This is a genomic window from Virgisporangium ochraceum, from assembly GCF_016863655.1.
GTDB classification, from domain to species: Bacteria; Actinomycetota; Actinomycetes; order Mycobacteriales; family Micromonosporaceae; genus Virgisporangium; species Virgisporangium ochraceum.
In genome coordinates this window covers 1-56,544 of sequence record NZ_BOPH01000090.1, presented here as the reverse complement: position 1 = coordinate 56,544, position 56,544 = coordinate 1, and the positions used below count along the sequence as shown (strand labels likewise).

The 56,544-nt window shown below is 72.5% G+C and carries 52 protein-coding genes and 2 pseudogenes; 27 read left to right on the top strand and 27 right to left on the bottom strand.

The features are described from left to right. The first annotated feature begins 279 nt into the window (after nucleotides 1-279). The 3 genes from Voc01_RS33610 to Voc01_RS33600 all read left to right on the top strand — a co-directional run bounded on the left by Voc01_RS33610 (nucleotide 280) and on the right by Voc01_RS33600 (nucleotide 2,601). On the top strand, nucleotides 280-1,035 hold the full coding sequence (locus tag Voc01_RS33610; protein WP_203931662.1) for a hypothetical protein: 756 nt from the start codon (nucleotides 280-282) through the stop codon (nucleotides 1,033-1,035). Continuing rightward, nucleotides 1,032-1,790 (top strand): metallophosphoesterase, encoded by a 759-nt coding sequence (locus Voc01_RS33605; protein ID WP_203931661.1) that lies wholly within the window; start codon nucleotides 1,032-1,034, stop codon nucleotides 1,788-1,790. The genes Voc01_RS33610 and Voc01_RS33605 overlap by 4 nt, the downstream gene beginning before the upstream one ends. Before the next feature lie 85 nt (nucleotides 1,791-1,875). Continuing rightward, nucleotides 1,876-2,601 (top strand): class I SAM-dependent methyltransferase, encoded by a 726-nt coding sequence (locus Voc01_RS33600; RefSeq protein ID WP_203931660.1) that lies wholly within the window; start codon nucleotides 1,876-1,878, stop codon nucleotides 2,599-2,601. On the opposite strand, the gene Voc01_RS33595 is transcribed toward Voc01_RS33600, so the two are convergent. The 5 genes from Voc01_RS33595 to Voc01_RS33575 are packed head-to-tail and all read right to left on the bottom strand — an operon-like array spanning nucleotide 2,598 to nucleotide 8,021. After that, nucleotides 2,598-3,359 carry a hypothetical protein gene (locus tag Voc01_RS33595; RefSeq protein ID WP_203931659.1) on the bottom strand — a complete coding sequence of 254 codons (762 nt, stop codon included), beginning with the start codon at nucleotides 3,357-3,359 and terminating at the stop codon, nucleotides 2,598-2,600. The two genes, Voc01_RS33600 and Voc01_RS33595, sit on opposite strands and share 4 nt — an antisense overlap. An 18-nt stretch (nucleotides 3,360-3,377) precedes the next feature. Further along, entirely contained in the window at nucleotides 3,378-5,840 is a 2,463-nt protein-coding gene (locus Voc01_RS33590; RefSeq protein WP_203931658.1) for an Hsp70 family protein, read from the bottom strand. Beyond that, a complete protein-coding gene (locus Voc01_RS33585) occupies nucleotides 5,837-6,172 on the bottom strand; it encodes a hypothetical protein (RefSeq protein ID WP_203931657.1) in 336 nt (111 codons plus the stop codon). Before Voc01_RS33585 ends, Voc01_RS33590 begins: the two co-directional genes overlap by 4 nt. After that, a complete protein-coding gene (locus tag Voc01_RS33580; protein ID WP_203931656.1) occupies nucleotides 6,169-7,443 on the bottom strand; it encodes a hypothetical protein in 1,275 nt (424 codons plus the stop codon). The genes Voc01_RS33585 and Voc01_RS33580 overlap by 4 nt, the downstream gene beginning before the upstream one ends. Nucleotides 7,444-7,460: 17 nt before the next feature. Beyond that, entirely contained in the window at nucleotides 7,461-8,021 is a 561-nt protein-coding gene (locus Voc01_RS33575; RefSeq protein WP_239160653.1) for a TetR/AcrR family transcriptional regulator, read from the bottom strand. A gap of 98 nt (nucleotides 8,022-8,119) precedes the next feature. Between Voc01_RS33575 and Voc01_RS33570 the strand changes: the two genes are divergently transcribed. After that, entirely contained in the window at nucleotides 8,120-8,905 is a 786-nt protein-coding gene (locus Voc01_RS33570) for a class I SAM-dependent methyltransferase (RefSeq protein WP_203931654.1), read from the top strand. On the opposite strand, the gene Voc01_RS33565 is transcribed toward Voc01_RS33570, so the two are convergent. Continuing rightward, complete coding sequence (locus Voc01_RS33565) at nucleotides 8,894-10,117, bottom strand: NAD(P)/FAD-dependent oxidoreductase (RefSeq protein WP_203931653.1); 1,224 nt, start codon at nucleotides 10,115-10,117, stop codon at nucleotides 8,894-8,896. The two genes, Voc01_RS33570 and Voc01_RS33565, sit on opposite strands and share 12 nt — an antisense overlap. A gap of 108 nt (nucleotides 10,118-10,225) precedes the next feature. On the opposite strand from Voc01_RS33565, the gene Voc01_RS33560 reads away from it, so the two are divergent. Continuing rightward, nucleotides 10,226-11,434: a right-handed parallel beta-helix repeat-containing protein gene (locus Voc01_RS33560; protein ID WP_239160652.1), complete on the top strand. Its 1,209-nt coding sequence runs from the start codon at nucleotides 10,226-10,228 to the stop codon at nucleotides 11,432-11,434. 247 nt (nucleotides 11,435-11,681) lie between these two features. On the opposite strand, the gene Voc01_RS53390 is transcribed toward Voc01_RS33560, so the two are convergent. Continuing rightward, a complete protein-coding gene (locus tag Voc01_RS53390) occupies nucleotides 11,682-12,011 on the bottom strand; it encodes a hypothetical protein (protein ID WP_239160658.1) in 330 nt (109 codons plus the stop codon). A gap of 142 nt (nucleotides 12,012-12,153) precedes the next feature. Further along, a pseudogene (locus Voc01_RS53385) lies at nucleotides 12,154-12,387 on the bottom strand (pectate lyase family protein); the annotation flags it as partial. Nucleotides 12,388-12,854: 467 nt separating this feature from the next. Between Voc01_RS53385 and Voc01_RS33550 the strand changes: the two are divergent. After that, nucleotides 12,855-14,528: an AMP-binding protein gene (locus tag Voc01_RS33550; RefSeq protein WP_275423777.1), complete on the top strand. Its 1,674-nt coding sequence runs from the start codon at nucleotides 12,855-12,857 to the stop codon at nucleotides 14,526-14,528. On the opposite strand, the gene Voc01_RS33545 is transcribed toward Voc01_RS33550, so the two are convergent. After that, entirely contained in the window at nucleotides 14,482-15,420 is a 939-nt protein-coding gene (locus Voc01_RS33545) for an NAD(P)/FAD-dependent oxidoreductase (protein ID WP_203931651.1), read from the bottom strand. The two genes, Voc01_RS33550 and Voc01_RS33545, sit on opposite strands and share 47 nt — an antisense overlap. Nucleotides 15,421-15,488: 68 nt before the next feature. Between Voc01_RS33545 and Voc01_RS33540 the strand changes: the two genes are divergently transcribed. Genes Voc01_RS33540 through Voc01_RS33530 form a run of 3 tightly spaced genes read left to right on the top strand, consistent with a single transcriptional unit; the run spans nucleotide 15,489 to nucleotide 17,273 of the window. Continuing rightward, a complete protein-coding gene (locus Voc01_RS33540; RefSeq protein ID WP_239160651.1) occupies nucleotides 15,489-16,070 on the top strand; it encodes a helix-turn-helix domain-containing protein in 582 nt (193 codons plus the stop codon). Between the two features lie 58 nt (nucleotides 16,071-16,128). Then, entirely contained in the window at nucleotides 16,129-16,902 is a 774-nt protein-coding gene (locus tag Voc01_RS33535; RefSeq protein WP_203931649.1) for a hypothetical protein, read from the top strand. Continuing rightward, nucleotides 16,899-17,273 (top strand): GntR family transcriptional regulator, encoded by a 375-nt coding sequence (locus Voc01_RS33530; RefSeq protein ID WP_203931648.1) that lies wholly within the window; start codon nucleotides 16,899-16,901, stop codon nucleotides 17,271-17,273. Before Voc01_RS33535 ends, Voc01_RS33530 begins: the two co-directional genes overlap by 4 nt. Nucleotides 17,274-17,290: 17 nt before the next feature. Here Voc01_RS33530 and Voc01_RS33525 read toward each other — a convergent pair whose 3' ends face one another. Both Voc01_RS33525 and Voc01_RS33520 read right to left on the bottom strand, forming a co-directional pair. Then, nucleotides 17,291-17,794, bottom strand: a complete 504-nt coding sequence (locus Voc01_RS33525) for a SigE family RNA polymerase sigma factor (protein WP_203931647.1) — start codon at nucleotides 17,792-17,794, stop codon at nucleotides 17,291-17,293. Beyond that, nucleotides 17,791-18,798 carry a hypothetical protein gene (locus Voc01_RS33520; protein WP_203931646.1) on the bottom strand — a complete coding sequence of 336 codons (1,008 nt, stop codon included), beginning with the start codon at nucleotides 18,796-18,798 and terminating at the stop codon, nucleotides 17,791-17,793. The genes Voc01_RS33525 and Voc01_RS33520 overlap by 4 nt, the downstream gene beginning before the upstream one ends. 88 nt (nucleotides 18,799-18,886) lie before the next feature. Here Voc01_RS33520 and Voc01_RS33515 point away from each other — a divergent pair, with 88 nt between their 5' ends. Further along, nucleotides 18,887-19,636, top strand: coding sequence for an ABC transporter permease (locus Voc01_RS33515; protein ID WP_239160650.1), 750 nt, complete (start codon nucleotides 18,887-18,889; stop codon nucleotides 19,634-19,636). A gap of 9 nt (nucleotides 19,637-19,645) precedes the next feature. Here the strand turns inward: Voc01_RS33515 and Voc01_RS33510 are convergent, their stop codons facing one another. The 4 genes from Voc01_RS33510 to Voc01_RS33495 form a co-directional block, all read right to left on the bottom strand. Beyond that, nucleotides 19,646-21,727 (bottom strand): iron ABC transporter permease, encoded by a 2,082-nt coding sequence (locus Voc01_RS33510; RefSeq protein ID WP_203931645.1) that lies wholly within the window; start codon nucleotides 21,725-21,727, stop codon nucleotides 19,646-19,648. Nucleotides 21,728-21,735: 8 nt separating this feature from the next. Next, nucleotides 21,736-22,707 (bottom strand): ABC transporter substrate-binding protein, encoded by a 972-nt coding sequence (locus tag Voc01_RS33505; protein ID WP_203931644.1) that lies wholly within the window; start codon nucleotides 22,705-22,707, stop codon nucleotides 21,736-21,738. Beyond that, nucleotides 22,704-23,468, bottom strand: a complete 765-nt coding sequence (locus tag Voc01_RS33500; RefSeq protein ID WP_275423776.1) for an ABC transporter ATP-binding protein — start codon at nucleotides 23,466-23,468, stop codon at nucleotides 22,704-22,706. Before Voc01_RS33500 ends, Voc01_RS33505 begins: the two co-directional genes overlap by 4 nt. Before the next feature lie 341 nt (nucleotides 23,469-23,809). Continuing rightward, the gene (locus Voc01_RS33495) at nucleotides 23,810-25,315 is read right to left on the bottom strand and encodes an MDR family MFS transporter (RefSeq protein WP_239160649.1); all 1,506 of its coding nucleotides are present in this window, start codon (nucleotides 25,313-25,315) and stop codon (nucleotides 23,810-23,812) included. A 149-nt stretch (nucleotides 25,316-25,464) separates the two neighbouring features. On the opposite strand from Voc01_RS33495, the gene Voc01_RS33490 reads away from it, so the two are divergent. Further along, on the top strand, nucleotides 25,465-26,034 hold the full coding sequence (locus Voc01_RS33490) for an RNA polymerase sigma factor (protein ID WP_203931642.1): 570 nt from the start codon (nucleotides 25,465-25,467) through the stop codon (nucleotides 26,032-26,034). Continuing rightward, entirely contained in the window at nucleotides 26,034-27,017 is a 984-nt protein-coding gene (locus Voc01_RS33485) for a CU044_5270 family protein (RefSeq protein WP_203931641.1), read from the top strand. Before Voc01_RS33490 ends, Voc01_RS33485 begins: the two co-directional genes overlap by 1 nt. Here Voc01_RS33485 and Voc01_RS33480 read toward each other — a convergent pair. From Voc01_RS33480 to Voc01_RS33470, 3 genes are all read right to left on the bottom strand, one after another. Next, nucleotides 27,014-29,275, bottom strand: a complete 2,262-nt coding sequence (locus Voc01_RS33480) for an ATP-binding protein (RefSeq protein WP_203931640.1) — start codon at nucleotides 29,273-29,275, stop codon at nucleotides 27,014-27,016. The two genes, Voc01_RS33485 and Voc01_RS33480, sit on opposite strands and share 4 nt — an antisense overlap. A gap of 63 nt (nucleotides 29,276-29,338) precedes the next feature. Beyond that, nucleotides 29,339-29,824 (bottom strand): TetR/AcrR family transcriptional regulator C-terminal domain-containing protein, encoded by a 486-nt coding sequence (locus tag Voc01_RS33475; RefSeq protein WP_203931639.1) that lies wholly within the window; start codon nucleotides 29,822-29,824, stop codon nucleotides 29,339-29,341. A 61-nt stretch (nucleotides 29,825-29,885) separates the two neighbouring features. Then, nucleotides 29,886-30,935, bottom strand: a complete 1,050-nt coding sequence (locus Voc01_RS33470) for a hypothetical protein (RefSeq protein ID WP_203931638.1) — start codon at nucleotides 30,933-30,935, stop codon at nucleotides 29,886-29,888. Between the two features lie 175 nt (nucleotides 30,936-31,110). On the opposite strand from Voc01_RS33470, the gene Voc01_RS33465 reads away from it, so the two are divergent. Continuing rightward, nucleotides 31,111-32,070, top strand: coding sequence for a glycosyltransferase (locus tag Voc01_RS33465; RefSeq protein ID WP_203931637.1), 960 nt, complete (start codon nucleotides 31,111-31,113; stop codon nucleotides 32,068-32,070). A gap of 15 nt (nucleotides 32,071-32,085) precedes the next feature. Here Voc01_RS33465 and Voc01_RS33460 read toward each other — a convergent pair whose 3' ends face one another. Beyond that, entirely contained in the window at nucleotides 32,086-32,988 is a 903-nt protein-coding gene (locus Voc01_RS33460) for a hypothetical protein (RefSeq protein WP_203931636.1), read from the bottom strand. Nucleotides 32,989-33,153: 165 nt separating this feature from the next. After that, the gene (locus tag Voc01_RS33455; protein WP_203931635.1) at nucleotides 33,154-35,142 is read right to left on the bottom strand and encodes a hypothetical protein; all 1,989 of its coding nucleotides are present in this window, start codon (nucleotides 35,140-35,142) and stop codon (nucleotides 33,154-33,156) included. A 104-nt stretch (nucleotides 35,143-35,246) separates the two neighbouring features. Between Voc01_RS33455 and Voc01_RS33450 the strand changes: the two genes are divergently transcribed. Together Voc01_RS33450 and Voc01_RS33445 are read left to right on the top strand one after the other, a co-directional pair. Next, nucleotides 35,247-36,296: a LacI family DNA-binding transcriptional regulator gene (locus tag Voc01_RS33450; RefSeq protein WP_203931634.1), complete on the top strand. Its 1,050-nt coding sequence runs from the start codon at nucleotides 35,247-35,249 to the stop codon at nucleotides 36,294-36,296. 142 nt (nucleotides 36,297-36,438) lie between these two features. After that, nucleotides 36,439-38,238: a carbohydrate-binding module family 20 domain-containing protein gene (locus tag Voc01_RS33445; RefSeq protein WP_203931633.1), complete on the top strand. Its 1,800-nt coding sequence runs from the start codon at nucleotides 36,439-36,441 to the stop codon at nucleotides 38,236-38,238. 75 nt (nucleotides 38,239-38,313) lie between these two features. Here the strand turns inward: Voc01_RS33445 and Voc01_RS33440 are convergent, their stop codons facing one another. The 3 genes from Voc01_RS33440 to Voc01_RS33430 all read right to left on the bottom strand — a co-directional run bounded on the left by Voc01_RS33440 (nucleotide 38,314) and on the right by Voc01_RS33430 (nucleotide 40,739). Next, nucleotides 38,314-39,330: a UDP-N-acetylmuramate dehydrogenase gene (locus Voc01_RS33440; protein ID WP_239160648.1), complete on the bottom strand. Its 1,017-nt coding sequence runs from the start codon at nucleotides 39,328-39,330 to the stop codon at nucleotides 38,314-38,316. Nucleotides 39,331-39,395: 65 nt separating this feature from the next. Continuing rightward, nucleotides 39,396-39,824 carry a tetratricopeptide repeat protein gene (locus Voc01_RS33435; protein ID WP_203931632.1) on the bottom strand — a complete coding sequence of 143 codons (429 nt, stop codon included), beginning with the start codon at nucleotides 39,822-39,824 and terminating at the stop codon, nucleotides 39,396-39,398. Between the two features lie 114 nt (nucleotides 39,825-39,938). Further along, complete coding sequence (locus Voc01_RS33430) at nucleotides 39,939-40,739, bottom strand: hypothetical protein (protein WP_203931631.1); 801 nt, start codon at nucleotides 40,737-40,739, stop codon at nucleotides 39,939-39,941. Nucleotides 40,740-40,832: 93 nt separating this feature from the next. Here Voc01_RS33430 and Voc01_RS53380 point away from each other — a divergent pair, with 93 nt between their 5' ends. The 5 genes and pseudogenes from Voc01_RS53380 (at nucleotide 40,833) to Voc01_RS33415 (ending at nucleotide 47,123) form a co-directional block, all read left to right on the top strand. Continuing rightward, a complete protein-coding gene (locus Voc01_RS53380) occupies nucleotides 40,833-41,540 on the top strand; it encodes a glycoside hydrolase family protein (RefSeq protein ID WP_239160647.1) in 708 nt (235 codons plus the stop codon). A gap of 241 nt (nucleotides 41,541-41,781) precedes the next feature. Then, a pseudogene (locus tag Voc01_RS54215) lies at nucleotides 41,782-41,850 on the top strand (hypothetical protein); the annotation flags it as partial. Nucleotides 41,851-41,881: 31 nt separating this feature from the next. Next, nucleotides 41,882-42,091 (top strand): AbfB domain-containing protein, encoded by a 210-nt coding sequence (locus Voc01_RS53370; RefSeq protein ID WP_239160645.1) that lies wholly within the window; start codon nucleotides 41,882-41,884, stop codon nucleotides 42,089-42,091. 78 nt (nucleotides 42,092-42,169) lie between these two features. Further along, the gene (locus tag Voc01_RS33420) at nucleotides 42,170-45,847 is read left to right on the top strand and encodes a S8 family serine peptidase (protein ID WP_203931630.1); all 3,678 of its coding nucleotides are present in this window, start codon (nucleotides 42,170-42,172) and stop codon (nucleotides 45,845-45,847) included. Between the two features lie 187 nt (nucleotides 45,848-46,034). Continuing rightward, entirely contained in the window at nucleotides 46,035-47,123 is a 1,089-nt protein-coding gene (locus Voc01_RS33415; RefSeq protein WP_203931629.1) for a lytic polysaccharide monooxygenase auxiliary activity family 9 protein, read from the top strand. A 52-nt stretch (nucleotides 47,124-47,175) separates the two neighbouring features. Here the strand turns inward: Voc01_RS33415 and Voc01_RS33410 are convergent, their stop codons facing one another. Next, complete coding sequence (locus Voc01_RS33410; RefSeq protein WP_203931628.1) at nucleotides 47,176-47,643, bottom strand: hypothetical protein; 468 nt, start codon at nucleotides 47,641-47,643, stop codon at nucleotides 47,176-47,178. A gap of 462 nt (nucleotides 47,644-48,105) precedes the next feature. Here Voc01_RS33410 and Voc01_RS33405 point away from each other — a divergent pair, with 462 nt between their 5' ends. Both Voc01_RS33405 and Voc01_RS33400 read left to right on the top strand, forming a co-directional pair. Continuing rightward, nucleotides 48,106-48,720, top strand: a complete 615-nt coding sequence (locus Voc01_RS33405; protein WP_203931627.1) for a hypothetical protein — start codon at nucleotides 48,106-48,108, stop codon at nucleotides 48,718-48,720. Further along, nucleotides 48,720-49,973, top strand: a complete 1,254-nt coding sequence (locus Voc01_RS33400; protein WP_203931626.1) for a signal peptidase I — start codon at nucleotides 48,720-48,722, stop codon at nucleotides 49,971-49,973. Before Voc01_RS33405 ends, Voc01_RS33400 begins: the two co-directional genes overlap by 1 nt. A 4-nt stretch (nucleotides 49,974-49,977) precedes the next feature. Here the strand turns inward: Voc01_RS33400 and Voc01_RS33395 are convergent, their stop codons facing one another. After that, entirely contained in the window at nucleotides 49,978-51,015 is a 1,038-nt protein-coding gene (locus Voc01_RS33395; RefSeq protein WP_203931625.1) for a DUF4034 domain-containing protein, read from the bottom strand. A gap of 121 nt (nucleotides 51,016-51,136) precedes the next feature. On the opposite strand from Voc01_RS33395, the gene Voc01_RS54465 reads away from it, so the two are divergent. Together Voc01_RS54465 and Voc01_RS33385 are read left to right on the top strand one after the other, a co-directional pair. Beyond that, entirely contained in the window at nucleotides 51,137-52,423 is a 1,287-nt protein-coding gene (locus Voc01_RS54465) for a DUF1996 domain-containing protein (protein WP_203931624.1), read from the top strand. Continuing rightward, nucleotides 52,420-52,980 (top strand): DUF305 domain-containing protein, encoded by a 561-nt coding sequence (locus Voc01_RS33385; RefSeq protein ID WP_203931623.1) that lies wholly within the window; start codon nucleotides 52,420-52,422, stop codon nucleotides 52,978-52,980. Before Voc01_RS54465 ends, Voc01_RS33385 begins: the two co-directional genes overlap by 4 nt. Before the next feature lie 72 nt (nucleotides 52,981-53,052). On the opposite strand, the gene Voc01_RS33380 is transcribed toward Voc01_RS33385, so the two are convergent. Together Voc01_RS33380 and Voc01_RS33375 are read right to left on the bottom strand one after the other, a co-directional pair. Then, complete coding sequence (locus Voc01_RS33380; protein ID WP_203931622.1) at nucleotides 53,053-53,274, bottom strand: maltose acetyltransferase domain-containing protein; 222 nt, start codon at nucleotides 53,272-53,274, stop codon at nucleotides 53,053-53,055. Between the two features lie 17 nt (nucleotides 53,275-53,291). Continuing rightward, entirely contained in the window at nucleotides 53,292-53,738 is a 447-nt protein-coding gene (locus Voc01_RS33375) for a MarR family winged helix-turn-helix transcriptional regulator (protein ID WP_203931621.1), read from the bottom strand. 74 nt (nucleotides 53,739-53,812) lie between these two features. Here Voc01_RS33375 and wrbA point away from each other — a divergent pair, with 74 nt between their 5' ends. From wrbA to Voc01_RS33360, 3 genes are all read left to right on the top strand, one after another. Continuing rightward, the gene (gene wrbA / locus Voc01_RS33370) at nucleotides 53,813-54,415 is read left to right on the top strand and encodes an NAD(P)H:quinone oxidoreductase (RefSeq protein ID WP_203931620.1); all 603 of its coding nucleotides are present in this window, start codon (nucleotides 53,813-53,815) and stop codon (nucleotides 54,413-54,415) included. Continuing rightward, nucleotides 54,412-55,752 (top strand): MFS transporter, encoded by a 1,341-nt coding sequence (locus Voc01_RS33365; protein ID WP_239160644.1) that lies wholly within the window; start codon nucleotides 54,412-54,414, stop codon nucleotides 55,750-55,752. Before wrbA ends, Voc01_RS33365 begins: the two co-directional genes overlap by 4 nt. Before the next feature lie 30 nt (nucleotides 55,753-55,782). After that, on the top strand, nucleotides 55,783-56,544 hold a 762-nt coding region (locus Voc01_RS33360; RefSeq protein ID WP_239160643.1), incomplete at its 3' end, for a TerD family protein.

Below are 56,544 nucleotides of genomic sequence, written 5' to 3'. Positions count from 1 at the left end.
GACCTGCTCGACGCGACCGCCGCGGCGCCGCTCGACGGGGCCACCGGCGGACCGCGCGAGTACGCCGGCGGACCGCGATCGGACGTACCGCGACGCGTTCCCCGTCGAGTCCTTCGTCGCCGAGACCCTACTTCGTCGCCGAGACCCTGCGCGGCGCGGCGCGGCCGACCGGGCCGACCACGTCCTGGCCCTGCTCCGCGCGGACCTGGCACCGCGGTAACCCCGGCGGCTTCTCGCAGAAGCCGGGTATCGTCGGCGGTTGATACGCGGGGGGTATCGATGAGACGGCAGTCGTGGGCGATGGTTCTGCTGCCCTGGGGAGCGGCGGCGTTCCTCTTCAAACCGCGCTACCGGCTGCTGCCGGAGGATCCGCTGATGAGCGTCCTCGGCCGGATCCGGGCGATCGCCGGCCTGGTGATGACGGTCGGCATCGCCATCTACTACGGCGCCTTCTCCGATTTCGCGCTGGAGCCGTTCCTCAACAGCCTGCTGCTCACCGGCCTGCTGGCGGTCCCGAGCATGCTGCTGTGCATGGGTGTCGTCGTCGCGCTGGCCGGGCGGGGCGGGCGCGGCGCGGCCGTGCGGCAGCTGCGCTGGCCGGCGCTGACGCTGGGCGTGTTCGTCACGGTGATGGCCGCCCTCCTGCTGTTCAACGCCGGCGGCGCGAGCAGGCTCGACCGGTACGACGACCACATCCCGCTCAACGGCATGGTGTACGGCGGCATCGTCAGCCTGTGGTTCCTGGTGTTCGCGTTCCGCAGCATCTACCTGATCAGCCAGTACTGGTTCAACGCCGTCGACGGGCACCCGTACCTGCAGCCGCTGATGGCCATCTGGATGGCCTGGGTGCTCGCCATCAACACGCTCGTCTTCCAGAACGACGGAGACGCCGGCGGCGTGCCGTCGGCGCTCGGTACGGCGCTGCCCGTCCTGGCCGCGACCGTGACGACGGCGCTCGCGGCGGCCGAGGCCGCCCGCGTACGCGAGGCGCTGCAACCGGTCCCGAACTACTGGCCCGACCCGAGCCACCCGTGACCCGGATCGTCATCGTCGGCGACGTCGGCGGGTGCGCCGACGAGCTGCGGCGGGTGGTTCTGCCCGCGACGGAGGACCCCGACGCCATCGTGGTCCAGGTGGGCGACCTGGTCGACCGGGGACCCGACAGCGCGGGCGTGCTGGCGCTGGTGGCCGAGCGCCTGACGGCCGCACCGCGACGGTGGATCCAGCTCATCGGCAACCACGAGGGGCAGTACCTCGGCGGCGAGCGGTTCTGGCCCGAACCGCTCGGCGACGACGACGCCGACCTGCTGCGCCGGTGGTGGCTGACCGACCGGATGCGCGTCGCCTGCGCGGTGCGCACCGCCGACGGCGAGGAGTTCCTCGTGACGCACGCCGGCATCACCGTCGACGCCTGGCGCGAACTCGGCGAGCCGGTCACCGCCACGACCGCGGCCGACCTGCTCAACACGCGGCCCGAGCCGCTGCTCTGGCACGACCGCGGACCGCTGTGGGCCGAGGCCGCGCCGCACCTGTACCGCTCCTGGCTCGACGGGCCGGTCGCCCCGCCGTTCGGTCAGGTACACGGCCACTCGACGATCGTCAGCTACACGCGCCGGGCCTGGACCTGTCCGGAGCTGATCCGGGCCCGGTCCACCGTGGACTGGGACGCCCGGCACACCACCACCCGGGTCAGCGGCGTCCGGTTCGTCGCGGTCGATCCGAAGCATGGACGCACGGGTGCGCCGGCCTGGTCACCACTCGTCCTGGAGGACGCGACGCTGCTGGCATGAGCCGTCGACGCAGGGTGAGAGTCGCGCGGTTACCCGCCGGTAACGCTAGTATCGGTTGTCGCCTCCCCAGGATCGGTGAGCGTTGATGACTGAGACTCCTGTTCACCAGGAAGAGTTCGACACCGTGTGGGCCGTCGCGGAGCAGATTCCGGGATGGCTCACCCGCGCGCAGGCGGCGATGCTGTGGCACGCCGCCCGGCGGCTCGCGCCCGGCGCCCACATCGTCGAGATCGGCAGCCACCAGGGCCGCTCGACGGTCGTGCTGGCCCGGGCGGCGCAGGCGGTGGGCGCGCGCGTCACGGCGGTCGACCCGTTCGTCACCGGTCGGCTCTTCGGCGGACCGTCGACCCGCGACCTGTTCGAGGCGAACCTGGCCAGAGCCGGGGTGACCGGCACCGTCGCGCTGCTGCCCGAGTACAGCACCCGCGCCCGGCCGGCCTGGCACGGCGGCGCCGTCGACCTCCTGTACATCGACGGCAAACACGACTACTGGACGTTCACCGACGACCTGCGCTGGTCGGCGTTCATGGCCCCCGGCGGCGAGATCCTGGTGCACGACTGCTACTCGTCCATCGGCGTCACGAGCGGCGTCGTGCTGAAGGTGCTGCCGTCGCGGCGGTACTCCTATGTGGACAGAGCGGGGTCGCTGGCCCGGTTCCGGCTCGCCCGTCCGGCCTTCGCCGACCGGACGCGGCTGATGCGGCAGCTGCCGTGGTTCACCCGCAACGTCTTCCTGAAGGTGCTGCTGCGGTTGCGGCTGCGACCGGTGGCGCGGGTGTTCGGCCACGACAGCCCGTACGACCCGTACTAGACGAGCAGTAGCCCCTCGTTGTTCAGGTTGACCTCGGGAACCGCGCCGCCCGGCTCGTAGGGCTCGACGCGCAGCGTCCGCTGGCCGTCGAACCGGAGGAGCTGCCCGGGCGTGAGCACGTGGCCCTCGGCGAGCATTCGCGCGAGGTGGTTGAGCACCTGCGCGGTGTGCTCGATGCCGTCGGCGGCGACCCCCGCCACCAGGTCGGGCCGGCCGAACTTCACCATGCCCCGCGTGTGCACCGGATGCCCGAAGCCCGGGGCGGGCGTGGTCTCCGCCGTGAGGCTCACCTCCCGCTGCACCACGAACGGCCGGTCGGCCGGCAGGTCGGCCACGGCCGGCCCGGGCAGCCAGGTCACCGCGTGCACGTCGAGCACCGCGAACGCGCCCTGCCGGGCGAGCGCCGCCGCGACCGCCCAGGCCAGTTGCAGGTGGGTCAGGTCCCGCGGGTCGTCGACCGTGACGGTCACCGAGTAGCAGCACTTCGCGTCGTCGAGCCGGCCGAGATCGCCGAGGTCGCGTTCGGCGATCGTGCGCACCGCACCACCGCGCCAGCCGTCCATCCACTCCGGACCGTCGGCGTGGTGGTGGCCGCGCAGGTCGAGCGCCGCGACCGGCGAGCCCGCCGGCACCATGCCCTTGAGCTGAAGGTCGGGCGCCGCGCCGAGCACGTCGTCGTCGGCGAACACGACGAGCATCGCGGTCGCGGTGGCGCCCGTGGGCTGGAACGCGGGCCGGGTCCAGGGCTCGATGGTCACCCGCGCCACCCTACGGGGTCAGCCGGTACGCACGGTGCTGAACGGGTCCGGTGGCGGCGGTGGCACCGGGAGCAGGCCACGCAGCCGCACGTTGATGTTGTGCAGCGCCTGGCGGTCGCCGCGGGCCATGGCCATCCGGCCGTCCGACAGCAGCGACGTGCCCAGGCCCGGATCGACGAAGTCGTTCCGGCGCGACTCCAGGTCGTTGAAGATGAGCACGTCGAGCTGGCCCGACCGGTCGAGCACCGCGATCGCCAGCTGGCGGATCTCGTCGGTGTACATGGTCAGCAGCCGCGAGTCGGTGTTCTCGATCGCCGACCGGGCGCCGGCGATGGCCTCGTCGATCCGCCGCCGGTCGTGGTCGTCGCCCATCCGCACCGCGATGCGGCTCGCCTCGTCGGCCAGGCTCTCCGCGTCCTTGGCCTGCTCGGGCCACTCCAGCGCGTCCTCCACCTCGTCGATGGCCGCGCGCAGGTCGAGCAGCCGGCGGCCGCAGGTCGCGGCCGCGTCGGCGTCGCCCTCCGCGGCGGCGAGGAGCGTGGCCATTTCGGCGACGAGCTGCTCGCTGTCGATGCGGAACAGCGCCATCTCGGCGACCACGCTTCCGGTCTTGGGCTGACGCTCGCGCAGCTGCGACAGCCGCTGCAGCTCCCCGTCGACGGCGGCCGACAGCTCCTCGACGGTCTCGACGACCTCCGAGCGCAGCGCGACCACCTCCTCGAACTCCTCGTCGAGCAGCGGGACGTAGGCGCGCGCGGTGATGAGGCGGGACGTGTCGATGTCGAGCCGGACCTGTACCTCACTGCCCTCCGGAACGTCGGAGGCGAGCTGGTGGGCGACGAGTTCCAGCATCCCGACGCGGCGGTTGCGGTTGGCGCGCGGGTGCTCTCCCTCCAGCAGCGGGATCCGGATCATCCCGCCGCCGGTGGCGCGCCGGACCTCGACGGTGGTGCGCAGCCGCACCTTGCCATGCGCCGGCAACGGCGTGCCCCGGTTGAGCACCCATTCGGTGGTGTTGCCGTCGAGGCCCACGCCGATCGAGTTGGTCAGCAGCGGGCTGGTCTCGACCGCGCCGACCGTGTAGACGAACGAGTCCGGGCTCGCCGGAACCGCGGTGCCGTCGGGCCCGGTCACCTCGATGCGGTACCCGTTGCGCCGGCCCTTGAGGGCCACGACCTGGAGGGAGAAGATGCCGTCGGCGTTCACCGGAACCTGTCCGCTGCGCCAGGCCGGCTGGGCGTCGTGGTTGACGACCTCGACGCGGTATCCGCCGAAGTCGTCGCTGCCGGAGAGCCGGCCGACGATCAGGGGGTCGGTGTCGGGGCCGATCGGCGGGTACTCCAGCGCGACGGTCACCTTGCCCGGAGCGACCGGGCCCACCGGCGCGGGACGCCGCTGGGTGCCGGCGAAGATGGCCGCGCCGCGGGCGACCACGGTGAGCGGATCCTGGCTGTGGTCGACCTCGATGCCGAGGCCGTCCTTCAGCCGCTCGCGGACGTAGGGCGACAGCGTGGGACCGCCGACGAGCAGCGTCCGCCCGATGTCGGCGGGTGTCAGGTTCGCCTCGGCGAGCGCGCGCCTGCACAGGTTCACCGACCGCACGAGGTACGGCTCGGTGAGGCGTTCGACGTCGGCGCGCCGCAGGTCGTAGGAGAACTCCTCGCGCTGCCCGGTGCCGAGGTCGACCTCGACGAAGATCTCCGCGGCGTCCACCCTGGACAGTCGGATCTTCGCGGCCTCCGCGGCCAGCTTCAGCGCGCCGACGACCGAGGCCCAGCGCGGGTTCCCGCGGCGCACGTCGTCGAGGCCGAACTCGCGCTGGAGTTCGGGCAGCAGGAGCGTCTCGACGATCTGCCAGTCGATGAGCTTGCCGCCGAGGTAGTTGTCGCCGCGGTGGGTCAGCACGGTGAACTCGCCGTCGCGGATCTGCACCACGGCCGCGTCGAACGTGCCGCCGCCGAGGTCGTAGACGAGCCACCGCGCGTCGCTCTCCCGCTGGAACCCGTACGCGAACGCGGCGGCGGTCGGTTCCTGCAGCAACGGCGTGCTGGCGAACCCGGCCAGCTGGCCGGCGCGGCTCGTCGCCTCGCAGGCGCTCAGGTCGAACGCGGCGGGCACGGTGATGACGGCCGCCGACAGGTCGACGCCGTGCCGCTGCTGGACGTCGCCACGCAGCGACTTGAGCACCTCCGCCGACAGCTGCTCGGCGGTGAGTTCCCGGCCGCTGGCGGCGAAACGGGACACCGCGTCGGCGGTTCCCATGCGCAGCTTGAACTCCAGCGCCGTGTTGGCGGGGTCTACCTCGGCGCGCTCGCGCGCGACGCGGCCCACGTAGAGGCGGTCACGCCGGTCGATCCACACCGCCGAGGGCGTGGTGTCGCGGTCGTCGTTGTTCTTGACCACCTCGGTGTCGACGTCGCGAAGGACAGCGATGGCACTGTTGGTGGTGCCGAGGTCGATGCCGTAGTCGATCGTGCTCACGTGGTCCCTTTCACTGGAACGCCCACGATGACGCGGCCGCGCTGAAGCGTGGCCGTGCCGCGGAAGATCGAGGGGCGTTCGGTGTCGATGACCTGTTCGTGGTCGACGCCCTCGGTCGGTTGGTAGGCCACGACGTCGATCGCGAGGCCGGGGTCGAACGCGACGCCGTGATGGTCGTCGATGCGGATGTCGGCGTCGCCGAGCACGTCGAGGATCCGGCGCACCTGCCGGGCCGCGGCGCGCGTCTCCGGGGTCTCCGGATCGAGCCGCCGCTGCAGGCGCCACAGCCCGGTGGCCACCTCGACGAGCACGTGCTCCAACGGTTCCGTCATCGGCCCTCCCGCTCCCTGCGACTGCGTTCGTAGGCCTCGATCGCCTCGCGGCGCAACCGGTTCCGGTGCTCCTCCTCGGCGCGGCGCTCCTCCGCCCGGCGGCGCCGGACCTCGTCCTCGCGCGCCTGCTGTTCGCGACGACGGCGCTGCTCCTCCAGGTCGCCCTCGTGCGCCAGCATGTACTCCACGCCCTGCACGTTCTCGCGCACCGACTGCAGCATCGAGCGACCGCGCGCGGAATCCTGCGCCAGCCGCAGCATCTGCAGCGTCGCGACCCAGTCGTTGGTGGCCCGGTGGTACTCGTAGGCGAGCTTCATCAGCTTGCGCGCGACCTCGTCGTGGATGTTGTCGGCGTCGGGCGCCGACGACAGTGCCACCATGCGCAGCAGCGGCGTCGTCTGTTCGTGCAGACGTGCGGCCGCCGTCGGCGCGGCGGCCGCGTCGTTCAACGTGACCGCGAGAGCGCGGTCGCCGTGTGTCCGCACCCGGGAGATGATCGGGTCGGTGGCCGCCCGCAGCGCCCGCGCGCGCACCTGTGGCGGCAGGTCCTGGTGTGCCGCCATCCGCCAGTGCACCTGGGTCGACTCCTCGTCGCGGCCGCGTTCGAGGCTGTCGGCCGCGATCACCGCGTTGACCGACGACAGCACGAGCGGCAGCCGTTCGCGCAGCGCCGGCGCCACCCGGCCGGGCAGCCCGGGGTGACCCCCGCGCCGCACGCGTTCGTCGAACACCGCCCAGCAGGCGTCGTCGCGCCACACCGCGATCCAGTACCGGTAGGCCTGCCGCCACCGCCGGGGCGAGCCGACGAGCTTCTTCTGCGGCTGCGCCAGTTCCTCGTCGAGCGCGAGCACGTGGTTGAGCACGGCGAGGTTGTGCAGACCGTACGGGGAGCCTTCCCGCCAGAGGTTCTCGGCGTCGTCGACGCGGCCGGCCGTCAGCGCGTCGAGCGCCGGGTCGCCGTCGGGGTCGGGCCAGAACCAGAAGAACTCGTCGACGAGCCGCGACATCGGGTCACGCAGCCGCGACAGGGCCTGCAGCAGGTCGTCGGGATCGGGCGCGGTCGCGGGCGGCAGCGGACCGGTCGACACCGGGGCGCCGCCGAGAGCCCGCACGGCGCGGACCTGCTGGGCGCGGCGGCGCAGGTCGCCCGGTGACGCGTCGACGGACAGCCCGGAGATCCGGAAAGCGTTACGCAGGTACAGGTCCGGCGTGCCGATCGATCGGAGCAACGGATCGAGCGTCGCCGTCCCTCCCCCGTCGCTGGACAGCATTCGCGGAGTGTACGCCGTCATCGATCCGTCGCGACGCCGGCGATCGCGGTGCTCATGACCGCGTGGACCGCGTCGGCGTCGGGTGCGTCACCGCCGGCGAACAGCAGGTGCCCGGTTCCGATGAGCGTCAACGCGACCGTGTCGAGATCGGCACCGTCTGCGACCCGGCCGAGGTCGCGCTCGGCGGCGAGGTACGCGGAGATCATCGCGGCGGCCTCGGTGAGCAGCGGGAGGCCGGTCGGGTAGGTGCGCCGCAGGCGGGCGCGCAGCTCGTCACGGAAGATGAACAGGCCGACGATCGACGATGCGACCGACATGAAGAGGTCGCTCAGCACGACGGTGAGGTTGCCGGCGACGGTTCCGGTGCCGGCCGAGCGGCGGAGGGCGTCGGACTGCGCGCCGAGGCGGGTGGTGCGGTCCTTCACGAGTTCGACGAGGAAGTCGTCGAAGTCGGCGAAGTGGCGGTGCAGCACGCCCTTGGCGACGCCCGCCTCGGTGGTGACCGCGCGGCTGGTGAGCGCGCTCGGGCCGGCGCGGAGGAGCACCCGCTCGGCGGCGTCGAACAGCTGTTCACGCACGTCACGAATGGCCACCCCAGTCGGCACGCGACCCTCCGCTCTCCCTGGCCGGACTCTACCCGGTGGACCAGTGGGCACTTGCCCACTAGAGTGGGCGCATGCCCACTCAGCCGTTCCAGCACCGCGAGATCGCCGAGTCGTTCGGTGCCGACGCCGAGCGCTACGACCGCACCCGCCCCCGCTACCCCACCGAGGTCGTCGACGCGATCGTGGCCGCGTGCCCGGGTCGGCGCGTGCTCGACGTCGGCTGCGGAACCGGAATTTCCTCCCGGCAGTTCCAGGCGGCCGGATGCGACGTGCTCGGGGTCGACGTCGACGCCCGCATGGCGGAGTGGGCCCGCGGCCGCGGCCTCGACGTCGAGGTCGGCGCGTTCGAGACGTGGGACCCGGCCGGCCGCGTCTTCGACGCCGTCGTCGCCGGGCAGACGTGGCACTGGGTCGACCCGGTGGCCGGCGCGGAGAAGGCGGCGCAGGTGCTGCGCCCGGGAGGCCGGCTGGCCGTCTTCTGGAACGCGCACCAGCCACCGGACGACCTCGCCGAGGCGATGGGCGCGGTCTACGCCCGGGCGCTGCCCGGCTCGCCGATGGCCGCGGCCGCCTCCGCCGCCGGGTCGGACCCGTACGCGGTGATGGCCGGTACGGCGGCCGACGGCATCCGGGAGGCGGGCGGCTTCGCCGAGCCGGAGCACCGGCGGCACGGGTGGAGCCGCGTCTACACCCGCGACGAGTGGCTCGACCAGGTTCCTACGCACGGCGGCCACAGCCGGCTGCCGGCCGAGCAACTGGAGGCGATCCTGGCCGGCATAGGCGCCGCCGTCGACGCGGTCGGCGGCAGCTTCCCGATGCGCTACACCACGGTGACGGTCACCGCGCTACGCGTGTAGGTCCGCCAGCGGCACGTCGGGGTCGGTGAGGCGGTCGGTGTCGACCGTGGTGCCCGCCCAGCCGGCCCGCACGATCGCCTGGATGTCGTCGGTCACGTCCCACACGTTGACGTTCATGCCGGCCAGCACCTGCCCGCCGGCGGTCCAGAACGCGACGAACTCCCGGGTCGCCGGGTCGCCGCGGAACACCACCCGCTCGTAGCCACCCGGCTCGAACCAGCCGGCGAACTCCATGCCGAGGTCGTACTGGTCGGTGAAGAAGTACGGCACCGGGTCGTAGGTGACGTCCCGGCCGAGCATCGCCTTCGCCGCGGCCGGCCCGCCGTTGAGCGCGTTCGCCCAGTGCTCGACGCGCAGGTGCCGCTTCAGCCCGGGGTGCTCCCACGACGCCACGTCGCCGCACGCGTAGATGTCCGGGTCGGAGGTGCGCAGGCCCGCGTCGGTCACCACGCCGTTGTCGACCGCGAGCCCGGCGGCCCCGGCCAGTTCGACGTTCGGCTGGATGCCGACCCCGACGACGACGAGACCGGCCGGAAGCTCCTCGCCGGTCTCGAGCACGACGCCGTCGGGCCGGATCTCGCGGGTCTTCACGCCGAACCGGAACGCGACGCCGTGATCGGTGTGCAGGTCGCGGAAGACGGCCGCCACCTCGTCGCCCAGCACCCGCCGCAGCGGCAGCGTGTCGAGTTCGACCACGGTGACCTCGCAGCCCGCGGTGCGCGCCGCCGCGGCGGTCTCCAGGCCGATCCAGCCGGCGCCCACGACCACCACCCGGGGCCGCTCGGCGAACGCGGCCTTCAACGCCTCCGACTCCTCGATGCGCCGCAGGTACCGCACGTGCGGCAGGTCGGCACCCGGCAGGTCGAGCCGGCGCACGCGCGACCCGGTGGCGAGCAGCAGCTTGTCGTAGCCGACCGAGGACCCGTCGGCGAGCGCCACGGTCTTCGACGCGCGGTCGACAGCGGTGGCCGCGTGACCGAGCAGCAGCTCGACGCGCTGGTCGGCGTACCAGGCGGCGTCGTGTGGGAAAGCGCTCTCACGCGGGTCGTTGCCGAGCAGGTACCCCTTCGACAGCGGCGGCCGCTCGTACGGCAGGTCGCTCTCCTCGCCGACCAGCACCACCCGCCCGTCGAACCCCTCGGCCCGGAGCGTCTCGGCCGCCTTCGCACCGGCGAACGACGCACCCACGATGACGAAACCCTGCTCGGACATGGCTGGCCTCCTGTCGACGATGACGGCCCTGGCACATCACCGCCTCACCATACGACCCCGCCCGCCCGGGACAGAGACACTCACCGATACCCGGTAGTACGATCCCGCGTGACGGAGGCGGCTCCCGACGCGACGGACCCCGATACGACGGGCCTCGCCCGTGCCGCACAGGCCGGCGACCCGACGGCGATGGACACGCTCGTCGAGAGTCACCTGACGCTGGTCTACAACGTGATCGGCCGCGTGCTCAACGCCTGCGGACGCCGCGCGACCCCGAACGGTTCCGGCCGTGGCTGCTCGCCATCGCCTACCGGCAGGTCCAGCTGCATCTGCGCGTGCGGCAGCGGACGCGGCTGCGCCGGCACCCGGTCGACGTGCCCGACCAGGGTGGCGACCTCGCTGTGGTGGCAGGAGATCTCCGGCGAGCTGACGCGGCGGTGGAGCGGAGCCGCCGATCCGGTGTGGCGCAAGCGGTTGGTGCGCCACGTCCGCGACTGCCCACGGTGTCGGCGGTTCCAGGCGGGCCTGGTGGCGCCGGATACCCTGCTGCTGGGCGCCGCGGTGCTGCCGGTACCGGTGGCCGTCCTCGCCGCGGTGCAGGCGGCGCTGCACGCAAGGGCGTTGCGCACCGTGGCGTTCGGTCCGATGGTCCTCTCGTACCTTCCGGCGGCGGTGCAGCGCCGGGCGGTCGCCGCCGCGACGGCCGCCGACGGTCGTCGCGCCGTCCGCGCCGGCTCACCACGCCGGTCGACATCCGCACGAACGGCACCGGCCGCCCGCCGCGTCACGGTGGTCAACTTCCGTGACGAGCGCCCGGTGCTCGACGCGTCGGGGATCCCCGCCGACAAGTGGGCGGTGACCCAGCAGACCGCGTACTGGACCGTGCAGGGCCTGGAGATCCGCGGCGCGCCGACGCACGCGTGGATGTGCCGGGCGTGCAGCAACACCGTCTTCCGGAGCATGTCGAGCCATCACAACGGCCCGTCCGGGCTGATGCTGCGCGACGACGGCACGGTGAACAACCAGGTGCTCGACAGCGACTTCCACGACAACGGCACCGGCCTGAGCGTGCAGTTCGGCGACGGCGCCGGCAACCTCGTGCGGGGCAACCGGGCGTACGGCAACCCGGCCGCCGGGTACGACCTCGGCACCTTCCGCAGCCCCGTGAGCATCGAGTACACCTGGGCCTACGGCAACGGGGCCAAACGGGTTCACGTTCGGCGGTGGCCCCGATCCGTTGGAGGCCGCGCACAAGGTGCGCCACAACGCCGCGTGGGCCGACACCGGCCACGGCTTCAGCAACGACGGCAACCGTAACGTCGCCGTCGACAACGGTTCCGACGTGCGGGTCGGAACCACCGCGAAGGCCGACGACAACAGCTGGCAGGAGGGCGACTCCTCGGCCGACCTGTTCCGGTCGGTCGACGCGTCGACGGCGGAAGGCCCCCGCGCCTCGGACGGGGCCTTCCCGGAACCGACTACCTCGCTACGCGAAACGGTCGGGGCGCCTCGATGTCCGGCCGCTAACGGACCTGGATGTTCGGCCGAGGCGGGATGACCATGATCATTCCTCTCCGCACGCTCGGACTCCGATGTTCGCCTGCGGGCCGCTGTAGGTGCGCAGCAGCGACGGGACGCTGGCGGCCGGGTCGAGCGTGTACGGGTAGAAGCTCGACGGCGTGAACGCCGACCCGTTGGTCTGCTGCCGGCGCGTGCGGTTGACGACAATGCTGCCGCTCTGGCGCAGCTGCGCGGCCGAGGTGTCGTTGTAGTACGGGTTGTTGACGCGCTCGAAGTAGCTGTTCTCCAGCACCATCCGCGTGCCACCGCGCGACAGGTTGCCGTACGAGGCGATGTTCTGCAGGTAGTTGTTGTACAGGTGGGCGTAGGCCACGTTGTCGGTGCTTGGTGTTGCCGAGGTTGTTCCACGACACGGTCAGGTTCGTGGTGTCCTCACGGCTGTCGATGAGCCCGTCGTTGGCGCGCTGGATCGTGTTGTGGTCGATCCAGATGTTCGACGAGTTGTCCATCTGGATGCCGTCGTAGTCGAAGTCCTTGTCGTCCGGGTCGTCGGAGGCCACCAGCGTGCCGCCGATGGTGAGGTTGCGGATGACGACGTTGCGGACGCTCTCCAGGATGAACCCGCCGTTGAGGATCCGGCCCGAACGGCCCAAGCCGATGATGGTCTTGTTCGACGCCACCGGGATCTCGGCGCCGTAGGGCGTCACGGTGATCGTGGCGTTGACGCGGATGACGTACGAGCCGCTCATCGCCGCGTACCGCTTCAGGTCGGCGAGGTTCGACACGGTGACCGTGGTGCCGCCGGCCCCGGTCGAACAGCCACTGCATCCGGGAGATGTCGGAGCACGTCTCCTGCACCACCGGGTTGTTCCCGGCCGTCGACCCGTCCCGGTTGCTGACGCACAGGCCGGACACCACGCTGGTCACCCGGAACTTGCCCGACGCCGCACCCGACGCGACGAAAGACCCGCCACCGTTGGTGGGAGTGGCGGCCCGGGCGGATGGCGTGCCGACGCCTATCGCGGCGGGGATGGCGACCGCGAGGGCGGCGAGGGTCGACCACCTACGTCTTCTGTGCACTTCCGGTCTTTTCCTCGGGGGTGTGGTGGGAAAGATGCGGCGACGACGTGCGCATTACCAGAAGCGACACATTCGACTGTGTTCGACACTGCCTTCGACGGCTGCGGTCGAACGCGGGCGGGTCTACGGTGTGGTCATGAGCACCGCCGCGTTCCAGGAGGCCCGCGAGTTCCTCCTCGCGCACCGTGACGACTACGACACGACCTACCGCGGGTTCCGCTGGCCCGAGCTGACCACGTTCAACTGGGCCATCGACTGGTTCGACGTGGCCGCCGCCGGGCCGCACGGCGGCTCGCCCGCGCTCTGGATCGTCGAGGAGGACGGGTCGGAGCAGAAGCTCACGTTCGCCGAGCTGTCCGAGCGGTCGAACCGGGTCGCCACCTGGCTGCGCGGGCAGGGCGTGCGGCGCGGCGACCGGGTCATCCTCATGCTCGGCAACCAGGTCGAGCTGTGGGAGTGTCTGCTCGCCGCGATGAAGCTCGGCGCGGTGGTCATCCCGGCCACGCCGCTGCTCGGACCGGCCGATCTCCGCGACCGGCTCGACCGTGGCGACGCCGCGCACGTCATCGTCGGCTCGGCCAACACCGGCAAGTTCGCCGACGTCGCCGGCGACTACACGCGGATTGCCGTCGGGGCACCGGTGAACGGCTGGCTCCCGTACTCGTACGGAGACGTCGCCTTCGAGCCCGACGGTGAGACGAACGCCGACGACACCCTGCTGCTGTACTTCACCTCGGGCACCACAGCACTACCGAAGCTGGTGGAGCACACGCACGCCTCGTACCCGGTCGGCCACCTGTCCACGATGTACTGGATCGGGCTGCGGCCCGGCGACGTGCACCTGAACATCTCGTCGCCAGGCTGGGCCAAGCACGCCTGGAGCAACGTGTTCGCGCCGTGGAACGCGCTCGCGTGCGTGTTCATCTACAACTACACGCGCTTCGACGCGGCCGGCCTGCTCGCACAGATGCAGCGGTGCGGGGTCACCAGCTTCTGCGCGCCACCGACGGTGTGGCGCATGCTCGTGCAGGCCGACCTGAGCCGGCTGACGACGCCACCGTCCATCGTGGTCGGTGCCGGCGAGCCGCTGAACCCCGAGGTGATCGAGCAGGTGCAGCGCGCGTGGGGCGTCACGGTCCGCGACGGCTTCGGCCAGACCGAGACCACGGTGCAGGTCGCCAACACGCCGGGGCAGCCCGTGAAACCCGGTTCGATGGGACGGGCCACCCCGGGCTACACGGTCGTGCTGGTCGACCCGGTCACCGGCAGACCCGCCGACGAGGGCGAGATCTGCCTCGACCTGAGCCGGCGACCGCTCGGCCTGATGACCGGCTACCACGGCGACCCCGAGCGCAACGCCGAGGCGATGGCCGGCGGCTACTACCACACCGGCGACATCGGCTCCCGCGACGCCGACGGCTACATCACCTACGTCGGCCGCATGGACGACGTGTTCAAGGCGTCGGACTACCGCATCTCGCCGTTCGAGCTGGAGAGCGTGCTCATCGAGCACGACGCGGTGGCCGAGGCGGCCGTGGTGCCGGCGCCCGACCCGCTGCGCCTCGCCGTTCCCAAGGCGTACGTGGTGCTCGCGTCCGGGTGGGAGCCCACGAACGAGACGGCACAGGCCATCTTCCGCCACTGCCGCGAGCATCTGGCCCCGTACAAGCGGATCCGCCGCATCGAGTTCGCCGAGCTGCCGAAGACCATCTCCGGAAAGATCCGCCGGGTCGAGCTCCGCGAACGCGCGGCGGTCGACGAGTTCAGCGAGGACCCGTCGCCTCTGCCGGCGACAGACCAGCCGTCGTAGCCTCCTCGGTCACCAGGTCGGCGTTGATCATCGCGCCGGCCATGGCACCGGCCGCGGCCGACGCACCCACCTGTGCGGTGAGGTCGGTGACGTTGCCGGCCACCCAGACACCCGGCACCTCCGTGCGGCCACCGACCTCCGCGGGAACGTACTCGCCGGCCCCGGTGGGGTGCTCGACCGTGCGCAGCCCCAGCTTGCCGAGCAGACCGGCCCGCGCGACCATCCTCGTCGCCACCGCCACGGCGCCGACCGGTGTCACGCTGCCGTCGGCCAGCCGCACGCCGGTGATCCCGTCGTCGGTGGACTCCACGGCGGCGACCTCACCGGCCACGATGGAGATTCCGCGCGTGGCGAGCTTCGCCGCGTCGTCGCCCTCCGGCGCCGGCCGGGTGTGCGTGAAGAACGTGACGTCGTCGCTCAGTTGGCGGAACAGCAGCGCCTGGTGCACCGACATCGGGCCGCTGGAGATGACCCCGATCGGCCGGTCGCGCACCTCCCAGCCGTGGCAGTACGGGCAGTGCACGACGTCGCGGCCCCACCGCTCCCGCAGGCCCGGGATCTCGGGCAGCTCGTCGACGAGGCCGGTGGTCACCAGGATCCGGCGCGCCTCGAACGAGCGGCCGTCGGCAAGGGTCACGGTGAAGCCCTCGGTGACGGCGTCGACGGAACCGGAGATCACCTCGCCGCCGTATCGACGCACCTCGGCCCGGCCGCGCTCCAGCAGCTCCAACGGCGACACGCCGTCATGGCCGAGCAGACCGTGCACGCCTTCCGCCGGTGCGTTCCGCGGCGTTCCCGCGTCGATCACGAGCACCGACCGCTTCGACCGGGCCAGCATCAGCGCACCACTGAGACCGGCGGCCCCACCACCCACGACAATCACGTCATACATGGGGTCTACGTTCCGCGCTCACGTGCGTCCCGGCAAATGTCTTTGCCAGAATGGCAAGGTGCCACTATGTGAGGGTGAAGGACACCCTCGACGCCGTCGGCCCCCGCCTCCGCGCGCTCCGGCAGCAACGCGAAACCACCCTCGCCGAGCTGTCGGCGGAAACCGGGATCTCGGTGAGCACGCTGTCGCGCCTCGAGTCCGGCAGCCGGCGGCCGACCCTGGAACTGCTGCTGCCGTTGGCGCGGGCGCACGGGGTGACGCTCGACGAGCTGGTCGACGCCCCGCCCACCGGCGACCCGCGGATCCACCTGAAACCGGTGCGGAAGTTCGGGATGACGCTGCTGCCGCTCACGAAGAGGGCCGGCGGAATCCAGGCGTACAAGCTCGTGATCCCGGCCCGCAGCCGGCGCCGGCAGCCGGAGCTGCAGACGCACGAGGGCTACGAGTGGGTGTACGTCCTCAATGGACGGTTGCGCGTGCTGCTCGGTGAGCACGACCTGACCCTGGAGCCCGGCGAGGCCGCCGAGTTCGACACGCGGGTGCCGCACTGGTTCGGCGCCGCCGACAACGACGCCGTCGAGTTCCTCAGCCTGTTCGGCGCGCAGGGCGAGCGCGCCCACCTCCGCGCGTCGCCGAAGAGAAGGACTTGACTTTGTCTCAAGCTATGTCGCACTCTATTGGTACAACGGATGCGACATTGGAGGGCGTATGGACGAGAACCTGAAACTGGCCGGAGACTGGCTGCGCCAGCACGGCCTGAACGAGGCCGACGCCACGCCGGTGCTCGCTACGCGCCTCGACGTGCGCCGCAGGGCGAAGCTGTTCAACAGCCTCCTGCTCGCCGGCCTGTACATCGCCGCCGCCGCGGCGCAGGCCGTGATCCTCACGTTCAGCCCCGACACCCCGGCGTTCGTCGCGCTGCTCGCCGTCGTGGCCGGCGGCCTGCTCGCCGGCCAGTTCATGGTGGACCGGTGGGTGCGGTCGGTCGATCGGCAGGTGGGCGCCACGCTGTCCCGGCGGGCGGCCCATCCCCTCCACCCCGGCTGGCGGGCCCTGTTCGGCCCCGCACACGCCCTGCTGGGCCTGGGCGCGTTCGCCGGCGCGGCGGCGTTGGCGGTCAGCGCGCTCGTGGTCTCCGATCCGACCGTGCGGTACACGGCCCTCGTGCTGGTCATCGGGGTCTTCGCGGTCGGCGCCATGGTCGCCGTCCAGGTGCGGCACCTCGTGATGCGTCCGGTCGTGGCCGACGACGCGATGTCCCTGACCGCCGACGTCATCATGCGGATCGAGGATGCCCGCGACACGAACACGCCGGCGGTACTGTGGTCGCTGCCGGTGGTGCTGATGTTCGGGTTCGCGCCGATGTGGTGGGGGGTGGCGTCGGTGGTGTTCCTGGTCGCCGGCACGGCCGCGCTCGTCCTGGTGCAGTACAAGGCGCCGAGCAGCGGCGTCATGGCGCGCCGGGTGGTCCGGGTCCGATGATCGTCATCGACTCGGCCTCGCCCACCCCGCCGTACGAGCAGCTACGCCTGCAGCTCGCGCGCCAGATCGGCGACCACACGCTGGCGGTCGGCACCCGGCTGCCGACGGTCCGCCAGCTGGCGGCCGACCTCGGGCTGGCCGTGAACACGGTCGGCCGGGCCTACCGCGAGCTGGAGGAGGCCGGGCTGATCGAGACCCGCGGCCGGGCCGGCTCGTTCGTCTCGGCCGCCGGGGAGACCGGACGCGCGCGGGCGCAGCAGGCCGCCGCCGACTACGCCGCGGTGGTGACGAGCGTCGGCATCGACGCCGAGGAGGCACTGCGCATCGTGCGCGCCGCCTTGAGCCAGGGCCGCCCCGCCCCCGCCGGCTAACGCCCTTTCGGCGCGCGTCAGCCGGCCCCCAGCAGCGAGACCAGCGGACCGTCGGGTCGGCGCAGGGCGGCGATACCCCGGCCGGCCCGGCTCTTCACGGTTCCCACCGAGCAGTTCAGCTCCGCCGCGATCTCCCGCTCCGACAGCCCGCCCCAGTACCGCAGCACCAGCACCACCCGCTGCTGCGCCGGCAGTCCCCGCAGCGCGGCCAGCACGGCCGCCGCGGTGTCGAAGCCCTCGTACGGGTCGCCGCCCGCGGTATCGGGGACCGACACCGTCGGCCGCTCCCGGCGCCACAACCGGCGCCCGGCGCGCCACGCGGCCCGGGTCATCACCTGCCGGGTGTAGGCCTCGGGCGCGCCGTCGGGGTACAGCCGCCGCCAGGCGCGGTACGTCTTGACCAGCGCGTCCTGGGTGAGGTCCTCGCCGAGGCCGTGGTCGCCGGTCAGCAGCACGCCGTGCCGTACCAGGGCCGCGTACCGGGCGGTCACGAACTCGGCGAAGCCGTCGGGGGCGGTCACCGCGTGACCTTCACGCTCTGCCGGTTCCAGCCGTCGGCCGACAGCTTCACCCGTCCGCCCCGCGACGACGTCGCTTCGCCGCACCTCGCGTCCACGCCGACCATCACCGTCACGTACGTGGAGTCGGGATACAGGAACACGACACGCTGTCGCGCCGTGTCGCCCGGACACTCGACCCCGGCCGGGACCGGTTCCTCCAGCCCCGTCAACCAGGTGCGCAGGTCCTCGATCCGCGCCGGTTCGGTGATGGTCGCGGACACCTCCGAATCCGTTCCCAGAATGACGACGCGGGCGGCCCCGGGCGGCACCACGAGCGTGCCGGGCGCGACGGGTTCGGTGCGGATGGCGGCGACCACCTGCCGCAGCTCACCGCGTGGCAGTGAGAAGAGGAGGTCGACGCCGGACCACGGCACCCACATCGTGAGGTACCGGTACTCCGAGTCGGGACCGGGACCCAGGGGGTCGGTTCCGTTGTGCAGGATGAAGGCCGGCTGCCCACCCGTCAGGATGATCTGCCGCGCGTACTGGTCGCCCTTGCGCAGCGTGAACGTCGGTCGGGCCCCGCGCGCCGAGATGTACGAGGCCGGGTCGGTGCAGGGCCCGCCGGGAATCACGGACGCCGCAATGAGCACGGTGTGCCGGACCGTCTCGCAGATGCCCTGGTCGGCGGTGGCGACCGTCCACCCGGGCAGCGGTAGCCGCAGCCCGCCCGCCCGCAGCACCCCGTTCTCCACGGTCACGGTGGCCGTGCCGGTCACCGCGCTGGCGACCGGTGCGGGCGTCGCCGTCGCCGGATCGTCGGGCGCCGGCCCGGTGAGCGTCGTACCGGCGACGACCGCACCGGCGACCAGCGTGCACGCGGCTACGGCCGCCGCCCCCGCCGCGGCGATCCGGCGCCGTCGGGCGACGCGCACCCGGCCGAGTACCGCACCCACCGGGTCGGGCTCGCGGGGCCGGACTCCGCCGGCCGCCCGGTCGAGCAGCTCCTTCACCCGGTCACCCATCGACCTCAACCTCCCCCTCGGATGCGAACACCCTCACAAAGACCTCGGCAGCGGGGAAAGGTTCCCGCGGCTACGGGAAGATCGGGGAATGGGTGTGACCGTGGGGCCGGCGCTGGCCGTCGCCGTGGTCGTGCTGGTCGCGGCGGCCGCGGCCGTCGCCCGGTATTTCTCGTTCGGCGTGACCCGGGACGTGGTGGTCGCGTCGGCCCGCGCGGTCGGCCAGCTCGCCGCGGTCTCCCTGATCCTGGCCGCCGTTCTGGCGTCGGGCTGGGCCACCGCCGGTTTCATCGGGCTGATGCTCGCGGTGGCCGCTGTGACGTCGGCCCGCCGGATCGCGAAGAAGGCGTCGAGTGGACGCTGGGCAGCGGCACCCATCGCCGCCGGCGCGCTGCCGGTGCTGGCGATCGTGCTCGCCACCGGCGCGGTGCCCCGCGAGACGATCGCGGTGCTGCCGGTGGCCGGCATCCTCGTCGGCGGTGCGATGACGGCCACCTCGCTGGCCGGCCGCCGCGCCGTCGACGACCTGCGCACCCGCCACGGCGAGTACGAGGCGGCGCTGGCCCTGGGCTTCACGCCGCGTGCCGCGACGCTGGAACTCTGCCGGCCGGTCGCCGCGCAGGCCCTCGTGCCGGCCCTCGACCAGACCCGCACCGTCGGCCTGGTGACCCTGCCCGGCGCGTTCGTCGGGGTGCTCCTGGGCGGCGGCTCCCCGCTGCAGGCCGGCGCCGTGCAGCTGCTCGTCCTGGTGGGCCTGCTGCTCGCCGAGGCGATCGCGGCCGCGCTGACGGTGGAGGTCATCGCCGCCGGCCGCCTCCCGGTGGGTGGCGTGCACCGCTGACGGGCCGGTTCAGCCGACGGGGCGCACCCGCGTGCGCCACAGGAGCCAGATGAAGTACGGGGTGCCGATCATCGCCGTGGCCAGACCCGCGGGGATCTGCGCCGGAGCGATCACCGTGCGGCCGAACGTGTCGGCGACGCTCACCAGAACCGCGCCGAGCAGCGCCGCCATCGGGAGCACCCGGCTGTGGCGTCCACCCACCAGAGCGCGCGCGGCGTGCGGCGCGACCAGGCCGACGAACCCGACCACGCCGATCGCCGCCACCGCCGTCGAGGTGAGCAGCGCCGCCGCGGTCAGCGTCAGCAGCCGGACGCGCTCCAGGCGCACCCCGAGGACGCGGGGCGTGTCGTCGTCGAGGGCCAGCAGGTCGAGCCGGCGCACCGAGCCGGCCAGCACCGACGTCAGCACGACGAGCGCGACCGCGACCGGCACCACCTGCAGCGCGGTACGACCGTAGGTCGACCCGGACAGCCAGGTGAGCGCCTTGCCGGTGTTCCACGGGTCGGTCGCGATGATGATGAACGTGATCACCGCCGTGCCGGCGGTGTAGACACCGAAGCCGATGAGGATCAGCCGGTCGGAGTCCAGGCCGCCGCGCCAGGCCAGGCCGTACACCAGGGCGAACGTGGCGACGGCGCAGGCACCGGCCACGCCGGTCATGGTCCACACGCCGACGGCCGGGATCGTGGTGATCAGCGCGACCGCGCCGACGCCCGCACCGGCGGTGACGCCGAGGATGCCCGGTTCGGCCAGCGGGTTGCGCGACACCGCCTGCACCACGGTTCCGGCGACGGCCAGCGCGGCACCGGCGAACAGCGCGGCGAGCACGCGCGGGTACCGCTGGTCGAGCACGTACGTCACCGCCGGGCCGGACCGGCCGGTCAGCCAGTTCACGACGTCACCGCCCAGCAGCCACGCGTCCCCCGCGAGCAGGCCCACGACCGTCACCACCGGAACGAGAACGACCCCGACGGCGATGACGCTCCGCACGAACCGCGCCGACCGCACCTTGGCCAGGTGGGTCGTCGCCGCGCGCCGGCCCGAGCCGGCGTCGCGGTGACCGCGTGCGAGCCACACCAGCACCACCGCGCCGAACAGCGACGTGACCACGCCGGTGGGCACGTCGACACCGGCCTGACCGCCGAGCACGAACCGCAGCAGGATGTCGGAGCCGATCACGATCACCACACCGGCGACCGCGGAGAACGGCATCAACAGCCGGTGCCGGTGCAGACCGGGCACGAACCGGGCCACCAGCCGCACGATCACCGGCGCGCACAGCCCCACGAACCCGATCGGACCGGCGATCGTGACCGCCGCGGTCGACAGCAGCACGGCGAGCACCGTGCCGATCAGGCGGGTGCGCCGCACGTGCAGGCCGAGGACCGTCGCGGTGTCGTCGCCGAGGGCGAGGATGTCGAGGCGCCGGCCCAGCACCAGGCAGCCGAGCGCCGCCAGCGCGATGACCGGCGCGGTCTGCACCACCGCGTCGAAGTCGCCCTGCACGAGGGTGCCGTTGCCCCACGCGTAGAAACCGACGGTCTCCCGCTGGAACAGCAGCATCAGCAGCACGGTCACCGCGTTCAGCGCGAACGCGGTCGCGGTGCCGGCGAGGATCAGCCGGGCCGGACCGGACGAGCCGCCGGCCGAGAGCATGAGCACGAACACGGCCGCGACCAGCCCGCCAACGAACGACAGCGCGCCCGACGGCAGGATCGGCAGCGACAGCCCGAACGCCGCGGCGGCGACCACCGTGAGCCAGGCGCCGGCGTTGACCGCCAACGTGTCGGGCGACGCCAGCGGGTTGCGGGCCAGGGACTGCAGGGTGGCACCGGCGAAACCCAGCGCCACCCCGACCGCGAGCCCGGCAACCAGACGCGGAAGCCGCGCGGCGACCAGGATCTTCGCCGCGTCCTCGTCGGAGGCGCCGAACACCCACCGGACCAGGTCGACGGCGCCGACGTCGCTGGTGCCCTGGGTCAGGTGGACCAGCGCGAGCACCACCACGAGCACGGCCGAGCCGACCGCGAGCCCCGCGACCCGCACCGGCTTCACCGGGGGAAGGGCGACCACCGGGGTCGCCCTTTCCATCACCTGACTCAAGGGGCGTAGACCTTCACGAGCTGCTCGATGTACTGCTCGCAGGACGCCGGCCCGCCGAAGGTCCAGATGCCGTCGGGCATCTTGTGCAGCTGCTTCTTCTGCACGAACGACAGCGAGTCCCAGATCGCGTTGCCGGCCAGGCCCTGCGCGAACACGTCGTCGCCGTCGGAGGCGTTGTAGAAGAAGTGCAGGTCGACGTCCTTGAGGACGTTCACGCCCTCGACGTCGGTCTGACCCAGGCCCCACGCCTCGTCGACCTTGCCGTTCCAGGCGTTCTTCAGGCCGAGCTGGATGCCGAGCTGGGAGACGAGCGCGCCCTGGCCGAACATCCGGATGTTGACCGTGCTGCCTTCCTTCCACCCGTCGGCGATCGCGAAGCTCTTGCCCGCGTTGCCGGCGTCGGCGATCTTCTTCCGACCGTCGGCGAGCGTCTTGTCGAAGTCGTCGAGGATCTTCTTCGCCTCGGCCTGCTTGCCGACCGCGGTGGCGATCAGGTTGAAGTCGTCGCGCATGCGGTCGAGGTTGCGGCTCGCGTCGCTGCCCTTCGTCACCAGTACCGGTGCGATCTTCTCCGCCTGCGGCGCGAGCTGCGCCGAGTCGTTGACCATGATGATGAGGTCGGGCTGCAGGGCGGCGATCGAGTCGACGCTCGGCTCACCCCGGGTGCCGACGTCCTTGACCGACCCGTCGAGCTTGGACGCGGTGTTCCACGTCCCGTAGCCCTTGATGTCGGCGGCGCCGATGGGCTGCACACCGAGGCTCACCAGCATCTCGGTCTCGCCCCACTCGAGGCTGACCACCTTGGTGGCCGGCTTCTGCAGGGTCACCTCCTTGCCGCGGGCGTCCTTGAAGGTGACCGGGCCGCTGGCGCCCGCGTCGTCGTTGCCCGTCTCGGCCGGATCCTCGGTGGTGCCGCAGCCGGCCAGCGCGAGGGCGCCGACCAGCACGGCGACCAGTGCTCGTCTCATATCGACTCTCCTTGTAGAGCGCGTTTCGTGTGCCGGCCCACGGGCCGGGTGGTGACCAGACCGGTCGACGGGTCGACCGCGACGTCGACCTCGATGCCGTAGGCAGCCGTCAGTCGCTGCGGGGTGAAGACGTCGGCCGGGTCGCCCGCGGCCACGACCTTTCCGTTCTGCAGCAGCACCACGCGGTCGGCCACGGCCGCGGCGTGGTTCAGGTCGTGGAGGACGATCCCGACGGCGACCCCGTGGTCGTCGGCGAGGTCGCGGACCAGGTCGAGGATCTCCACCTGGTACCGGAGGTCGAGGAACGTCGTCGGTTCGTCGAGCAGCAGGACGCCGGTGTCCTGCGCGAGGCACGTCGCGAGCCAGACCCGCTGGAGTTCGCCGCCGGACAGTTCGTCGACCGGGCGCTCGGCCATGGCCGTGATGCCGGTGACCTCCATCGCCCAGGCCACGGCGCGCACCCCGTCGGCGTCGTCGCGACCCCAGCGCCCCCGGTAGGGGTGACGGCCGTAGCCGACGACGTCGTGCACCGTGACCCCGCTCGGGGTCGGCCGGCTCTGTGCGAGCAGCGTCACCCGCTTGGCGAAGTCCTTCGCCTGCAGGGTCAGCGCCGACGAGCCGTCGTCGAACAGCACGTCGCCGGTGGACGGCCGGTGCAGCCGGGCGAGCGCCCGCAGCAGCGTGGACTTGCCGCTGCCGTTCGGCCCGACCAGCGCCGTGACCGCGCCCGCCGTCACGACGATCGAGGCCTCGTGAACCACCGCCGGCCCGTGGTAGCCCAGCGTGAGCCGGTCTCCCCGGAGGCCGTCGGTTCCACCCCGCTCAAATGCTCGCTTCGCTCCGCTTTGACCGGGGGCCCCGGATCGATCGTTGTCCCGCACGGCTGCAGGTTAGCCTAACCTAAGAATCCTTGTAAAAGAGATCGCGGGCAGGGCCCGGCAGCGCTCCATCCGGTCCCCGGACCCCTTCTCCGCCGATCTTGCAGTTGTGGCCTCCCTAAAAACGTGACATATCCGCAAATAGAGGTGGCCACGAGTGCAAGATCGGCGCGCGCCTCGACAGCGGCGCGGCCGCGAGAGCGGGCGCTGGTCCACGACCTGGCCTAGTCGAACTCCAGGTCCCTGGTGCGGTGGGGCAGCAGCAGTACCGCGAACAATCCGACGACCGCGAGCACCACCAGGCCGACGAACACGTGCCGGCTGGCGTCGAACAGGGCCCCGCGGACGAAGTCACCGACCGGCCCGGGGCCGGCGTCCAGGATCAGGCTGTCGGCGCTGACGTCCGCGGGGATCCGGCCGGCGACGTCCGGTGGCGGATCGGCGAACCGGGCCGACAGCGTCGCGTTGGCGATCGCGCCGAAGATCGCGGCACCGACCGCGCTGCCCAGTGACCGGGCGAACATGTTCGCGCCGGTCACCACGCCGCGCCGGTCCCAGCCGACCACCGACTGGGCCGCCACGATCGTCGGGCTCGACGTGAACCCCAGTCCGACGCCCATGACGAACGCCGCCGCGGCCGCCACCCAGACCGGCGACGTCCTGGTCAGCAGCGCAGTGAACACGGCACCCACGATGACGACCGACGCGCCGAACACCGCGGTGTTGCGGAACCCGATCCGCAGGTAGACCCGTCCGCTGAGACTCGCCGCGATCGGCCACCCGAGCGTCAGCGCGGCGACGGCGAACCCCGCGACCAGCGGACCCACCCCGAGCACCCCCTGCGCGTACGTGGGCAGGTACGACGTGAGCCCGATCAGCAGCGCGCCGATCACGAGCGAGGCGAGATTGCCGCCGGCCAGCACCCGCCGGCTGACCACCCACAGCGGCAGCACCGGTTCCGCGGCGCGGCGCTCGACCAGCACGAACGCGAGGATCAGCACCCCGGCGACGGTCAGGATCGCGACGCTCGGCGCCGACGACCACTCCCACCGGACGCCGCCCTCCAGCAGTCCCAGGATCAGCAGCGAGAATCCGGCGGTGAGCAGCGCGGCGCCGAGGTAGTCGACCTTGTGCTCGCGCCGGGTGACGTTCTCGGTGAACCGGCGGACCAGCGCCCACGCCGCCACCGCGCCCAGCGGCAGGTTGATGAAGAAGATCCACCGCCAGGACAGGTACTCCGAGAACACCCCGCCGAGCGTCGGGCCGACGACCGACGAGATCGCCCACACGCTGGCCAGGTACCCCTGGACCCGGGCCCGCTCCTCCACCGAGTAGAGGTCGCCGATGATGGTCATGCTCATCGGCTGCACGGCGCCGGCACCCAGACCCTGCACCGCCCGGGCGACGATCAGCGCCGGCATGCTCCAGGCGATGCCGCACAGCACCGACCCGGCGAGGAACACCGCGATGCCGATGAGCATCACCGGTTTGCGACCCACCTGGTCGGCGAACTTGCCGTACAGCGGCACGGTGACCGCCGCGGTGAGCAGGTAGATCGAGAACAGCCACGGGAACTGGGAGAAGCCGCCAAGGTCCCGGACGATCGACGGCACCGCCGTCGCGATGATCGTCGAGTCGAGGGCCACGAGCCCGGTGCACAGCATCACCGCGGCCAGCACCGGTCCCCGCTCCGACCGGAACCCGACGCCGGCCGCTTTCGAAGTCGTCACGCTCACCTCGTTCCCACTGCCGCGACGGCGAAGATCGCAAACCTACTTTCCTTCAATCCGGCGCGGCAAAGCGACCACCGTCCGGAACTGCGGCAGAGCGAACACTTTCCGGGGCTGCGGCGAAGAGGTGGTGGAAGGAAGGTGAGCCGATGGATCTGGCCACAGACCACGATCGACGGACGCGCACCGACGCGGAGCTGATCGCCGCCGCACGCGCGGCGCCGGAGCGGTTCGCGGTGGTGTTCGACCGGCACTACGAGCGGATCTACGCGTACGCCGCCCGGCGGCTCGGTCGCGACCTGGCGGAGGATGTCGCGTCCGAGACGTTCCTGGTCGCGTTCAGCCGGCTCGCCGGCTACGACCCGGCCCGGGTGGACGCGGCCCCGTGGCTGTACGGCATCGCCTCCAACCTGATCGCGCGCCACGCACGGGCGGAGGCCCGCCGGTACCGGGCACTGGCGAAGCTGCCGGCCGACGTCGCCGTAGCGGAGATCGACGTCGCCGCCCGGCTCGACGCGGCCACCGCGCGGGGCCGGCTCGCGGCGGCCCTGGCCCGGCTGCCCGGACCCGAGCGGAACGTGCTCCTGCTGGTCGCGTGGGCCGGTCTCAGCCAGCCCGAGGTGGCGCTGGCGCTCGACGTGCCGGCCGGCACCGTGCGGTCGCGGTTGCACCGGGCGCGGCAGGAGATGCGTGCTTCTCTGAGCGAAGGAACCCTGTGATGAACGAGATGGAACTGCTCCAGGACGTGTTCGGGTTCGACGAGACCCCGTCGGCGGCCGCCCGCGACCGGGCCCGCACCGCACTGCTCGACCGGATCAACGGCGTGGAGAGCCCCGCGCCCCGCCGGCCGGCCCGGTGGACGCTGCGGGCCGCCGCCGTGGTCACGGCCGCGGCGGCGGTTGCGGTGGGCGTCGTGGTGGTGACGGGTGGACCGGCGGAGCGCACCGACCGGTCCGGCGACCCGCCTGCCGCCGTCGCCGCGCCGCCGTACGCCAAGCCGGCCGGTGCGGCCGAGTTCCTGGAGAACGCCGCCTGGACCGCCGCCCGCCGGGCCTGGGTCGACCCGCGCCCCGACCAGTTCATGTACGTGGAGTTCCTCACCACGGAGAACCGCATGGAGGTGGCCGACGCCAACCCGAACGGCGCCCTGGTACCGGGCCAGACGGTGAACAAGCGCCGGGAGTCGTGGAGCCGGGTCGACGGGCACGTGATAGCCGGCAGGGAGGACGGCGGCCAGCTCCACTCCCGTGAGCGGACCGAGAAGCAGCGCTGGCCGACCATCCCGTACGACGACCTGGCCGGCCTCACCACCCCGGAGAAGTTCGACGAGTGGCACCATCGGGTCAAGCCCGCGGGAGCCAGCCCGGAGGCGCTGCTCACGCAGTTCGTCCTCCCGCCCGACGTCGAGGCCGCGATCTACCGGTGGCTGGCCCGCCAGCCCGGCGCGCGGGTCGACCCGGACGCCGTGAACTTCGACGGCCGGCCGGCGATCGCGTTGACCTACGTCGTCGAGGACTACCTGAGGACCGAGCTGCTGTTCGACCCGGAGACCTACGCGCTGATCGGTGACCGGCTGGTCGCCATCCGCGACCACGTCGCCGAGTCGCTGGACGCCACCCGGTACATCAAGGCCGGCGACGTCTTCCGGCTGGTGATCCGCAACCGGTTCGGCATCGTCGACCGCGCCGGCGACACGCCTTAACCGTCGAGTTTCTGCAGGCTCACCCGGACCTGCTCCGCGTCCGGGTGGGCCAGGTCGTCGAGGATGGTCAGCGCGTGCCGCAGGTTCTCCTTCGCCGCCCCGGTGTCGCCCATCGCGCGGCGGGTCTCGCCGATGCGGGTCAGCAGGGTCGCCTCCCAGTAGCGGTCGCCGAGGTCGCGGAAGACGGTCAGGGAGTCGGCGTAGCAGGTGAGGGCGCGGTCGTAGGTGCCGAGGCGGTCGTAGACGTAGCCGAGGCTGTCGAGGGTGGCGGCCTGCCCGTACCGGTCCCCCAGCTCTTCCAGCAGCCGCAGCGCCTCCTCGCACGAGGACAGGGCCGGACGGTGGTCGCCCAGCTGGGCCTGGTACCAGCCCACCGCGTTCAGCGCCGCCGCCTCACCGCGCCGGTGACCCAGGCCGCGGTGCAGGTCGAGGGCCTTGCGGGCGTGGTCGAGCGCGTCCTGGTAGCGGTTCTGCCGCTCGCACACGTCGGCGATGCTGTTGTGCGTGTGCGCCTGGCCGGTGCGGTCGCCGGCGGCGTCGAACGCGGCGAGCGCGTGCGCGTAGTGGGTGTGGGCGTCGTCGAACTCGCCGAGCCGGGTGTGCGCCCGGGCGAGCACCCGGTGCGAGTCGGCCTGCCGGGGCAGGTCGCCCAGCCGCTCGGCGGCGGCCAGCGCGACGTGCTGGGTCTCGACCGAGTCGCGCCAGTGCCCGCGCCGGTCGAGGAACTCGGCCAGGGTGCGGGCCAGCAGCCAGGCGTGCCCGTCGAAGCCGCTGGCGGCGGCGTGCCGCACCGCGTTCAGGAGCACGGGCTGCTCGGTCGCGAACCAGGTCAGCGCCTGCTGGTGGTCGTCCAGCGGCTCCGGCGTCACGCCGGTCGCCGGTTCCGGGAGGACGCTGGCGTCGCGGTGGGTGTCGATCAGGCGGTCGGCGGCGTGCGCGGTGTGGAGGTAGTGGTCGAACATCCGCTGCCGCGCCGCGTGCCGTTCGTCGGCGGGCTCCTCGTCGGCCGCCAGCTCCGCGGCGTAGGCGCGCAGCAGGTCGTGCAGGGTGTACCGGCCCGGCACCGCCTCCATGATCAGGTTCGCCCGGGCGAGCTCGGCGAGCATCGGCCGCACCGCCGTCGGGGTCACGGCCGCGAGGCTCGCCGCGGCCGCGGCCGAGAAGTCGGGACCGGCGTGCAGCCCGACGAGCCGGAACATCCGCGCGGTCGCCGGGCTCAACGTGGCGACCGACCAGGAGAAGACCGCCCGGATGTCGCCGGTCGGGTCCTCGTCGGCCAGTCCGTCGAGCCCACGCAGGTCGTCGGCGATGGCCCGCAGCGGGAACCCCGGGTTGGTCGCGGCCCGCGCGGCGACGATCGCCAGCGCCAACGGCAGCCGGGCACACCGGGTGACGAGCTCCTCCGCCGCCTCCGGTTCGGCGGCCAGCCGGTCGGCACCGAGCCGGCTCGCGAGCAGCTCCCGGGCCTCGCCCGCGGTGAGCAGGTCGAGGGTGAGCGGCTGGGCCCCTTCGACGGCCACCAGGCTGGTCAGCTGGCTCCGGCTGGTCACGAGCACGAAGCAGCCCGGTGCGCCGGGCAGCAGCGGGCGGACCTGCTCGGCGTCGCGGGCGTTGTCGAGCACGACGAGCATCCGCCGGCCGGCGAGCTCGCTGCGGTACAGGGCGGCCTGCGCGTCGAGGTCGGCCGGTATGCGCTGGCGCGGCACGTCGAGCGCTTCGAGCATGGACCGGATCGCCTGCGCCGGGTCCATCACGGCGCCGCTCGGGTGGAAGCCGCGCAGGTTCACGTACAGCTGACCGTCGGGGAACCGGTGCCGCACCCGGTGCGCCCAGTGCACGGCGAGCGTGGTCTTGCCGATTCCCGCGGTACCGGCGATCGCGCTGATCACGACCGCGGCCGGGTGCCGGTCGGCGGCGCCGTCGAGCGCGGCGGTCAGGCGGTCGAGGTGGTCGGCGCGGCCGGCGAACCGCGCCACGTCGGCCGGCAGCTGTGCCGGGGTCGCGGCGCGCGGCGGCGCCGGCTGGGTCGGTGGGTCCGGGACGGCCGTGGTGGTGGCCGCCGAGCAGAAGCGGTTCCGCTCGTCACCGGTCAGGCCGAAGGCGTCGGCGAGCTTGCGAACGGTGGCCGGCCGCGGGTTGGCGATGCGTCCCGCCTCGAGCTTGCCGATGCTGCGCACGCCGATGCCGGTCCGCTCGGCAAGCTCCTCCTGCGACAGGCCGAGCCGCCGCCGCTCCCCCCGGACCATCTCACCGAACACGCAACCCTCCCCACCGACACCGAAGTACCGACCAAGTACCGGTGAAAGCCCTGGGCATCGGTGTCACTCTCCGCCACCGTAGTCGGCATAGGGAATGCTCCCGGAGTGGGCGTACCTATGGTCCAAGCGGTGCCGCGCGCAACGGGGGCCTGTTGCCCAGCTCGTGGGTCCGCTGAAGCTGGAACAATCGGGCGTTCGCGGCGCCGCGTGGGTCGGGCCGGGCTTCATAGCCCGGCCCTTTTCGTTCGTCCGGTCGCCGCTACCCGGCCCGGCCGTACGCGGCCAGGAAGACCTCGCCGGCCGCGTCGGCGATGGCGTCGAGTCCCGGAGCAGCCCGCGGTCGGCCAGCCGGGTCAGCGCCTCGCCCAGCAGCGCCAGCGACCGCTCGAACCCGCCGACGAACCAGGCACCCGACACGGCCGGGAACCGGTCGGCCTCGGCGAGCACCAGGCGGCGCAGCCGCAGGACGTCGGCGTGGAGGAGGTCGACGAGGAAGCGGCGGGCCAGGTCACGCAGCCCCGTGCGGGCGTCGGTGGCCCGGTCGAGCACGGCGTACGTGGCCGCCAGCCGGTCGGCGAGGTCGCTGTCCGTCCCGAGGACGATCTCGGCGTCAGCGCGGTTCGTTCGTCTGGTCGAGCACCGTCGCCCCGGTCTCCAGCCACTGCTCCGCGGTGACCGGCCGGGCCCGCAGTGCCAGCCGGTGCAGCGCCGCGCCGGCCGCGTCGTCGAACAGCGACCCGCTGTACCCGACGAAGGCCACCAGTCCCGGCGCCGGTTCCCAGGCGATGCCCCCGCTGCCGCCGAACAGGTCCGACAGCAGCGTCGGCTGCCCGTGGACCGGTGGACCGTCGCGGACCGTCGACGCGTACGCCCGGTCCTCGTACCCGCCGCCGCTGGCCACGGCCGTGAACGTCAGCCCGTTGCCGAGCGCCGCGCCCTCCCCCACCGAGTCGCTGCCGTACCGGACCTCGTGCACGGTCGGCGACCGGTACGGCCCCGCCGTCACCACCACGAGCCCGGCCGGCGCCGCGACCACCGGTCGCCCCGCCTCGACCCGCGTGGCGGCGGCGACCGCCACCAGGTCGGCCTCCCCGAGGTCACCCCGCACGCGTGCGTGCCGCCCGGCGACCGGCCAGGTGACCGACCCGGCCTGCGCGCTCCCGGTCACCCCGCCGACCGCGACGCTACGGCCGCCGACCGACGGCTCGGCCGGAAACGTCACCACCGCACCGCGCCGGCCGAACGACCCGTCGGGCCGGCGCACGACGACCGTCCAGGCGCCGTCGGCCACGGTGCGGTCGCACCGGTCGAGGCCGCCGGACGGTTGGCCATCGATGCGCAGGCCGGCGACCGGATTCAGCGGCGACGGCTGCTGGCCCCAACCGACCGGCGCGCAGGCCGGGCCGGTCGGCTGGGCCGGCGTTGGCGGCGCGGGCGTCGGCTGGGCTGGCTTTAGCGGGACGGACGCCGTCGTGGTCGGTGTGGCGGCGCCGGTCGGCCTCCCGTCGTCGGTACGCCGGTCCATGCTGACGAATACCAGTCCCGCGACGGCCGCCGCCACCAACCCGATGAGCCCGGCGCGCCGGGCCCACCACGGCAACCGGCGGGGCCGGGCGGGCCCGTCGGGCTCCTCGGGTCCGAAGCTGATGACGTCGGTCACGGTCCTATGCTGCTCCAGCGACGGCCCCGGGCCCAGTCGTGCGGGGCGAGACCGCGTTCGAGGGCCCGCTCGGCCGGACCGTCCCGGCGACGAAAATGCTCCGCCCCCGGCATAGAGGCGTGCCGACGGGGTAGTGCGCCGCCGCAGTGCGTCCACTTCGAAGCCGGAGGCCGCGGTGAACATCCTCGTCTGGCATGTGCACGGCTCCTGGATGACGGCGTTCATCCACGGCCGGCACCGGTATCTCGTGCCCGTCGACGACGAGCGCGGTCCCTACGGCCTCGGCCGGGCCCGCACCTACCGGTGGCCGTACTCCGCCGTGGAGGTCACCCCCGACGAGCTGGCGTCCACCGACATCGACGTCGTGGTGCTGCAGCGGCCCGAGGAGCTGCCCCTCGCCCGCGCGTGGCTCGGTGACCGGAACGTGCCGACCGTCTACGTGGAGCACAACACGCCGAAGGGCGACGTGCCCTCCACCCGGCACCCGATGGCCGACCGCGACGACGTGCGGCTGGTGCACGTCACCCACTTCAACGAGCTGTTCTGGGACAACGGCGCGACCCGCACCGCCGTGATCGAGCACGGCATCGTGCCGCCGGTCGCGGAGTACTCGGGCGACCTGGAGCGCATCGCGATCGTCACCAACGAGCCGGTCCGCCGCGGTCGGGTCACCGGCACCGACCTGATGGGCCGGTTCGGGCCGGTCGCCCCGCTCGACGTGTTCGGCATGGGCACCGACGGGCTGCCCGACGCCCTGGGACTGTCCCCCGACACGATCGCCACCTACAACGCGTCCCAGGACGAGATGCACACCGAGATCGCGCGCCGCCGGCTGTACCTGCACCTCACCCGCTGGACCTCACTCGGGCTGAGCCTGATCGAGGCGATGGCGATCGGGCTGCCAGTGGTGGCGCTGGCGACCACCGAGGTCGTGCGCGCCGTCCCGGAGGGGGCCGGGATCGTGTCGACGAAGGTCGACGACCTCGTCGACGCCGCGCGGTGGCTGATCGAGGACCCCGACGCGGCCCAGCGGCTGGGCCAGGCCGGCTCGGCCGCCGCGAAGGAGCGCTACGACCTCGACCGCTTCCTCTTCGACTGGGACCGCCTCCTCGAGGAGACGTGCACCTCGCGCTGAGTTCCGGAGGCCGGGCTACACCTCGTCCTCGGTGCGCGTCGGCAGCCCGAACCCGACGGCGACCGGGTTCCACGCCGAGCAGAAGCTCCGCTTCGCGGCGGTCGCGGCCGTCGACGCCCGGCCGGCCTCCGCGTAGTTGGCGTCCTGGCCGCAGCGCCCGGACGCGACGTTGTCGGCCCACGCGGTGAACGCGCGGTCAGCGGCCACCGAGTGCGCCAGCGCCGCGACCAGATGGTCGCGGATGGTCCGGCCGTTCGGGATCGCGTCCACCGGAAGCTCGCGCGCCCGGGACAGCTGACCGTCACGCTCGGCGGTCACCTGCCGCAGGGTATCGGCGGCGGCCTCGGCGTCGACGCAGCGGTCCGCGTCGGCGAGGGCCGTCCGCAGCCGCGTGCGGCTGTTGCTGCTGGCGGCGATCAGCGTGTCGAGGCCGATCGCCTGCGTGCGGCCGTCCGTGGTCGGGCTCGCGGTGCTCGGGACCGGTGCGGGCCCGGCCCGCACCGGCGGCGCGGTGACGCCCGTGAGCGTCCCGAGCACGAGCGTCGTCACCACGGCCGGTGCGAACAGCGGCACCGTGCCGGTGGCCGCGGCACCTTCGAGCAGGATCCGGCCGAGCGTGCGGCCACCGGCCAGCTGCGCACCGAGCCGGTAGGCGACCAGCACCGCGGCGGCGAGCAGCAGGTGCAGCCACCCGAGCCGGGCGGTCGCGGCGTGCAGGCCCTCCGCACCGCGTCCCGTGGCCACGAGCCCGGCCACCGCCAACCCGGCGGCATACACCCCACCGCAACTGACGATGTCGACCGCGAGCACGGCGAACCCGGCACCCGCCCGGGCCGGCGGCGGCCCGAACGACGTGCCGCACCATGGGCAGGACGGGTACCGGCCGTCCCGAGCCGTCCCGCATCCCGGGCAGTACATGTCCGGATCGTACGGTTTGCCCGTGGGGCGGCGACTCCCCGTGACGCCCGGTCCTCGCCCCCGTACCGGCGACCCCGAAAGGTCTTCCCACACCACGACCGGGCACGGATGGACATCATTCCCGGAAGATGATGTTCATCCGTGCCCGGTGAGGCGACAGGGCGGTCAGGCGCGGGCCAGCTCCCACATCCGCGTGTACGCCTCGGCGCCGTTCATCAGCTGCTGCCGCAGCAGCGCACCCTCACCGCCGGCCTGGCCGATGAGATCGACGGTCCAGTCCGCGTACAGGCCGTACTGGGCGACCCCGTCGGTGTTCAGGTCGAAGGTCCGCGACCCCCACACCTGGCGGTTCACGGTCGTGCCGTTGGGGGCGGTGAACGGGTAGGTCAGGTTGCCGCCGGCGCGCGGCTCGGGCTGCAGGTGCAGACCGTTGACGTCGCTGCCGAACCCGTAACCGGTGATCGACCCGCCGTTGGGCAGCGCCCGGTTGGCCCGCCACTCGCCGAGGAAGTCGGGTGCCTTCTCGGCGATGCCCGCCACGAATCCGCCGAGCCCGACCATCCGGTTGATCATCGCCGGGTCCGACCACGAGTGGGCCGAGGACAGGCCCGGGTAGTCGGCGGCGTCGGCCATGTCGAGCACGGCCGTGGCCGCCTTCACGCTCATGTGGTCGATGTGGATGATCATGCCGCGGTCCATCAGCTTCTGCACCAGGTAGCGGCCGAGGTCGGTCAGGCCGCGGATGTTGCAGATCTTCCCGCTCGGGTAGACCGGCAGGATCGTGCCCGGCGGGATACCCGGCAGCAGGGTGGCGAAGTCGTCACTCGTCAGCGGCTGCTCGTTGTCGGACGGGCCGGTGCACGACGTCGCCTGCCACCAGTGCCCCGTCGACAGCAGCTGACCGACGTTCACCGCCGCGCCCTGCGTGCCCGAGTCGAACCGGGTGCCGCCGAACGCGTTGTCGAACTTGTGCACCGGGTAGACCCCGGACACGCCCATCGCCTGCAGTTCGTTGAGGCCGGCGTCGACGGTGGCCGTGGTGCAGCCCGCGTTCTCCTTGCAGCCGAACAGCTCCGAGTTCTCCACGCCGACGATCACGGCCAGCTTCCCGGACGCCGCGATCGACCGCACCTGCGCCGGTGTGGTCGCGATGCGGAACCAGCCCTTGCCGGCGCCGCCGCTCTGCGCGTCGATGTAGTCCCGCATCGAGATCAGGTACCGGGACTGCGCGCGGATCTGCTCCATCTCGTCGCACGAGCTGTCGCGGTACGGGAACAGCTCGCAGATCACGCGGTTCGCGACCAGCAACGCGTTCATCACCCGCTGGCCCGACCGCCACGACCGCTCGATCCCGCGGAAGTACGACTGCTCGTGCAGCATCGAGTTGGGCTGCGGCCAGTCGCCGAACGTCGGCCAGCCGTCCTCGCGCGAGTTCGCCGCGTCGGTTCCGCCGACGATCGCCTCGAACAGGGCGCCGAGGTTCAGCGACGTGTGGGTCGAGCAGCCCTTGAGCGCCACCTCGACGCCGCCGGAGGCCCACGCCTCGCCGCAGTGGAACTGGCCACCGAAGCCGGCGGCGGCGGTGATGTGCGCGTGCGCGTCGATCGTGCCGACGAGGCGGCCGGCGCTGTCGACGCCGGGTGCCGCGGTGCCGCTCACGCCGGTGGCGATGTCGGGTGGGGTGAAGCACCCGCTCGACGTGGTCAGCTCGACGCTGTTCGACGAGCCGCCCGAGCCGAGGCGCCACAGGAACGAGCCCATGGCCTGGCCGGTCGCCGTCGCGGTGAAGCGGTAGCGGTCGCCGCTGCGGGCGACGGTGTAGTCGGCCCGGCTGCCGTACGACTGGCCGGCGAGGATGAAGCCGACGACGCTCTGGTACAGCGGCTGGCCGCGGTTGTCGAGAAGTTCGTACCGGTTCAGCTGGGTGGCTTCGAGTCGGATCGGCGTGGCCGCTGACGCGGTCCCGGAGAACTTGTACCCGTCACCGTCGCGCACGACGTATCCGACGGAGTTGGACCCGTCGAAGACACGGAGCGCGACGCACGCGCCGTCGAGCGCGTCGGGTGCGGCGGTGACCGCCGCGGCCGAGGCGGCGGGGGCGGAGGCGACGACGGCGAGTGGAGCGAGGAGGAGAAGTACGGCAAGGCGACGCATAGAGACCCCTCGGGCGGCAGGGAACCTACTGGCTGGTACAAGACTCCGCGCACACATCGGCGACTGTCAAGATCTCAGAATTCGCGTCAGTTAGAGTCCGGCTTATGCGCGCGCGGTTGTCCGACATCGCCCAGCAGGCCGACGTCAGCGAGGCCACCGTCAGCCGCGTGCTCAACGACCGCCCGGGCGTCTCGCCCGACAAGCGGCAGGCCGTGCTCACCGCGCTCGACGTGCTCGGTTACGAGCGTCCGCAACGGTTGCGCAAGCGCAGCGCCGGCCTGGTCGGGCTGGTCGTGCCGGAGCTGGAGAACCCGATCTTTCCGGCGTTCGCCCAGACGATCGAGTCGGCGCTCGCCCACCGCGGCTTCACGCCCGTGCTGTGCACCCAGACGCCCGGCGGCGTCACCGAGGACGAGTACGTCGACCTGCTCCTCGACCGCCAGGTCTCCGGCATCATCTTCGTCTCCGGGCTGCACGCCGACACCACGTCCGACCCGGCGCGGTACCGCAAGCTGGTCGAGCGGCCGCTGCCGATCGTGCTGATCAACGGCTACATGCCGGGCATCGAGGCGCCGTTCGTCTCCTGCGACGACCGCGAGGCCGGCGACCTCGCCGTCTCGCACCTGGTGGCGCTCGGCCACGAGAGGATCGGCCTGGTCACCGGGCCCGAGCGGTTCCTGCCCGTGCAGCGCAAGATCGCCGGCTACCGCGGCGCGATGCGGCGCCACCTCGACGCGCCCGACAGCGTGCTCGACGCGATGACCGCGCTCACGCTGTTCGGCGTCGAGGGCGGCGAGGCCGCAGCGGGCCGGCTCATCGACGACGGCGTCACCGGCATCGTGTGCGGGTCCGACCTCATGGCACTCGGCTCGATCCGGGCCGCCCGCCAGCGCGGTCTGACCGTTCCCGGCGACCTGTCGGTCATCGGCTTCGACGACTCACCGCTGATCGCGTTCACCGATCCGCCGCTCACGACCGTGCGCCAACCGGTGTCGCCGATGTCGGTCGCCGCGGTGAACACGCTCGTCGACGAGATCAACGGCCACGCCGCGCCGCGCTCGGAGTTCGTATACCGCCCCGACCTCATCGTGCGGTCGTCCACCGCCGCGGTCCGGGCCGCGCCCAGGTCGCGGCCGCGTTCGATCTCCGCCTGAAAGATCTTTCAGGACGCACGCGAGCGGCATCTGGCGTATTTAAGCTTCGCACCCTTCCGTAAGGACATCGACGTTGCTAGATTCTGCTCCCAAGCACTGAAAATTCTTGCAAGCAGTGCAGGAACTTTCTCCGGGAGCCGCCATGCCCATCCCCCGAAGAACCGCCGCCTCCGCGGCGGCCGCCGCCGTCCTCCTCATCCTCTCCTTCGCCGTCGTCGCGACGACCACCACGCGGCCCGCGCGGGCCGCGGTCGCCAACGGATCCTCGATCGTCCATCTCTTCCAGTGGCGGTGGAGCTCCATCGCCCAGGAGTGCGAGTCCACCCTCGGCCCCACCGGCTGGGGCGGCGTGCAGGTGTCGCCGCCGCAGGAGCACGTGGTGCTGCCCAGCGCCGAGGGCGCCACCTACCCGTGGTGGCAGGACTACCAGCCCGTCTCCTACCGCCTGGACCAGACGCGGCGCGGCACCCGCGCCGAGTTCGTCGACATGGTGCGGCGCTGCCGCGCCGTCGGCGTGAAGATCTACGTCGATGTCGTGCTGAACCACATGACCGGCACCGGCTGGTCGGGCAACGGCAGCGCCGGGACGCCGTACAGCAAGTACAGCTACCCGAACCTGTTCGACGACGGGTCCGGCGACGCCTACGGCTACGCCGACTTCGGCACCTGCTACACGCCGATCAGCAACTGGAACAACAAGGCCGAGGTGCAGGACTGCGAGCTGCTGAACCTCGCCGACCTCGACACCGGGAACGCGGAGGTGCGCCGCAAGATAGCGAAGTACATGAACTCCGTGATCGACCTGGGCGTGGCCGGGTTCCGCGTCGACGCGGCGAAGCACGTGCAGGAGGCGCACCTGTCCGACATCATCTCGCGGCTGCACGACGTGCCCGGGTTCGGCGGGCGTCCCGACATCTTCCACGAGGTCTACGGCGACGCCACGATCCCGTACACCGCCTACGCGCCGCTGGGCAAGGTGACCAACTTCGACTACCAGCGGGCGGTCTCGCAGGGTTTCCAGGGCGGCAGCATCGCGCAGTTCGCGAACCTGCCCAACTACGGCGGCCTCGCCGGCAACCAGTCCGTGGTGTTCGTCGACAACCACGACACCCAGCGCGCCACGCCCACGCTGACCTACAGGAACGGCGACCGCTACTACCTCGCCGACGCGTTCATGATGGCCCACCCGTACGGCACGGTGCAGCTGATGTCGAGCTACGCGTTCGGGTCCGTGCCGGGCCAGGGCCCGCCGAGCTCCTCGAACGGCACCACCAACGCCACCACCTGCGGCAGCCAGTGGATCTGCGAGCACCGCAACGAGCAGGTGGCCGGCATGCCGAGCTTCCGCAACGCCACCGAGGGCACCGGCATCTCGAACCAGGTGACCGACGGCAACGGTCGCCTCGCCTTCGCCCGGGGCGTGAGAGGCTACGCCGCCTTCAACGCCACCGACAGCGCCTGGACCCGCACGTTCTCCACGACCCTTCCCGACGGCACCTACTGCAACGTCGCCCGGGGCACGTTCGTCGGCGGCACCTGCACCGGCGGCGTCGTCACGGTCTCCGGTGGCTCCTTCACCACGACGATCCCCGCCAACCGCGGCGTGGCCCTGCACGTGAACGCCCGCACCACGGGCGGACCCACCACCCCGCCGTCGACGGTGGCGGTGTCGTTCCACGCCACGGTGACGACGTGGTTCGGCCAGAACGTGTTCGTGGTCGGCTCCACCCCGCAGCTGGGCTCGTGGAACCCGGCCAACGCGGTTCCGTTGTCGGCCGCCGACTACCCGGTCTGGAAGGCGACGGTCTCCCTGCCCACCGGCCAGCCCATCGAGTACAAGTACATCAAGAAGGACCCCGACGGCACCGTCACCTGGGAAGCCGGCGCGAACCGCACCCACACCCCGACCGCCACGGTCACGTTGACCGGCACCTGGCGCTGACACAGGCCGCCGCCCGCCGACGAGCGCCACGACCGTCGGCGGGCGGCCCCGTCAGGTCGCCGCTGCCGGGCGGCCTCAGAACGCGCAGTTGACCAGGTCGCACTCCGGGCTGAGGGTGACGCCGAACCGCGCCGCCACTCCGTCGCGGAGGTGCGCGGCGAACTTCATCACGTCGGCGGTGGTCGCGCCGCCCCGGTTGGTGATCGCGAGCGTGTGCCGGCTCGACAGCGCGACCGTGCCGTTGCCCCAGTCGAGACCGTAGCCGCGGGAGAACCCGGACTGCTCGATCAGCCATGCCGCGGGGAGCTTGATGCCCGTGGCGTCGGGCCAGCGGGGGCACTCGGCGGGGACCCGGTCGGGCACCTCGGCCAGCACCGGGTTGAGGAAGAACGAGCCCACGCTCCAGGTGTCGTGGTCCCCGGCGTCGAGCACCATCTTCCGGTTCCGGCGCAGCGTCAGAACGGCCGCCCGCACGTCGGCCAGCGACGCGGTGCCGCCCTTCTCGACGCCCAGCTCTTTCACGAGCCCGTCGAACTCGATCGGGCCCGACTGCCCGGCGCGGCGCAGGCGGTAGGTCACCTCGAGCACCACCCACCGGTCGCTGCGCTTGAAGACCGACGTGCGGTGCCGGCCGAACCCGCACCGCTCGGAACCCCACCGCTCGATCTCTCCGGTGGTGCGGTCGAGGACCGACACCGACTCGAGCACGTCGGACGTGAGGGCGCCGTAGGCGCCGACGTTCTGCACCGGGGTACCACCGACCGACCCGGGGATGCCGGACAGCGCCTCGATGCCGGCGAGGCCCTCGGCCACCACCCGCTCGACCAGCGGCTCCCACTCGACCCCGGCGCCGGCTCTGACCCGGTCGCCGTCGATGTCGAACTCCGCTTGGGCCATCTGGAGCACCGTGCCGTCCCAGCCGACGTCGCCGACCACCAGGTTCGAGCCGCCGCCGATCACCAGCAGCGGATCACGCCGGCTGTCGGCGTCACGGACCACCTCCACGGCCTCGGCGACGGTGGTGGCCACATGGTGCTGCCGGATGGGACCGCCGACCCGCATCGTGGTGAGGTCGGCAAACGTCGTGATCACGGGTGTACAGCTTACCGAGCCGGCACCCGCCCCATGCCCGCGACCGAGCTGCGACGGCGGGCGGCTCAGCCGCGGGAGCCGACCACCCGGTTGAGTGAGCGCTCCGTCACCTGGGTGTCGGGGTGGTGCGGGCCGAGGACCCGCCGCCGCCCGTCGAGGACCTCGTGGAACATCGACTCGGCGCGGTCGACCTGCCCGGCGAGGTACACGACCTCCCCCGCCTCCTGCACGATCTCCAGGTACCAGGGATCGTCGGGGCCGGCTTCGGTCCACACCCGGCGGGCGAGGGACACGTACATGTCGATCGCCTTGTCGCGCTGCGCCGGGTCGTTCCCGAGCACCCGGGCCACCTCGAGGAGCGCCTCCAGCGTGGCCGGGTGGTACTCGCCGAGACGGTCGCGCAGGTAGCGGTACCGCAGGCGGGCGAGTTTGGCGGCCAATGGCGAGGTGCGCTCGGGCGCCGCATTACGGCGGAACATGGTCCGGCGACGCATGCAGGTGCTCCTCGGCGGTCGACAGTATCCGGCCATCAGTGGTGGTTATTGGAGCATTGCGCGCCATACACGACCTACACAAGGGTACCGATAGTGGGAAATCCCCTGCGGGGGTCAGTCGCCCAGGGACTCGGCGACGTTCAGCGTCAGCTTCGAGGCCATCGCTATCGCCTCCAGGTCGCCGCGGAGCAGGGCCGCCGCCGCGTCGGTCTTGCCCAGCGAGACGAGCCGCGACGCGGCCAGCCCGGCCAGCTCCGGGTCACCGTCGATGAGCTTGCGGGCCATCTTGGCCTGGATCGGGTTCAGCTCGGCGAACGCGCACCGGTCGAGCGCCGTGATGGTGGCGGTGTCCAGCCGTCCCGCGAGGGCCAGGTCGGTGGCCACCGACCGCAGCCAGCCGGGCCACCAGCGGTACGTGCCCAGGGCGAGGCCGGCCCGCACGGCGTGCTCGGGTTCCTGGCCGCGCTTGAGCAGCTCGACCGTGAACGCCGTGTGCAGGCTGGACGACCGCAGCGACGCGAAGATCGCGTGCAGCAGCTTGTCCATGCCGACGATGCGCTCGGCCGTCGAGGCGGCGCTGCCGTACTGCTGCCGCAGCAGCCGGCAGATCGCCTGGCCCTCGGCCACACCCGGCTCCTCGTCGTCCTCGTCGTGCCGCCGCAGCAGCAGCGCCTCCAGCCGCTCGGTGACCTTGAGGGCGGTGGCCCGCGCGTCGGGCGTCTGCTTGATCAGGAAGAGGACGACCCGGTTGATCGCCAGCTCCGCCTCACGGCGCACCATCCGGCGGGAGATCCGGGGCAGGATCAGCTCGGCCAACCGCTCGGTCGCGACGGCGTCGTCGAACGGGCCGCAGGCGCGGAGCAGACCGTCCCACCACTCCGGCGGGTGGAGAGTGGGCGGGTTCGTCGTGGTCATCGTGCTGTCTCCATCGTCCCGGGCCGCGGCGACCTGAGTTTTCCGGGTGGATAGGCAGATTAGTTAACGATCACATCGTCATCTCCGTGCTCGTTGACACCCTTCCTGGTCCGCACGGGGCTGACCGCCACCGCCACCGCCACAGCCGCCGCCACAGCCACAGCCACCGCCACAGTCACTGCCGCCACCCTCGCCGGTCCGCTGCCGGCCCCGGCCGCCAACACCGCCTACGCGTTCGCCTACTTCACGGAGACGCCGAACGGGTCCGGCGACAGCTACGCGCTGCACCTCGCCGTCAGCACCGACGGGCTGAACTGGACGCCGCTCAACCAGAACAACCCGGTCGCCACCCCGACCGCCGGCACGCTCGGCCTGCGTGACCCGTTCATCCTGCGCAAGCAGGACGGCACGTTCGTGGTTCTGGCAACCGACCTCAAGGGCCGGATCTTCAACCTGAACAACCAGTACCTGCACGTGTGGGACTCGACGAACCTGACGAGCTTCACCGGCTACCGCCGGGTACGGATGCACGGGCCGGACACGCACACCTGGGCGCCGACGGCGTTCTGGGACGCAGCACGCGGCCAGTACGGCATCGCAGCCCCGGATTCCCGGTGCTCGACGGCGACATCGTCGTCGACGGCCCGACGTTCTACCTGTACTACAAGAACCTGTCCACCGGCCTGCTCCACGGTGCGCGGTCGGGCACCGGCGCGGCGAACAGCTACTCGACCTACACCAGCGGGCTGCGCCAGGGCAACGCGATCGAGGCGCCGCTGCTGTCAAGGACAACTCCGGTAGCGGCTGGCGGCTGTGGGGCGACTCGTTCTCGCCCGTGAACAACGACTTCTACCTGTGGTCGACGTCGAACGTCGGCGCCAACTCGTGGGCGGTGGTGAACCAGCGCGCCTACACACCACCGCTGAACGCCAAGCACGGCTCGATCGTGGGCATCGCGGGCACCGAGTACAACGCGCTGGTCTCCCGGTACGGCCTACCGAACTGGGTGCGCCTGAAGTCGTCGAACTTCCCCGACCGGTTCGTGCGGCACGCCAGCGACGTCGGGCGCATCGACACGTACCCGATGGAGCCGTGGCAGGACCAGCTGTGGCGGATGGTGCCGGGCCTCGCCAGTTCCTCCGGTGTGTCGTTCGAGTCGGTCAAACTTCCCCGGCCGGTTCCTGCGTCACGTCAACTACGAGGTCGCCGGCCTCAGCGACCCGACGTGGTCGTCGTTCCGGTCGTACAACCTCCCCGACCGGTACCTGCGGCACTCGGGCTACGTGCTCCGCGTCGATCCGGTCAGCACCGCCACCGACCGCGAGGACGCGACGTTCCGCGTCACCTCGTAGGGATCGGCAACCGGGAACCCTCTCCCATCCGTCGGTGAACTACAGGTTGAACATCACCGATGTGTACGGGGAGAGTCGATGCGCAATCGCAGGTTCGTGGCCCGCGCCACGGCCGTGGCCGTGTTCGCCGCCGTCGCCGTGTCGGCGACGGCGGCGGCACCACCGGGCACCGCCGGGGCCGCACCGCCGTCCGGGGTGTCGCGGGGCGCGCAGGGTCCGTGGGTCACGCTCATCACGGGTGACCGCGTGCTGGTCGGCGCCTCGGTCGTCGTAGACCCGGTGGACCGCGTGCGCCCGGCCCGGTTCCAGCAGTTCACCCGGCGCGGCGACCGGTACGTGGTGCCCTCCGACGCCGGGCCGCTCGTGCGGGCCGGTCGGCTCGACCTCGAACTGTTCAACGTCACCGGCCTGGTGCGGCAGGGCTACGACGACGCGCGCGCGTCGACGCTGCCGTTGCTGGTGCGGTACTCCGGCGCCGCTCCGGCCACCCGCGCGGCGCCCGGTGGGGCGGCGGTCCGGCGTGTGCTCCCCGGGTCGCGGATGGCCGCGGTCGACGCGCGGAAGTCCGCCGCCGGTCGGGTGCTCGCCGACCTCGCCGGCGTCGAACGCGTCTGGCTCAACGCCAAGGCACGCGTGACCCTCGACGGGAGCGTGTCCCGGATCGGCGCGCCGGCCGCGTGGGCGCAGGGCGTCACGGGTCGGGGCGTGACCGTCGCGGTGCTCGACACGGGTGTCGACACCGACCATCCCGACCTCGCCGGAAAGGTGTCCCTGTCGCGCGACTTCTCCGGCAAGGGCAGCGTCGAGGACGGCAACGGGCACGGCACGCACGTCGCGTCGACCGTGGCCGGGTCGGGCGCCGCGTCCGGCGGGCGGTACCGGGGCGTGGCACCGGACGCGTCGCTCGCGGTGGGCAAGGTGCTCGACGACACCGGGTCCGGGTCGTTCGACGCCATCATCGCCGGCCTGGAGTGGGCCGCGGCGGAGGCGCACGCCGACGTGGTGAACCTGAGCCTCGGCGCGTACGGCAGCGACGGCACCGACCCGGTGTCGGCGGCCGTCGACGACCTGACCCGCCGCTACGGCACGCTGTTCGTGGCCGCGACGGGCAACGACGGCGCCGACGGGTGGGTGTCGACGCCGGCGGCCGCCACGTCGGCACTGGCGGTCGGCAGCGTCAGCAAGGTCGACGTGCCCAGCCCGTTCTCCAACCGCGGCCCGCGCGCCGGCGACGGTGCCGTGAAACCCGAGATCGCGGCACCGGGCGAGGGCATCGTCGCGGCCGCGCCGGCGGGCGTGCCGCCGCTGGGCGAGCCCGTCGGTGACGGGTACCAGCGGCTCGACGGCACCTCGATGGCGACCCCGCACCTGGCGGGTGCGGCCGCCCTGGTCGTGCAGCAGCACCCGGACTGGACGCCGACGCAGGTGAAGGACGCGCTCGTGAGCACAGCCGCGGAGGTCGCCGGCGCGGGGGTTTACGCGGTGGGCACCGGCCGGGTCGACGCCGCACGGGCCACCGGGCAGACGCTCACCGCCACGGGAACCGTGTCGGTGTACCTGAAGTGGCCCACCGCCGGCGCGTCCCGGACGGAGCGGGTCACCTGGCGCAACTCCGGCGCGGCGCCCGTCACCCTGACCCTCGACGCGGCGCTGACCCGCCGCGACGGCGCGCCGGCACCGGCGCGGACGCTGACGCTGTCGGCCCGGACGGTCACCGTTCCGGCGGGTGGAACGTCCACTGTGGACCTCACGGTGTCCGCCGTGGACGGTGCGGCCGGCACGTACGGCGGTGTGCTCGTCGCCCGCGGCGGCGACGGTTCGCTGACCCGCACCGCCCTGTCGGTGCACCAGGAGGAGGAGCTGTACGACCTGACCGTGACGCTGGTGAACCGCGACGGGCAGGCGCCGCCCGACGACGGCCGACCCACCGTGGTGATCTTCGATCTCGACGACAGCGGCTTCTTCTACTGGGGCGCCCCGGGCACCGCGCGCCTGCCCGCCGGGCGGTACGCCGTACACACGATCATCGAGACGCCCAGGACCGGCCGGGAGCCGTCGGTCAGCTTCATCAGCCACCCGGAACTGCGGCTCGACCGCGACGTCGCGCAGACCTTCGACGCCCGCGACGGGAAACCGGCGTCGGTGACCCCCGACAACCCGGCCGCGCGGGGCGGGGCCTACCAGGTGCAGTTGATGGGCCGCATCGCCGACTGCGACTGCACGAGCAGCGTCCTCTCCCTGTTCGACCCGCGGTTCAGCGAGGTGTACGCGGCGACGGTGCCCGGAACCGGTTCACCGACGTACGCGTTCGGGCAGTCGCTGCGGGCGCTGGAACCGGCGGTCGAGATCCTCGCCGCCGACCCGGCCGACGGTGGTGCCGGCGGGTTCGAGGTCGCCGCCGGCTGGCTCGACGGGCCGCCGGCGACCGCGGAACAGGCCACGCTCCCGATGGTGTACGGCGGACGGGCGACGCCGGCGGACCTGTCCGGCGTCGACGCGACGGGGAAGGTCGTGCTCGCGGAGCTGCCCGGTGACCTGTCGCGCGAGGAGGTGTACCGGCGCGCGGAGAACATCCGGGCCACCGGCGCGCGGCTGGCGCTCGTCACGGTCCCCTCGAACGGCGACGCGACGACGGCGCGTACGCGCGACGACGAACCGCGACCGGCGCTGCCGACGCTGGTGGCCCAGGGCCCGACGGCGGCGCGGCTCGCGGCACTCGTGAAGGCGGCGCCGACGACCGTGCGGTACACCAGCCGGCCGGCGTCGTCGCTGCGGTACGAGCTCGCGTACGGGGTGCAGGGCCGGGTGACCACCGCGCAGCAGCACCGGCCACGCTCCAGCGACCTCGCCGCGGTGCGCACGGCGTACCACGAGAACGTGGCCGGCGCGGTGCGGTACGTCAACGCGGCCGTCGGGTTCTTCGGCACCGAGCTCGGCAACGGGTGGTCGGTGCCGGTGACGGCGGGCGTGGAGCGGGTGGAGTACTTCACCCCCGGCCGGTGGCAGCTGATGTCCGGCGGTAGCGGGGGTCCGCGCGACACGCTGTCGGAGACGATCGACCTGGCGGCCCGGCGCACGTACCGGGTCGGCTGGAACGCGGCCGTCGCCGGCCCGTGGATCCGCGGAACCGTACTGACGCCCGACGGCGAACGCCCCTGGGCCTGGCGCGACCGCGACGCGATCGACGTCCTGCTGCCCCTCTACGCCGACGCGGCCGGGCATCCGCGCGTGCCGTTCCCCGACGACGGCACCGACACCGGCTCGATCAGCCTGTACCGCGACGGTGAGCTCGTCGGCACGGCACCGGTTCCGGACCGGGCCCGGTTCGAGGTACCGCCCGCGCCGGGCACGTACCGGCTCGTCGCCGCGACCACCCGCGCGGTCGACTGGTGGCCGCGGTGGACGACGGTGTCGGCGGCGTGGACCTTCCCCTCGTCGGCCGCCGGCAACGGGAACCCGTTGCCGTTGCCGACCGCCCGCCTGGTCCCGGACGTCGACGTCCGCAACCGCGCACCGGGCGGGCGCGCGTTCACGGTCCCGGTACACGTCTCGACCGCCGCGCGGACGGTGACCGTCGACGTCTCCTACGACGACGGCCGCACCTGGCACCGGGCGGCGGTCAGCGGCTCCGGCGACCGGTGGACGGCGTCGGTCCACCACCCGCGGACGGGGCACGCCTCGTTCCGCACGACGGTGGTCGACACCGCCGGGAACAGGCTGGAGCAGACGGTGATCCGGGCCTACGGGCTCGACTGATTTCCCCCGGGTACTTGACACAGCAGTGATGTCAGTCAATGGTTATGGGAGCGCTCCCAGAACCCCCGCCCGAAGGGAGTCGCGGTGCATCCGTGCCTGTGCGCCGTGCCGGCCCCCGTCCTCCCGACGGTGGCCGCACGGCGCACCGTGCATGCACCGACCGCCCGGATTTCCTGAGAGGACCGCCATGAAAGTCAGACGCCTGACGGCGATCGCGGCGGCCGCGGTGGCCACCGTCGCCACGGGTCTTGTCGTCGTCGTGCTGAACCAGGCCCCCGCGCAGGCACACGGCGCGATGATGGCGCCAGGCAGCCGCACCTACCTCTGCTGGCGTGACGGTCTCGATTCGACCGGCGCGATCAACCCCCGCAACCCCGCCTGCGCCGCGGCCGTCGCCCAGAGCGGCGTCACCGGCCTCTACAACTGGTTCGCCGTGCTCCGGTCCGACGGCGCCGGCCGCACCAGCGGCTTCATCCCCGACGGTCAGGCCTGCAGCGGCGGCACCGGCGGCCCGTACAACTTCACCGGGTTCAACCAGGCCCGCAACGACTGGCCGCAGACCCACCTGACCGCCGGCGCGAACTTCCGTTTCGACTACAACAACTGGGCGAAGCACCCCGGCACGTTCTACCTGTACATCACGAAGGACTCGTGGAGCCCGACCCGGGCGCTCGCCTGGAGCGACCTCGAGCCCACGCCGTTCGCCCAGGTGACCAACCCCGAGTCCATCGGCGGCCCGGGCACCAACGACGGCCGCTACACCTGGACCGGGCGCCTGCCCTCCAACAAGTCCGGCAAGCACCTGATCTACTCGGTCTGGTCGCGCTCGGACAGCACCGAGACCTTCTACGGCTGCTCCGACGTCACCTTCGACGGCGGCAACGGCGAGGTCACCGGCATCGGCGGCGGCAACGGGAACCCCAGCGACCCGGGGACGCCGAGCGACCCCGGTACGCCGAGCAACCCCGGCAACAGCAGCGGCTGCGCCGCCACCTACTCCAGCGTCAGCAACTGGGGCGGCGGCTTCCAGGGCAAGATCATCGTCCGGCCGTCGTCGTCGGGCGCGGTGAGCAACTGGAGACTGAGCTGGACCTGGCCGAACGGCCAGTCGCTGACCCAGGCGTGGGGCGGTAAGGCCACGTCCAGCGGCTCGGGCGTCTCGGTCAGTCCGGAGTCGTACAACGGCAGCATTCCCGCCAACGGGTCGGCCGAGGTCGGGTTCCTCGGCAGCGGCTCGAACGTCACCTCGCTGTCGGTGACCTGCACGACCAGCTGATCACGCACGGCTGAGGGAAGGGCGCCGACCACCCGGTCGGCGCCCTTTTCCGCTACAGGAAGAACGCCCGCGCCGACCGAGTGTTCAGCAGCGCGATGGCGATCACCGGGTACAGGGTGAAGACCGCCGTCCACGGCCACGCCTGGTACAGCGCGATCGAGCCGGCGACGCTGACGATGGTCATCCCAGAGAGCATCAGCACGACGACGCGCGCCCACTGGCGACCGACCTGGACCTTGCGCCCGAGCAGGATGCCGACCAGCCCGCAGACGGTGGCGACCCCGGCCACGATGCCGAACGCGATCGCGACCGTCTCCGGTGCGAAGAAGTCCTCCTCCGAGGCGGAGGCGTTGTCGCGGGTGGCGACCACGCAGAGGTAGGCGAACAACGCGCCGACCGCCACCATGGCCACGCCACCGAGGTACTGCAACACGGCGACCCCGTGCACGCTGGCGGGCGCGGATCGCCGCGGCGGCGTGACGGTGAACTGCGGTGCGATGAGGACGGGCGCGTACGACATGCCTGGAATCCTCGCTGCCACGGCCGACCGGGGAATCCCGCTTTGGTGCCACCTCCCACTTTCCTGGCGACGGCATCCACCGACGCGCCCTCGTGTCCCGAGTCGCGGGTGCGCACTCAGCCGCGAGCCGACATCCAGCTCGGACGGACCCCCGCCGCCACAAACACCCCCTCTCCGCCGATCTTGCAGTTGTGGCCACCCTCAAAACACGACATGTCCGCAAATAGAGGCGGCCACAAGTGCAAGATCCACGCAGGCATCGACAACAGCGCGACCGCGCGGCGCGGCCGGTCCACGACCTACTGGGCCTCCGCGCGCAGCCGGGCCGGGACCGCTCGACGACGCGCTGGTGCCGCCGGCGCTGGGCGCGGCGCTGTACGGGGGCCGCGAAGCTCCCGGGTCCCGTCACGCAGACTTCCAGAAAGCGCAAAAATATGCACATACCAGACGGATAATGGCCCGGTGGCTCGGGGGCGGCTGGTCGGGGGACTCGCCAACATGAAGGCGGGCACCGTGGCGGTCGTCGTCGCGGTGGTCGCTGGCGTGGCGCTGGCCGCGACGATGGTGCTGCGCACCACCGACGCCCTGTTCACGGCGACCACCGACAACCCGTCGAACTCGTGGACGACCGGCACGGTCGTGCTCTCCGACGACGACGGCGGCACCGCGCTCTTCAGCTCCGGAACCGACGGCACCCTCACCGGCGGGCAGGTGCTGACCCGCTGCATCATCGTCAAATACGACGGGTCGACCAGCACCCCGGTGGGCGTGCGGCTCTACGGCAGCGCCACCGGCGCCCTCGCCCCGTACCTGAACCTCACGATCGACCAGGGTGCCGGTGGCGGCGGCTCGGGCAGCTGCACCGGCTTCGCGGTCTCCTCGGCCGGGTTCTTCAGCGGCACCCTCGACAGCTTCTCCACGGCGACCGCCGGTGGGTACGCCAACGGCGTCGGCCCGTGGACGCCGGCCACCACCGGTTCCACGATCAGCTACCGGTTCACGATCACGGTGCAGGGCAGCGCCGCCGCGCAGGGCAAGTCGGCCTCCGGCACGTTCACCTGGGAGGCCCGGGGCTGATGTCGCCGCGGGCGTTCGGGGCCGCGTTCGGGTCGTTTGTCGCCGCCGTCGTGGTCGTTCTCGTCGGGTGGACGTTCGCACCGCTGCTCTGGGGCTGGCAGCCCCTCGTGGTGACCAGCGACTCGATGGCGCCGGCGGCCCGGCGCGGCGACATCGTCCTGATCGATCCGACGCCGACGGGCACGCTCCGGCCCGGCGACGTGCTCACCTACCGCCGCCCCGGCTCGGACCCGGTGACCCACCGCCTGGTCGGCGGCGATGCCACGACCGGCTACCTCACCAAGGGCGACGCCAACCACCAGACCGACCCGCAGCCCGTGCGCCCCGACGACGTGCTCGGCCGGGCCCGCGTGCTGGTGCCCCTGCTCGGTTGGCCGGGCCTGACGCTGCGGGCCGTCCCGGTGGCGGTGGTGTTCCTGGGCGGCCTCGGCTGGCTGGCCGTCGTGGTCGTGCGCCACCGGCGCCGCGCCGGGGTGCGGGCGGCCGTGGCCGCGCTGGCCGCGGTCACCTCTCTGAGTGGCAGCGTGGTGGCACCGACGTACGCGGCCTTCGCCGGGACGACCTCCACCGCGCTGACCGCGGCGACGCGGTCGCGCTTCTACCCGCAGGCGGTGCTCACCGCCGGACCGGTGAGCTACTGGCGGCTGGGCGAGTCGAGCGGCACCACCCGGGCCGACCAGATGGGCGTCGCGCCGTTGACGTGCACCGGCGCCGGAGCCGGCTACACCGGCGCGGTCGTGAAGGACACCGACACCGCCACCCGGCTGCCCGTCGCCGCGGCCCGCTGCCAGGCGCCGACCGGGTCCGCGCTCACGATGACCACCGCGTTCACCGTGATCGCGTGGGAGCGGTCGCTGGCCTGGCCGCAGACGACGAACGGCCGGATCGTCGCGAAGTACGGCGGCGCGGTCGGCACGCTGAACTACATGCTCGCGTGGGACAACACCGGCAAGGCGATCCGGGCGCTCGTCGACACGAACAACGGCCGCTACACCGCGATCAGGGCGATGACCAACGACGCCAACTGGCACATGGTCGCGATGATCTGGGACACCGTGAACCTGCGCCTGTACATCGACGGGATCTCGGTCGACGGCCTCGCCGCGCCCGGCACCCCGGTGTCGACCTCGACGGCCGCGACGCTGGGCTACATCGCCTCCGACTCGATGGTCGGCGACATCGACGAGGTCGCGATCTTCGCCCGCGCCCTGGCGGCGTCGGAGATCGCCGACCTCTACGCGTTGGCGCAGTAGCGCGTCACCCGGTGCTCAACGCCTTCCTGCGGGCGTTGAGGAACACGCGGTCGGTGTCGGCGAAGCGCGTGGTCGCCCAGCCCCACGGGATCTGCTCGTAGTACGGGCCGATCGCCTCGAACACCGGCTTCGCGTCGGCGTACCGGCCGGCGCGGGTCAACCCGTACGCCAGGAAGTTCAGGTCGTGGTACCACATCGCGTGCCGCTCGGGGTTGGCGCGGAACCACTTGTTCAACGCGGCGTCGAGCTCGGCGTGGAACCGCGGGTCGGACTTCCACACGTGCCTGACCCGCGCCTCCGACCCGGCGCGGTCCTCCTCCCACAGCGCCCATTCGGCGTTGGCCTGCACGGGCAGGATGTGCAGCGGCGAGCCGTGCGGTGCCGACGCGGCGGCGGCCCGGGCGAACCCGAACATGGCCTCGTGCGAGCCGCTCCACTTCTGGCACAGGTACATCAGCTTGAGGTTGTGGGCCTCGCGGTGGTGCGGGTCGCGGGCGACGATCTCGTCCCACGTCTCCTCCATCAGCTCGGAGTCGAAGCTGAGGGGAGAGGCCAGGAGCAGGCGGGTGACCCACGGGCTCGGGTCCTCGGGGAAGAGCTTGGCGGCCTCGTCGCACAGCGGGAAGCTCATCACCAGCAGGCGGTGGAACTCCTCGAAGGAGTCGGCGCCGACCGTCGACGCCCAGCCACTGCCGCGCACCTCCCAGCCGCGCATGACGAGCGACCGGGCCCGCACCACGATCGCGTCGGGGTTGTCGGGCTCGGCGGCCGCCCACCGGTCGGCCCACGAGGCGGTGGTGTCGACGGGGAATGGCACGTCGACGCGCGGGCCGGCCCACGTCGTGGTGGCCGAGGCCTCGCCGAGCACCCACACGTACTTCGCCCGGAGGTCGAAGTCGGTTCTGGTGTCGGCCATCAGGTCGCGGGCGGGTCGCCAGTCGCCGCCCTTCACCGCGTTCCAGACCGCCCGGAGCCGGTGGTTGTCCTGGGCGAGGTGGTCGTCCAGCGGGATGTCGGGAATCCGGGGCCCAAACAGTCTCATGATCGAAAACCCTAGCGGTCCGGCGGGCGCCGCGTGGGTCGACATTGACATACGTCGCTTCGTCCCTACCCTGGGAGGTGGGAGAGAGCGCTCTCCCAGAATCCGCCGAAGGGTCACCCCCATGCATCGCACCCGACCCACACCGCTGCGCGCGGTCTCCACGTCCATCGGCCTCCTCGTTCTGCTCGGCACGTTCCTCACGGCCACCGCCGCCCCGGTGTCCGCCGCCGACCCGCTGATCTCGCAGGGCCGGCCCGTCACCGCCTCGTCGACCGAGAACGGCGGCACGCCCGCCTCCGCCGCCGTCGACGGCAACACCGGCACCCGCTGGGCGAGTGCCTTCGCCGACCCGCAATGGCTGCAGGTCGACCTCGGTTCGTCCACCACGATCAGCCGGGTGGTGCTGCGGTGGGAGGCCGCGTACGCCCGCGCCTTCACGGTCCAGACCTCCGCCAACGGCAGCTCCTGGACGACCGTGCACACCACCACGAACGGCGCCGGTGGCGTGCAGGATCTCGCGGTCTCCGGCAGCGGCCGCTACGTGCGGGTGCACGGCACGCAGCGGGCCACGCAGTACGGCTACTCGCTGTGGGAGTTCCAGGTGTACGGCGCGTCCACCGGAACCCAGCCACCACCGCCCAGCGGCCCGATCGTGCGGGTGTCGGAGTTCCTCGCCGACTGCCCGTTCAGCCACCGGCTGCCTGACGACCCGATCATCTACCCGGGCCTGCCCGGTGCCTCGCACATGCACAGCTTCTTCGGCAGCCGGGTCACCGACGCCCACACCGAACTGGCCGACCTCCAGGTGGGCGCCACGAACTGCAACCCGTCGGTGGACGTCTCGTCGTACTGGGTACCGACGTTCTACGTCAACGACCAGCCGGTCGAGCCGACGATCGTCACCTTCTACTACCTCGGTGAGGGCGTGCGCGACGACATCATCGCGAACATCCAGCCGCTGCCGCTGGGGCTGCGCATCGTCGCCGGCAACGCGCGTGCCACCAGCCCGAACGAGTCCATCGCGAGGTGGTCGTGCCTGCACCACAACGAGGCCGGCGCGTCGAAGGACTTCCTCACCTGTCCGGCGGGCAGCATGATCGAGTCCTATCTGGACTTCCCGCAGTGCTGGAACGGCCGCGACCTCGACTCGGCCGACCACAAGAGCCACATGGCGTACCCGGTCGGCGGCGCCTGCCCGTCGACGCATCCGGTGGCGGTGCCGAAGCTCCGCCAGGTGCTGCGCTACCCCGCGAACGGCAACCCGGCCGGCAGGTTCCGGCTCGCGTCGGGCGCCGGCTACACCATGCACGGCGACTTCTTCAACGCCTGGCCCGAGGCCGAGATGCTGCGCCGGGTGCAGAACTGCATCCGTCCCGTCATCAAGTGCGGCGCCAACGGATGGCCGTGAGTCGACCCCGTCTGATGATCGCCGTGGCCGCGTTGATCGCGGCCACGGCGGCCGTCGTGGTGCCGGCCGTCCATAGTGGACGGCCGTCGCGTGCGCTCGTCGAGGTGACCGGGACGCCCGCTTCGCCGCTGCGCGGCACCGACGCCGCCTGGCTCGGACTGATGATCGCGATGAACGAGAGCACGCTGGTGCTCCTCGACCGGGCCGGGCCGCGGCTGTCCGACCCGGTGCTGTCCACGTTCGTCACGGCGCTGGCCGGCACCCACCGCGGCGAGCTCGTCGACATGCTGGGCCGCGCCGGGCGTGGGCAGGTGCCGCTGACCAACGAGCACGCCGGTCACGAGCTGCCCGGCATCGTCACCCCGGCCGACCTGGCCCGCATCGAGGCCCTGCGGGGCCCCGCGTTCGACGCCGCGGTACGGGTATGCCTGCGCGAACATCTGGAACAGGGCGCGCGGCTGTCGGCGTCCGAGCAGCTGAGCGGCACCGATCCGGCGACGAAGGAGCTGGCGCGGCGCATCGAGCGGACCCGACGGGCCGACGTGGCACAGCTCTGAACGCGTTCGGGGTCGGCCGCTCGGTGCCCCATCCCGGGCTCCGCTACAGCGACCGGGCACAAACGAACATCATCACGCGAAGATGATGTTCCTGTGTGCCCGGCGAAGCCGCCCGACGCGGCCCAGCGCCGCCGCCCGGCGGCGCTGCTCCCGCGGGTCCCGCGCCGAGCACGGGTTGTACGCCGCCACGAGGTCCATCGCGCGGAGGTGCAGCTCGCCCAGCTCGGGATCGTCGGCGAGGTACGGGTCGCCGGCGAGCATCCGCTCACGCATCGACCGCCCGTCGTTCTCCATGCGTACGAGCGTAAAGATCAGCGCCGTGGTCGGCTGCGGGTGTCGACGTTCGCGGTCAGGGCGTTGAGGACGTCGGGCAGGCCGGCCACGGTCTCGTCGGGCAGGCCTGCGACGGTCTCCTCCGCGAGGTCACGCCACACGCGCCTGACCCGGTCGGCCAGGTCGCGGCCGCTGTCGGTGAGCTCGACGACGCTGGCCCGCTTGTCGAAGGGTGCGGGCTCGCGCCGGATGTGGCCGGTGGCCTCGAGTTTGCGCGTCATGAGCGTGACGCTGGGCGGTTCGCACCCGAGCGCCTCGCTGAGCTGCGCCTGGATCATCGGACCGGTGCGGGCGAGCTCCAGCAGCAGCGCCTCCTGGCCGGGATGCAGCCCGAGCGGCGCCAGCAGGGCCGCGGCACGCGCCCGGTGACGCAGGCTGAGCAGGCGGATGGCCTGGTTGATGGCGTCGGCGTGCGCGAAGTCCACGGCAGCTCCCTTGACAAGATAGTTATGCGCATAACATTATGCGCGTAACTAATCCTACCGCGCGGGGAGCGTCCATGACCATCAACGTCGCCGTCATCTACTACAGCGCCACCGGAACCGTGCACGCGCTCGCGGAGGCCGTCGCCGACGGTGCCGTCGCGGCCGGTGCCGAGGTGCGGCTGCGCCGGGTCACCGACCTTCCACCCGCGGACACGGATGGGCCCGTCGCCACTCTCGACGACCTGGTGTGGGCCGACGCGTTCGCGTTCGGCACGCCCACCCGGTTCGGCACGCCGGCCGCGCCGCTCAAGCGGTTCATCGACGACACCGCCGGACTGTGGCGCGAGGGCGCGCTGGCCGACAAGCCGGCGACCGCGTTCACCGCCGCGTTCAACCGCCACGGCGGCAACGAGGCCACGATTCTGGCGCTGGGCAACGTCTTCTACCACTGGGGCGCGCTGATCGTCCCGCCGGGATACACCGATCCGGCCGTGTCGGCCGCGGGCGGCAACCCCTACGGCACGTCGTTCGTCACCGGCCCGCGCGGCACCGGTCCCGACGACGCCGCCCTCGCAGCGGCGCGGTTCCAGGGACGGCGACTCGCTCTGATCACCATGAAACTTCGCGGGGACCGGCACAGCGCGGCCTCCGCTCGCGAGACGGTCGGCAGCGCGTGAGCGCCGGGCTGGCCGGCACCCGGCGGTCCACCGGGTGGCTGGTGCTGGCGCTGGTGTGCGCCTGCCAGTTCATGGTGATCCTCGACGCGTCGATCGTGAACGTGGCCCTGCCGTCGATCCGGCGCGACCTCGGCTTCTCGCCGGCCGGCCTGTCGTGGGTGGTGAACGGCTACCTGCTCACGTTCGCCGGTTTCATGCTGCTCGGCGGGCGGGCCGCGGATCTGTTCGGCCACCGGCGGATGCTCGTCGCCGGTCTCGTCGTGTTCTCCGCGTCGAGCCTCGCCGCTGGCCTCGCGACCGGCCCGGAGATCCTGGTGGCGGCCCGCCTCGTCCAGGGACTGGGCGCCGCCATGCTGGCGCCGGCCACGGTGGCGGTCATCAGCGTCGGGTTCGCCGAGGGACCCGACCGGGCGCGGGCGTTCGGCGCCTGGTCCGCGTCGGGCGGCGTGGGCGGGATGGCCGGCGCCGTCGCCGGTGGCGCTCTCACCACGGGACTCTCATGGCGGTGGATCTTTCTCGTCAACGTGCCCATCGGCGCCGCACTGGTGGCCGTGGCCCTGATCGCGTTGTCCCGCACCGGAAGCCGGCGGCGGGAGCCGCTCGACGTCGCCGGTGCGGCCACCGGTACGGCGGGGTTGGCCTCGTTCGTCTACGGGGTGAGCGCCGGACACGGCGGGGCGGTCGTCGTGGGTCTGCTGCTGATCGTGGCTTTCGTGGCGCTGGAGGCGCGCGCCGCGCGTCCCATGGTTCCGTTGCGGTTGTTCAGGATCCGTGGCGTGGCGGTGGGCAACGCGATGCTGTTGCTCTTCGGCGCGATCGCGATCGCGATGTGGTACTTCACGTCGCTGCTGCTGCAGAACGTGTTCGGTTACAGCGCGCTGCGCGCCGGTCTCGGCCAGACGCCCGCGGCGGTGATGTTCGTGGTGACCGCGCGGGCGGCGGCGGCGCTCTTGCCGCGAACCGGTGTGCGTGGCCGGATCCTGGCCGGCTGCGTGGGTTTCGTCGCCGGTTTCGGGTGGCTGGCCGCCGGCAGCGGCGGCTACCTCACCGGCGTGCTCGGGCCGACGCTGCTGGTGGCGGCCGGCATCGGCCTCGTCTTCCCCAGCCTGATGGCGGCGGCCACCGCCGATGCCGCCGGCGGCGACGCGGGTACGGTCGGCGGCCTGGCCAGCACGGCGAGCCAGGTGGGCGGCTCGGTCGGTCTCGCCGTGCTGACGGCGGTCGCAGGCGGTTCGTCGTACGGCCGGGTCTTCCTGGTCGCGGCCGGGATCGGTGTCGCCCTCGCGGCGGCCAGCGTGCTGTTGCCGGGCCGCCGCGGCGAGGGTTTCTCCGGGTAGGGTGGGCGCGACCGCGAACGGGGGATTCACATGTCGATGGTCAAGGGCGCCAATACCGTGGTTCCGGCCCGGTCGGTGCGGGTCGTGCTGAGTTGGCGGTCGGGCGCCGGCATCCCCGACGTCGACGGTTCGGCGCTCCTGCTCGTCGGCGGCCGGGTCCGCAACGATCTGGACTTCGTGTTCTACAACCAGCCCCAGCATCCCGCCGGGGCGGTGCGGCACGAGGGCAAGCGCGCCGAGGGCGGCACGGTCACCGACACGCTCCTGGTCGACCTGGCGGCCATGGAGCCCCCGGTCGAGAGGGTGGCGCTCGTCGCCTCCGCCGACGGCGGCGTCTTCGGCAAGGTTCCGGGGCTCTGCATTACCGTGCTCGACGCGGTCACCGGCGCCGAGGTGGCCCGCTTCGACAGCCCGGGCGCCACCACCGAGACCGCGTTCATCCTGGGCGAGCTGTACAAACGCAACGACGCCTGGAAGTTCCGCGCCGTCGGCCAGGGCTACGACTCCGGCCTGGCCGGTCTGGCCCGCAACTTCGGCATCTCCGTCGACGACGACCCGGCCCCGGCAGCACCGGCGCCCGCAGCGCCACAGCCACCCGCAGCTCCACCGGCACCCACGCCGCCAGCGCTTCAGCCACCCGCGCGGCCCACGCCACTGGCACCGGTACCGCCCGCCGCGCCACCGGTGGCACCGCCCGTTGCGCCGCCGGCGCCGCCCTCTGCGCCGCCGGCGCCGCCCTCTGCGCCGCCGGCGCCGCCCTCTGCTCCGCCGGCGCCGCCCTCTGCTCCGCCC

Excerpts from the sequence above, each read along its gene's own strand:
- Voc01_RS33610 (WP_203931662.1), top strand. The coding sequence starts at position 280 with ATGAGACGGCAGTCGTGGGCGATGGTTCTGCTGCCCTGGGGAGCGGCG.
- Voc01_RS33600 (WP_203931660.1), top strand. The coding sequence starts at position 1,876 with ATGACTGAGACTCCTGTTCACCAGGAAGAGTTCGACACCGTGTGGGCC.
- Voc01_RS33585 (WP_203931657.1), bottom strand. The coding sequence starts at position 6,172 with ATGACGGAACCGTTGGAGCACGTGCTCGTCGAGGTGGCCACCGGGCTG.
- Voc01_RS33580 (WP_203931656.1), bottom strand. The coding sequence starts at position 7,443 with ATGCTGTCCAGCGACGGGGGAGGGACGGCGACGCTCGATCCGTTGCTC.
- Voc01_RS33570 (WP_203931654.1), top strand. The coding sequence starts at position 8,120 with ATGCCCACTCAGCCGTTCCAGCACCGCGAGATCGCCGAGTCGTTCGGT.
- Voc01_RS33565 (WP_203931653.1), bottom strand. The coding sequence starts at position 10,117 with ATGTCCGAGCAGGGTTTCGTCATCGTGGGTGCGTCGTTCGCCGGTGCG.
- Voc01_RS33550 (WP_275423777.1), top strand. The coding sequence starts at position 12,855 with ATGAGCACCGCCGCGTTCCAGGAGGCCCGCGAGTTCCTCCTCGCGCAC.
- Voc01_RS33545 (WP_203931651.1), bottom strand. The coding sequence starts at position 15,420 with ATGTATGACGTGATTGTCGTGGGTGGTGGGGCCGCCGGTCTCAGTGGT.
- Voc01_RS33535 (WP_203931649.1), top strand. The coding sequence starts at position 16,129 with ATGGACGAGAACCTGAAACTGGCCGGAGACTGGCTGCGCCAGCACGGC.
- Voc01_RS33530 (WP_203931648.1), top strand. The coding sequence starts at position 16,899 with ATGATCGTCATCGACTCGGCCTCGCCCACCCCGCCGTACGAGCAGCTA.
- Voc01_RS33520 (WP_203931646.1), bottom strand. The coding sequence starts at position 18,798 with ATGGGTGACCGGGTGAAGGAGCTGCTCGACCGGGCGGCCGGCGGAGTC.
- Voc01_RS33515 (WP_239160650.1), top strand. The coding sequence starts at position 18,887 with ATGGGTGTGACCGTGGGGCCGGCGCTGGCCGTCGCCGTGGTCGTGCTG.
- Voc01_RS33510 (WP_203931645.1), bottom strand. The coding sequence starts at position 21,727 with ATGGAAAGGGCGACCCCGGTGGTCGCCCTTCCCCCGGTGAAGCCGGTG.
- Voc01_RS33505 (WP_203931644.1), bottom strand. The coding sequence starts at position 22,707 with ATGAGACGAGCACTGGTCGCCGTGCTGGTCGGCGCCCTCGCGCTGGCC.
- Voc01_RS33490 (WP_203931642.1), top strand. The coding sequence starts at position 25,465 with ATGGATCTGGCCACAGACCACGATCGACGGACGCGCACCGACGCGGAG.
- Voc01_RS33485 (WP_203931641.1), top strand. The coding sequence starts at position 26,034 with ATGAACGAGATGGAACTGCTCCAGGACGTGTTCGGGTTCGACGAGACC.
- Voc01_RS33460 (WP_203931636.1), bottom strand. The coding sequence starts at position 32,988 with ATGTACTGCCCGGGATGCGGGACGGCTCGGGACGGCCGGTACCCGTCC.
- Voc01_RS33455 (WP_203931635.1), bottom strand. The coding sequence starts at position 35,142 with ATGCGTCGCCTTGCCGTACTTCTCCTCCTCGCTCCACTCGCCGTCGTC.
- Voc01_RS33450 (WP_203931634.1), top strand. The coding sequence starts at position 35,247 with ATGCGCGCGCGGTTGTCCGACATCGCCCAGCAGGCCGACGTCAGCGAG.
- Voc01_RS33445 (WP_203931633.1), top strand. The coding sequence starts at position 36,439 with ATGCCCATCCCCCGAAGAACCGCCGCCTCCGCGGCGGCCGCCGCCGTC.
- Voc01_RS33435 (WP_203931632.1), bottom strand. The coding sequence starts at position 39,824 with ATGCGTCGCCGGACCATGTTCCGCCGTAATGCGGCGCCCGAGCGCACC.
- Voc01_RS33430 (WP_203931631.1), bottom strand. The coding sequence starts at position 40,739 with ATGACCACGACGAACCCGCCCACTCTCCACCCGCCGGAGTGGTGGGAC.
- Voc01_RS33420 (WP_203931630.1), top strand. The coding sequence starts at position 42,170 with ATGCGCAATCGCAGGTTCGTGGCCCGCGCCACGGCCGTGGCCGTGTTC.
- Voc01_RS33415 (WP_203931629.1), top strand. The coding sequence starts at position 46,035 with ATGAAAGTCAGACGCCTGACGGCGATCGCGGCGGCCGCGGTGGCCACC.
- Voc01_RS33410 (WP_203931628.1), bottom strand. The coding sequence starts at position 47,643 with ATGTCGTACGCGCCCGTCCTCATCGCACCGCAGTTCACCGTCACGCCG.
- Voc01_RS33400 (WP_203931626.1), top strand. The coding sequence starts at position 48,720 with ATGTCGCCGCGGGCGTTCGGGGCCGCGTTCGGGTCGTTTGTCGCCGCC.
- Voc01_RS33395 (WP_203931625.1), bottom strand. The coding sequence starts at position 51,015 with ATGAGACTGTTTGGGCCCCGGATTCCCGACATCCCGCTGGACGACCAC.
- Voc01_RS54465 (WP_203931624.1), top strand. The coding sequence starts at position 51,137 with ATGCATCGCACCCGACCCACACCGCTGCGCGCGGTCTCCACGTCCATC.
- Voc01_RS33380 (WP_203931622.1), bottom strand. The coding sequence starts at position 53,274 with ATGGAGAACGACGGGCGGTCGATGCGTGAGCGGATGCTCGCCGGCGAC.
- wrbA (WP_203931620.1), top strand. The coding sequence starts at position 53,813 with ATGACCATCAACGTCGCCGTCATCTACTACAGCGCCACCGGAACCGTG.